Source organism: Nocardia sp. BMG111209 (assembly GCF_000381925.1).
GTDB lineage: Bacteria > Actinomycetota > Actinomycetes > Mycobacteriales > Mycobacteriaceae > Nocardia.
This window is the reverse complement of the sequence record NZ_KB907307.1, coordinates 229924-287594: the sequence shown is the minus strand read 5'-3', so window position 1 is coordinate 287594 and position 57671 is coordinate 229924. Positions and strand designations below refer to the sequence as shown.

The 57671-nt window shown below is 69.4% G+C and carries 25 protein-coding genes (2 of these 25 only partly in view); 14 read left to right on the top strand and 11 right to left on the bottom strand.

Annotation, left to right across the window (positions count from 1 at the left end):
* A protein-coding gene (locus tag G361_RS0101160; protein WP_019925205.1) for a methyltransferase crosses the window boundary here: on the bottom strand, window positions 1-262 show its start. It extends 1436 nt beyond the left edge of the window; only the first 262 of its 1698 coding nucleotides appear in the window; its start codon is at window positions 260-262; its stop codon lies beyond the left edge, outside the window.
* Between the two features lie 295 nt (window positions 263-557).
* Here G361_RS0101160 and G361_RS0101155 point away from each other — a divergent pair, with 295 nt between their 5' ends.
* Window positions 558-2111 (top strand): AAA family ATPase, encoded by a 1554-nt coding sequence (locus G361_RS0101155; protein ID WP_019925204.1) that lies wholly within the window; start codon window positions 558-560, stop codon window positions 2109-2111.
* Entirely contained in the window at window positions 2098-2940 is an 843-nt protein-coding gene (locus G361_RS0101150; protein ID WP_155981233.1) for an HNH endonuclease, read from the top strand. Before G361_RS0101155 ends, G361_RS0101150 begins: the two co-directional genes overlap by 14 nt.
* Window positions 2941-2946: 6 nt before the next feature.
* Here G361_RS0101150 and G361_RS0101145 read toward each other — a convergent pair whose 3' ends face one another.
* Window positions 2947-3321, bottom strand: coding sequence for a helix-turn-helix domain-containing protein (locus G361_RS0101145; protein ID WP_019925202.1), 375 nt, complete (start codon window positions 3319-3321; stop codon window positions 2947-2949).
* A 101-nt stretch (window positions 3322-3422) separates the two neighbouring features.
* On the opposite strand from G361_RS0101145, the gene G361_RS0101140 reads away from it, so the two are divergent.
* The 3 genes from G361_RS0101140 (at window position 3423) to G361_RS0101130 (ending at window position 6294) form a co-directional block, all read left to right on the top strand.
* The gene (locus tag G361_RS0101140; protein ID WP_026342572.1) at window positions 3423-3785 is read left to right on the top strand and encodes a DoxX family protein; all 363 of its coding nucleotides are present in this window, start codon (window positions 3423-3425) and stop codon (window positions 3783-3785) included.
* Between the two features lie 154 nt (window positions 3786-3939).
* Window positions 3940-5175: a hypothetical protein gene (locus G361_RS41755; protein ID WP_019925200.1), complete on the top strand. Its 1236-nt coding sequence runs from the start codon at window positions 3940-3942 to the stop codon at window positions 5173-5175.
* A gap of 66 nt (window positions 5176-5241) precedes the next feature.
* The gene (locus G361_RS0101130) at window positions 5242-6294 is read left to right on the top strand and encodes a magnesium and cobalt transport protein CorA (protein WP_019925199.1); all 1053 of its coding nucleotides are present in this window, start codon (window positions 5242-5244) and stop codon (window positions 6292-6294) included.
* 21 nt (window positions 6295-6315) lie between these two features.
* Here the strand turns inward: G361_RS0101130 and G361_RS0101125 are convergent, their stop codons facing one another.
* Entirely contained in the window at window positions 6316-26835 is a 20520-nt protein-coding gene (locus tag G361_RS0101125; RefSeq protein WP_019925198.1) for a non-ribosomal peptide synthase/polyketide synthase, read from the bottom strand.
* Window positions 26835-41834, bottom strand: coding sequence for a non-ribosomal peptide synthetase (locus G361_RS0101120; protein ID WP_019925197.1), 15000 nt, complete (start codon window positions 41832-41834; stop codon window positions 26835-26837). The genes G361_RS0101125 and G361_RS0101120 overlap by 1 nt, the downstream gene beginning before the upstream one ends.
* A gap of 738 nt (window positions 41835-42572) precedes the next feature.
* On the opposite strand from G361_RS0101120, the gene G361_RS0101115 reads away from it, so the two are divergent.
* Entirely contained in the window at window positions 42573-43310 is a 738-nt protein-coding gene (locus tag G361_RS0101115; RefSeq protein ID WP_019925196.1) for a DJ-1/PfpI family protein, read from the top strand.
* Window positions 43311-43361: 51 nt separating this feature from the next.
* On the opposite strand, the gene rfbD is transcribed toward G361_RS0101115, so the two are convergent.
* Genes rfbD through G361_RS0101100 form a run of 3 tightly spaced genes read right to left on the bottom strand, consistent with a single transcriptional unit; the run spans window position 43362 to window position 46786 of the window.
* Window positions 43362-44225: a dTDP-4-dehydrorhamnose reductase gene (gene rfbD / locus G361_RS0101110; protein WP_026342571.1), complete on the bottom strand. Its 864-nt coding sequence runs from the start codon at window positions 44223-44225 to the stop codon at window positions 43362-43364.
* Window positions 44222-45565 carry a lipopolysaccharide biosynthesis protein RfbH gene (gene rfbH, locus G361_RS0101105; RefSeq protein WP_019925194.1) on the bottom strand — a complete coding sequence of 448 codons (1344 nt, stop codon included), beginning with the start codon at window positions 45563-45565 and terminating at the stop codon, window positions 44222-44224. The genes rfbD and rfbH overlap by 4 nt, the downstream gene beginning before the upstream one ends.
* 6 nt (window positions 45566-45571) lie before the next feature.
* Window positions 45572-46786 (bottom strand): glycosyltransferase, encoded by a 1215-nt coding sequence (locus G361_RS0101100; RefSeq protein WP_081635258.1) that lies wholly within the window; start codon window positions 46784-46786, stop codon window positions 45572-45574.
* Between the two features lie 687 nt (window positions 46787-47473).
* Here G361_RS0101100 and G361_RS0101095 point away from each other — a divergent pair.
* The 7 genes from G361_RS0101095 (at window position 47474) to G361_RS0101065 (ending at window position 52846) form a co-directional block, all read left to right on the top strand.
* Window positions 47474-47866, top strand: a complete 393-nt coding sequence (locus G361_RS0101095) for a hypothetical protein (RefSeq protein ID WP_026342570.1) — start codon at window positions 47474-47476, stop codon at window positions 47864-47866.
* The gene (locus G361_RS0101090; RefSeq protein ID WP_019925191.1) at window positions 47863-48267 is read left to right on the top strand and encodes a roadblock/LC7 domain-containing protein; all 405 of its coding nucleotides are present in this window, start codon (window positions 47863-47865) and stop codon (window positions 48265-48267) included. Before G361_RS0101095 ends, G361_RS0101090 begins: the two co-directional genes overlap by 4 nt.
* Before the next feature lie 56 nt (window positions 48268-48323).
* Window positions 48324-48695, top strand: coding sequence for a hypothetical protein (locus G361_RS0101085; RefSeq protein ID WP_019925190.1), 372 nt, complete (start codon window positions 48324-48326; stop codon window positions 48693-48695).
* A gap of 272 nt (window positions 48696-48967) precedes the next feature.
* A complete protein-coding gene (locus tag G361_RS0101080; RefSeq protein ID WP_231386748.1) occupies window positions 48968-50107 on the top strand; it encodes a terpene synthase family protein in 1140 nt (379 codons plus the stop codon).
* 53 nt (window positions 50108-50160) lie between these two features.
* Window positions 50161-51465 (top strand): sensor domain-containing diguanylate cyclase, encoded by a 1305-nt coding sequence (locus G361_RS0101075; protein ID WP_019925188.1) that lies wholly within the window; start codon window positions 50161-50163, stop codon window positions 51463-51465.
* A gap of 50 nt (window positions 51466-51515) precedes the next feature.
* Window positions 51516-52532 carry an LLM class flavin-dependent oxidoreductase gene (locus tag G361_RS0101070; RefSeq protein WP_019925187.1) on the top strand — a complete coding sequence of 339 codons (1017 nt, stop codon included), beginning with the start codon at window positions 51516-51518 and terminating at the stop codon, window positions 52530-52532.
* A 23-nt stretch (window positions 52533-52555) separates the two neighbouring features.
* Window positions 52556-52846, top strand: coding sequence for a DUF1330 domain-containing protein (locus G361_RS0101065; protein WP_019925186.1), 291 nt, complete (start codon window positions 52556-52558; stop codon window positions 52844-52846).
* A gap of 17 nt (window positions 52847-52863) precedes the next feature.
* On the opposite strand, the gene G361_RS0101060 is transcribed toward G361_RS0101065, so the two are convergent.
* Genes G361_RS0101060 through G361_RS0101045 form a run of 4 tightly spaced genes read right to left on the bottom strand, consistent with a single transcriptional unit; the run spans window position 52864 to window position 56680 of the window.
* Window positions 52864-53625, bottom strand: coding sequence for an enoyl-CoA hydratase-related protein (locus tag G361_RS0101060; protein WP_019925185.1), 762 nt, complete (start codon window positions 53623-53625; stop codon window positions 52864-52866).
* Between the two features lie 17 nt (window positions 53626-53642).
* Entirely contained in the window at window positions 53643-54404 is a 762-nt protein-coding gene (locus G361_RS0101055) for an SDR family NAD(P)-dependent oxidoreductase (RefSeq protein WP_019925184.1), read from the bottom strand.
* Between the two features lie 15 nt (window positions 54405-54419).
* Window positions 54420-55472, bottom strand: coding sequence for a phosphotransferase family protein (locus G361_RS41750; protein WP_052172606.1), 1053 nt, complete (start codon window positions 55470-55472; stop codon window positions 54420-54422).
* A complete protein-coding gene (locus G361_RS0101045; RefSeq protein ID WP_019925182.1) occupies window positions 55469-56680 on the bottom strand; it encodes an acyl-CoA dehydrogenase family protein in 1212 nt (403 codons plus the stop codon). The genes G361_RS41750 and G361_RS0101045 overlap by 4 nt, the downstream gene beginning before the upstream one ends.
* A 136-nt stretch (window positions 56681-56816) precedes the next feature.
* Between G361_RS0101045 and G361_RS0101040 the strand changes: the two genes are divergently transcribed.
* A protein-coding gene (locus tag G361_RS0101040) for a TetR family transcriptional regulator (protein ID WP_019925181.1) crosses the window boundary here: on the top strand, window positions 56817-57671 show its 5' portion. Its footprint extends 3 nt past the window's final position; only the first 855 of its 858 coding nucleotides appear in the window; it begins with the start codon at window positions 56817-56819; its stop codon lies off the right edge, out of view.

The window sequence follows — 57671 nt, the reverse complement described above, 5'->3', positions numbered from 1 at the left end:
CACCCGCTGCCACGTCAGCGATCTCCAGGCCCGCGGCCCGCAGATCCTCGGCCAACTCCGCGGCCGCCGTGGTGAACACGAACACCGCGGCGCACACGGATGTACAGTGTGCCGCGACCGCCGCGCGCCGATCGGCGGTCAGCCGCGGAGCCAGACCGGCGAGGACGGTGTCCACGTCGAAATCGGCCATCACGGAAAGACATTCGTCGATCACGTCGGCGTCGGCCCGTTCGAGCCCTCGCGCCCACTGCCCCATCACCATGTCACTCCTCGCGGCTACACCGGCAGATGATCATCGGCGCACTGCCGCGTGGACAACATCCGGCGACCGCCCGGTTATCGCGCAATGGCCAATTGGATAGTCGAATCGACCCCGATACACCCCCCGGCTGGGCGGTGCTCGCCGGGCCGTGGCCGTGCGCCTGACGGGTTCGCGGACGAGCGGGCCGAAGCCGGTCGGCCGCAGGCCCGTTCGCGACCCAGGTCCGAGCGGGATTGTCGGCGGTGGTCCGTAGACTGGTCGATATGCTCGTCTCGCGCACCGGTTCCGCACTGTCATGAAGTTCGTGGTGTGGCCCGCCGGGAAGCCGGTGCCCCAGCGGCGCGATACGGTCTTCCTGATCCGTTCGGACTGGGACGACTGGTTCAAGTACGAAACCCTCTTCGACGCACAATATGTCGATCACCACGGTGAGATCGTTCCGATCGGCGGCACGAAGATCGGCAGATTCGGTCTCCAACCCGCGCGCGCGTCGGACGTCCGCGACGGGCACGTCGGCCGGGGACACCGGTCTCCGAATCCGCCGCAGCAGTTCGACGTACTGGGGACGAAATACTTCTCGCTGGGGCAGGACCCGTCGTTCTACGAGACGCTGACCTCGCTCGGGGACAGCTTCCGCGAGGAATTCCTCACCGCGCTGCGCGATCTGGCCTACGACCCGGAGTTGCTCGCACGCGCGGAAGCCGAAGAGGTCACCAGGGTTTCACTGCTGCGCGACGTACCGCTGCCGACCGCGCGGGGCCAGTTCGCGCGATTGGCACGCGGCGGAGTCCGATTGACGCCCTACCGTTTTCCGCTGCAGGTCGGCTCCGAGGCGACCTCGATCATCCGTCTCGACGTGCAGGTCGTGCCGGATTCCCGGCCCCCGACCAACATTCAGGTCCTGATCGGACGCAACGGGGTCGGCAAGAGCACCTACCTCAACAATCTCGCCACCGCGCTGGTGGACGGCTCCGACAGCGCCGACGACGCGCTCGACGATGTGCGCGAACAACTGTCGAACGTCGTGTCGGTGTCGTTCAGCGCCTTCGACTCGTTCGAGCCGATCACCGTCCCCCAGGACCGGACCAAGGGCCTGAGCTACCACTACGTCGGGTTGAAGAAGATCGGCGCACGCAACCAGGAGCCGACGGCCACCAAGGACCCCCGCGCGCTCTCCAACGAGATGGCCCGCTCGGCCAGATCCTGCCTGATCGGAGCCCGCCGGACACGCTGGCGGCAGGCGCTGACCCTGCTCGAATCGGATCCCATTTTCGCCGAGGCCGAATTGTCGCAACTCGTCGGCAGCGACAGTCACGACGAGAAGATCCTCTCCTCGCTCTCGCGGACCTTCCGTCGTTTCAGCTCCGGCCACAAGATCGTGCTGCTGACCATCACCCGGCTGGTGGAGACCGTGGAGGAGAAAAGCCTGGTCCTGCTCGACGAACCCGAGGCGCACCTGCATCCGCCGTTGCTGTCGGCCTTCGTCCGCACCCTCAGCGATCTGCTCGCCCACCGCAACGGAATAGCGGTGATCGCCACCCACTCCCCGGTCGTATTGCAGGAGGTCCCGCGGTCGTGCGTGTGGCGGCTGCGCCGCAGCGGCCACGAGGCCACCGTCGAACAATTACGACTGGAGACGTTCGCGGAAAATGTCGGCACACTCACCGACGACGTCTTCGGCCTGGAAGTCACCGCCACCGGATTCCACAAGATGCTCGCCGAGGCCGCCCTGCAATATCGCACCTACGACCAGGCGCTGGCATCGTTCGGCGGGCAACTCGGCGCCGAGGGCCGGGCGATCTTGCGGGCGATGATCGACGTGGCGGGTGCGGCGCGTGTGGAGCGTTGAGCCACCCACTTTCACCGTCGCCGAAACCGCGGCCCTGTGCGTCCGGGGAATCAACAATCGCATGCTCGCCGACCGGGTGCGCGCGGCACGAGAGGTGCTGACGGCGAACAGCGAACGACTGCGACAGGCCGCCGTCGACAATTCGATGCACACCCTCACCGAACATTCCTGCCCACTCGGCCAGGGATTGTCGGCCAAGAACATGGAATGGCTCTACACCTCCCAATTGGCCCGGCAGGGCCGACCCGCCCGCGCGCACTATGACAGCATCCTGCGCGCGGCCCTGCACGGCCTGTGCAGCTATTGCCAGTACGGCGCCGCGAAAACCCTCGACCACGTCGTACCGAAAAGCAGGGTCCCCGCCCTGGCGATAGATCCGTGGAACCTCGTCCCCTGTTGCGGAGACTGCAACCACACCCTGGGCAATGCCCATTCGGACCAACCCGGCGAACAACTGCTCCACCCGTACGCCATGCCCCCCACCGGCCGCTGGCTGTTCGCCCGAGTACGCGAACAGATCCCGGTGACGGTCGAATTCCGCGCCGAACCCGCCCCGAGCCTGACCACGCTGCTCCAACAACGAATCCGCCACCAATTCGAGGCCCTCAAACTGGGCGCGTATTTCGCCCGAGTGGTCGCCCAGCAACTCACCACCACCAGCCGAATCCTGCTCCGGCACTGGACCGCCGCCGACCACCAAACCGTCCGCACCTACCTACGCGAACTGGCCGAACAGGAAGCCCTCCTGGACGTCAACGGCCGCCGAGCCGTCGTCTACGAAGCACTCGCCGACAGCGACTGGTACTGCCACACCGGATTTCGCGGCTGAACCACATCATTCCCGGGAATCGTAGGTCCGATGACTGCGCTCGATCTCCTGATTGTGCTCGACGGCCCATTCCGCCAGCGTCACAGCGGGTTCGATCAGCGTGCGCCCCATTTCGGTGAGTTCGTATTCGACCCGGGGCGGCACCTCCGCGAACACCGTGCGCCCGACCAGCCCGTCCCGCTCCAGATGCCGCAACGTCAGGGTCAACATGCGCTGAGAGATGCCGGGGATACGTTCCCGGAGGATGCCGAACCGCATCCGTTCACCGTGCAGCGTCGCCACCACGAGCAAGGTCCACTTGTCACCGATGCGATCGAGGATGCCCCGAATGGCGCGTCCACCGTCACCACGGATCAGGCAGGTCTTCTCGTACTTCGACATCGCCGCTCCTGGCATCCGGTATCACGGGTGTGCCTTTTGCAGACCCCTCGACAGTGACCCATGATGACCCTACGCACAAATCGAAACCATTGGAGGTCACGGTGGTCATCGCGTACTGGATAGTCGCCGCACTACTGGCACTGTTCTACCTCTATGCCGGCGGCAGGAAGGTCACCCAGAGCAAGGAACAACTCGCCCCGATGATGGGCTGGGTGGACACCATCCCGATGCCGTTCGTCCGCCTGGTGGGCGCGGTGGAAATCCTCGGCGCCGCCGGCCTGATCCTCCCACCCGCAACCGGCATCGCCCCGGTCCTGGCGATCATCGCCGCAATCGGCTTCGCAATCCTCCAGGTCCTCGCCGCCGCACTCCACCTCTCCCGCGGCGAAGTGAACAACACCGGCCTCAACGCCGCCCTCATCATCCTCGCCGCAGTCGCGGCATGGCTCGCCACGGCGTTCTGACGGGGCGTGCGTACCGCGGTGCCTGAGCACGCCGATCCGCACGGGCCGGCGCGAACGTCGTAACCCTCACCCGATACCCAGGGGTGAGTGCGACGCCCGGAATCACCCTGGAGCGGGATGGACCCGATCCGATTGCGCGCGATGCAATTTCGCCATGACCACACGTGTTCCCAGTCGGCAGTGGGTGTTCGCGGCGCTTGCGCTCGTCCTGGTGTCCGTGTCCGCCGCCGGATGCGGTGCGGCACCGGATCCGTCGCACTCGCAGCCCAACGGTCCTGGACAGCTCATCGGGGCCGAGCACCTGCGCACCTACTCCGCCGACGAGGTCCGGACCGAACTGACCGGCAATGGATTCGATCCCGGCACAACGCGATTCGGGGTCGACACCTATCGGCTGCGGTACCGCACAACCGATCCCGGTGGGCACGAGACGACGGCGACCGGCTTGCTCGCGCTACCGCGGACCGCTGATCACGAGCTGTCGACGGTGGCGTACGAGCACGGCACCCAGGCCACCGCGGCGGAGGCTCCGTCGACCGCGGCGGACGGCGGTGACGTCGCGGCCGTACTCACCTATGCTTCCGCCGGATTCGCGAGCGCCGCAACCGATTACCTCGGGCTGGGGCTCGGCCCGGGACCGCACCCCTATCTGGACGTACCGTCGGAGACCACGGCGACGGTGGACATGCTGCGGGCCGCCCGCAGCGAGGCCGCGGCGCTGAATCGGCAACTGCGCGAACAGGTCTACATCACCGGCTTCTCGCAGGGCGGGCCCGCAGCCATGAGTGTGGCGCGGGCGTTGCAGGACGGTTCCGGCACCGGTTGGCGCGCCGCCGCGGTCGCGGCGATCAGCGGCCCGTTCGCGTTGCGGACCGCCGAGATTCCGGCCGTGTTCGACCGCACTCTGGACCCGGCCTCGTCGGGCTTCTACGCCGCATACCTCCTGGTGTCCTGGAATCGCCTGCACCAGCTGTATCGCTCGCCGAGCGAGGTGTTCCAGCCGCCCTACGACGGCACCATGGAGCAATTGCTGGACGGCTCGCACACCGACGACGAACTCCATCGGGGCTTCCCGGACGGCTTCGACCGGTTGCTCACCCCGCACGCCGTGGACATGCTGCAGCATCCCACCGGTTCGCTGGCCGACGCACTGCGGGTCGCCGACGGCACCTGCAGCGGCTGGACCCCGCACCTGCCCATCCGGCTGTACATCGGCGAGAAGGACACCGATGTCGCGACCGCCGACAGCGCGCAATGCCGCGCCGCCTTCGGGCAACTCGGTGTCGACACCCCGATCGTCGATCTCGGCCCCCTCGACCACAGCGGCTCGGGTGTCGCCGGCACCGCCCAGGCCGTGCGGTGGTTCACCGAACTCGATACCACGCAATGACGCCGCCGCCGGTGTCGCACCGACACCGGTTTCCCCCGGGCTAAACGCCGATGTCACGATCATGCGGTGTCATCTGCCGCCCCGCCGCCCCCGTCCGACCACGACACCCCGACGCCGGATCCACCCGCGCGAGCCGTCGTCGACTGCGCGGTCTACGTCGACGGTGCCCGCCTGCCGGGCTCGTTCACCCCGCAGGCCGCGCTGGCGGAGGTCCGCGAACGCGGCGCCGGATTCGTCTGGCTGGGCCTGCACGAACCCGACGAGCAGCAGATGACCGAGATCGCCGGCATCTACGGACTGCACCCGCTCGCCGCCGAGGACGCGGTCCGCCCCCGGCAGCGGCCGAAGCTGGAACGCTACGACGACACCCTGGTCGTGGTCATGCGCACCGTCACCCACGTCGAACACGATATGCACACCGTCAGCGAGATCGTCCTGACCGGCCAGATCCTGATCTTCGTCGCCCCCGATTTCGTCATCGCGGTCCGGCACGGCGAACACTCCGGCCTGTCGGGAGCACGCCGAGCGCTGGAAGCCGACCCCGAACGCCTACGCCGGGGCCCCGGCGCGGTCCTGCACGCCATCGCCGACTACGTAGTCGACTCCTACATCGACGTAGCCCAGGCAGTCGAACAGGACGTGGACGCGATGGAGGAAGAGATCTTCACCCCCGGCACCACCATGCCGATCGAACCGATCTATCAACTCAAACGCGAAATCGTCGAAATGCGACGAGCAGTAGCCCCTTTCGCCCTCCCATTGCAGATGCTGACCCAGAAGGAAATGCCCCTGTCCAAGGAGGTCCGCCGCTACCTGCGCGACGTCGCCGACCACCACACCATGGTCACCGAGCAGATCACCGTCTTCGACGAATCCCTGAGCGCGATGATCGGCGCCGCCCTCGCCAAAACCGCCGTACAACAGAACACCGATATGCGAAAAATCTCCGCCCTGGTCGCCATGGCCGCCGTCCCCACGATGATCGCCGGCATCTACGGCATGAACTTCGACCACATGCCCGAACTACGCCAGGTCTGGGGCTACCCGGTCGTACTCACGGTAATGGTCGTCCTGTGCGCCGCACTCCTGGTGCTCTTCCGACGCAGCAAATGGCTCTGATGCGAGCGGATGGCCGGCCGTTCACAGCAGATCGCGGAGGATGCGTCCGATTCGGTTCATGTTCTCGGGGCGGTCGAAATCTCCGTGGGCGCAGTCGATCTCGAAGACGTCTATGCGGCCGGTGAGGTGGGGGCGCCAGGCGGTCTCGAATTCGGTTGTGATGTCGTCGATTCGGGTGTCGTCGCTGTCGATGGTGCCGCCGAATATCGTCATGTCGCCTTCGTGGCGCGGGGAGGTGCAGCCCTGGAGGAGGGTGCTGTTGTTGATGAGGACCTTTGTCGCGCGTTCGGCGAGTTCTCGTACCACCTCGGATTCGAGTTGTTCGCCGAATCTGTCTTCGGCCCAGGCTCGGATGCCTGCCAGGGCGTCGTCCTCGGAGACGTCGGGTTGTTCGTCCATCGGGACCACGGGTTTGCTGTCCACGATGCCGAGGAAGCCGATCTGCTTGCCGCGCTGGGCGAGTCGGTGGGCGAGGGTGTGCGCGAGGATTCCGCCGTACGACCAGCCGAGCAGGTGGTACGGACCGTCCGGCTGGGTGGTGAGGATCCGGTCGGTGTAGTCGTCGATCATCTCCTCGAACGAGCCGGCCGGTGGGCCGTCGGCCAGGCCGCGGGATTGGATCGCGTAGATCGGGTGGTCGGGCAGGTGGGGGCCGAGCTGGCGGTAGAACCAGCCGAGGCCGCCGCCGGGGTGCAGGCACCACAACGGGTTTGCGGAACCGGTGTCCTTCAGGATCAGGATCGGATCGAAATCCGTGCTCGACGGCGCCGCGTCGTCGAGGCGGGGGGACAGCTGGGCGACGGTCGGGGCGTCGAAGATGACCCGGACCGGTATCTCGACTCCCAGGGCCGCCCGGATCTTGCTGGTGAGGCGGGTCGCGAGCAGGGAATGGCCGCCCAGGACGAAGAAGTCGTCGTCGATGCCGACCCGGTCCAGGCCGAGGATCTCGGCGAACAGCTCGGTCAGGACGCGTTCGCGTTCGTCGGTCGGTGGCAGATAGGTGACCGCGGAGGCGAATTCGGGATCCGGTAGGCCCTTGCGATCCAATTTGCCGCTCGCGGTGAGCGGTACGGCGTCGATGACCATCACGACCGCCGGGACCATGTAGTCGGGCAGGCGGCGGCCGACCCAGCGGCGTATCTCGGCGGCGAGCAGTCCGGCCTGTGGATCGTTGGCGTGGGAACGGGGTTCGCCCACAAGGGTTTCCGGGAGGTAGACGTCGGTCAGGGGGCGGCCGTCGGTGGTGGCCGCGTCGACGAAGATCGCGTCCATGTGGCCCGGTTCGGACGACCAGGTCACGGCGGTGATGTAGCCGGACTGCTGTCCGAGGCGGTGCAGGTCCTCGGGAAGCAGGGCCGTGCTGGTCCGCTCGGTGACGGTGGTGACCGGTTGTCCTGCCCGGATGCGTCGGGTTGCTTCGACCTGGCCGGTCAGGCCGGCGTGCGGGATGCCGGTGACGCGGAATCCGTTCGGGTGCTCCGCCTCGAGTTGTGCGCGCAGCGAATCTCTGTCGCGGAAGGTGTTTCTCGGTACGGTGGCGGCGGAGATCGGGTTCGGTGGGGTTTTGCGCAGGACGACGTCGTAGCGGTATCGGGTCAGTTCGTTGATCGCTTCGCCGCGTTGGAGCTGGATGTCGACGGTGTCGAATCTGGCTGTGCCGCCGCATAATCCGGTGAAGAATTCCGGTGCCAGCAGTAGTTCCTGTTCGGCGGCGATGTCGCGGCGGACCCGGTCGGCGACGGCGGCCGGATCGTCACCGCCGTCGCGGGCGATGCGGACCGCGGTCGCGAATTCCTCCAGCAGCGCGAGATTGCGTACGTCGCCGACGAATACGGCGCCGCCGGGGGCGAGGAGGTCGTGGACCCGTTCGAGGACGTCGCGCAGGTATCCCTGGCCGGGGAAGTACTGGATCACCGAGTTCAGGACGACGGTGTCGAAGTGGTTGCGCGGCAGTCCGTCGGTGTCGTCGGCAGTCCGTACGTCCAGGATGACGCGGTCGGTCCAGTCCGCGTCCAGGGCACTCACCTGGCGTCGGAGTGTGCCGATGGTGGCGGCGGAAAAGTCTGTCGCCCAGTACTCTTCGCAGTCGGGGGCCAGTTGTGACATCAGCAGGCCCGAGCCGACGCCGATCTCGAGCACCCGCCGTGGCCGCAGGCCGCGGATCCGCTCCACCCGGGTCGACCGCCATTCCCGCATCTGCTCCTCCGGGATCGGTTCCCCGGTGTAACTGCTGTCCCAGCCACCGAAGTCCTCTCCGAACGGGGCGTTCGCGCTCGTGTACAGCTCGTCGTACACCTGCTGCCATTGGCCGACGAATTCGCCGGATACGGCGACCGGGCCGGAGCGGTCGGCGACCACGTAGCCGATCAGCTGTTTGCCGCCGGATTCGGTCTCGCGCGCGACGACCACGGCGCGGGATACCGAGGGGTGTTGTGCCAGAGCGGTTTCGATCTCCGCCGGTTCGACGCGGAAGCCGCGGATCTTCACCTGGTCGTCGGCGCGGCCGACGAATTCCAGTACTCCGTCCCGGGTCCACCGCACCACGTCGCCGGTGCGATACATCCGTTCGCCGGCCGCCTCGAACGGATCGGCCACGAAGCGGGCCGCGGTCAGTCCGGTCCGGCCGCGATAGCCGCGTGCCAATTGCGCACCGGCCACGTACAACTCGCCGGGTATCCCGGCCGGGACCGGCCGCATCCACGAATCCAGTACGTAGGCACGGGTGTTGGCGACCGGCGCGCCGATCGGCACCGTCCCGGTCACGTCGCCGGTCACCGCCGCCGAGGTGACGTTCACCGTGGCCTCGGTGGGGCCGTAGAGGTTCTCGACCACGGCATCCGGCCACCGGGTCCGCAGTGTCTCGACCAGGCCCGCCGAGAGCACGTCGGCGCCGGTGTGTACCCGCCGCAGACTCTCGAACGGGTTGCCCCGCAGGGACTCCGCGTGCTCGGCCAGGGCGGCCAGCAGCGGCGGTGTCCCGAACATCGCGGTCACCGAACGACTCTCGACCAGCCGCGTGATCTCCACCGGATCCGACCGCACCTCACCCGCCACCACCAAGGTGGCGCCACCACACAACGCCGGCCAGATCTCATACGTCGACGCATCGAACGCCACCGACGAATGCACCAGCACCCGATCACCCACACCCACCGGCCACGCCTGCGCAACCAGATTCACCACATTGCCATGCGTGACCGCCACACCCTTCGGCACACCCGTCGAACCCGACGTATAGATCACATACGCCACATTCCCCGGCCGCACCGCGACCGCGAGATCGGTGCCGGGCGCGCGCATGTCGAGTGTGTCGAGCGTCAGGTGCGGCACGTCGGCGGGGGGAAGCGTGCTCGCGGTGACCGAATCCGTCACGACCAGCACCGGTGCGGCGTCCGCCAGCACGAAAGCCAGCCGATCCGAGGGATATCCGGGATCGATCGGCAGATACGCGCCACCGGCCTTCGACACCGCCACCAGCGCGACCAGCAACTCCGCGGACTTCGGCAGCGCGACCGCGACGATCGCGTCGGGACCGACACCGCGCGACATCAGTTCCCAGGCCAGCAGATTCGCCCGGAAGTCCAGCTGCCGATACGTCAACTCGGTATCCCCGCAGATCACCGCGACCGCTTCCGGATCCGCGGTGACCCGGGCCTCGAACAACCCGGTGAGCGTCGAATCCGGGACGTCGGTGCCGGTCTCGTTCCACTGCCGCAGCACCCGTGCACGTTCGACACGATCCAGGATCTCGATCGCGCCGACCGGGATGCCGGGATCCGCGGTGACCGAGCCCAGGATCCGCACCAGTCGCCGCGCCATCGCCTCGACCGTCGAACGGTCGAACAACTCCGTCGCGTACTCCACGAACCCGTTCCACGCCTGCCCCGCCGGTGTGTCGGCGATGTTGAAGAACAGGTCGAACCGCGCGGTGTCGATGGACGCCGGATACGGCGCGAAGCCGACCCCGCCCAATTCGACCGCCGGCAGGGCGTTGTTCTGGAATGCCAGGGTGACCTGGAACAGCGGATGGTGCGCCGCGGAGCGGACCGGATTCAGCAGCTCGACCAGCAATTCGAACGGCGCGTCCTGATTGTCGTACGCCGCCAGCGCCTTCGCGCGCACCTGCGCCAGGAGTTGCGCGAACGGCACGGCGGGCAGCACGGTCGTCCGCAGTACCCAGGTATTGACGAAGAATCCGACGAGGTCGGCGAGTGCTTCGTCGGTGCGACCGGCGATGGGCGCGCCGATCGGGATATCCTCCCCGGCACCGAGTTTCGACAACAGCACCGCGAGCGCCGCTTGCAGCACCATCGACACCGTCGCGCCTTCGCGAGCGGCCAGCCGCTCCACCGCGGTCCGGGTCGCGAGGTCGATCTCGAACGGCACCAGGTCACCGCGGTAGCTCGCGACCCGTGGCCGCGGCCGGTCCGTGATGAGCGGCAACTGTTCGGGCAGGCCGTCCAGTTCACGCCGCCAGTAGTCGAACTGCCGGGACACCACGCTGTCGGGATCGGTGGCCGATCCCAGCCAATCCTGTTGCCACAGGGTGTAATCCACGTACTGGACCGGCAGCGGAGCCCAGGCCGGGGCCCGGTCCGCGAGGCGGGCCGTATACGCCGTGGCGAGGTCGCGCAGCAGCGGCGCCAGCGACCAGCCGTCACCGGCGATGTGGTGCACCACCAGCACCAGCACGCATTCGTCGACGCCGTGCCGGAAGACGCCGGCGCGGATCGGAACGTCCGCCGACAGGTCGAATTCGTATCGGATCGCCGCGATCACCGCCGAATCCAGTTCCCCGGGAGCCACATCGGTGACGGTGACCGGCACGTCGAAATCACGCGGTTCGAGCACTCGTTGGGCCGGTGCGCCGTCGATCTCGGTGAAGACCGTGCGCAGACTCTCGTGCCGGGCAACGACATCCGCGACCGCCGCGGCGAAGGCGGACGCATCGAATACGCCCGTCAACCGCACGGCCAGGGGAATGTTGTAGGTCGCGGAACGACCTTCGAGCCGGTGGATGAACCACAGCCGGCGCTGCGCGAACGACACCGGCACCACCTCCGGCCGGTTCCGGGCCGACAGGGCGGGGCGCACCGGTGTACCGGCGTCCAGCCGAGTTGCCAACTGCGCCACCGTCGGAGCGTCGAACACCGCCCGGATCGGCACCTCTGCCCCCAGTTCCGTACGGATCCGGCTCACCAGGCGGGTCGCCAGCAGCGAGTGACCGCCGAGTTCGAAGAAGTTGTCGTCCGCGCCGACATTGCCGCGGCCCAGGACCTCGCCGAACAGGACTGCCAGCGCCTGTTCCCGGGCATCGGCCGGGGCCCGATATGCCGCCGCGGACGCGAAATCCGGTTCCGGCAGCGCCGCGCGGTCCAGTTTGCCGTTGGTGGTCAACGGAACCGAGTCGATCACCTGTACCGCCGCGGGCACCATGAACTCCGGCAGCCGGTCGGCCACCCAGCGGCGGACCTCGCGGCCGTCGAGCGGCTGCCCGCCGGATACGACGTAGGCGATCAGCCGTTTGCCGCCGATACCGGCGCCGCGGGCCAGCACGATCACCTGCGCCACCGAAGGATGTTGCGCCAGTGCAGTTTCCACCTCGCCGAGTTCGACCCGGAATCCGCGGATCTTCACCTGGTCGTCGGCACGGCCCACGTACTCCAGCTCGCCGCCGGCCGTCCAGCGCACCAGGTCGCCGGTGCGGTACAGCCGTCCGCCGGACGGATCGAAGGGGTCGGCCACGAACCGGGCGGCGGTCAGCGCGGACCGGCCGCGATAGCCGCGGCTCACCTGCGGACCGGCGAGGTACAGCTCTCCCGCGACGCCGACGGGTACCGGCCGCAGCATCGAATCCAGTACGTACGCACCCACTTCGGCCAGCGGGCTACCGATCGGCACCGACGCGGCGAACACCTCCCCGGGCTCGAAGGTCCGGGTCACCGCGAAGGTCGTGGTCTCGGTCGGCCCGTACCCGTTCACGATTCGCGTACCGGGACATCTCGGCAGCGCGCGCCGCAGCAGTTCCGCCGGAATCTCCTCGCCGCCGACCCACACCTGACGCATACCGGCGAACGCCTCCGGGCGATGTTCGACGAACAGTTCGAACAGCCGGGTCGTGAAGAAGGTGGCCGTCACCCGGTGCTCGATCAGCAAGCGGGCCAACGCCCCGAGATCGGCGCGATCCGGCGGCGCCACCACCACCCGGCCGCCGCCGAGCAGCGGAACCCAGATCTCATAGGTGGAGGCGTCGAAGGCGACCGAGGAATGCCACAGCACCGCCTCGTGCGCACCGCCACGCCACCCGGGATCGGCCGCGAACGTCGCGATATTGCGGTGGGTGACGGCCACCCCCTTCGGCACCCCCGTGGATCCGGAGGTGTAGATCACGCAGGCGCAATCGTGCGGCCGTACCGCGGCGGCCCGATCGAGTCCGGATCCCCGCGCGAGATCGACACTTTCGAGGTGGACCTGCGGGATCTCGGTGGAGGGCAGCGCCTTCGCCGTGGCCGCATCGGTCAGGGTCACCACCGGTGCGGCATCGGTGAGCATGAACGCCAGCCGATCCGCGGGATATGCCGGATCGATCGGCAGATAAGCGCCACCGGCCTTCAGCACCGCGAGCAGCGCCACGATCGACTCGGCCGACCGCGGCAGCGCCACCGCGACGACGGTATCGGGCCGCACCCCGTGCCCGCGCAACACCCGTGCGAGCCGGTCGGAGCGGAGATCGAGTTCCCGATAGGTCGATTCGGTGTCGCCGCAGACGATCGCGACCGCCGCCGGATTCGCGGCGGCCCGTGCCCGGAACCGCTCGACCACGGTGGCGTCCGGCGCTTCGGCGCCGGCCCGATTCCGGTGGCGCAGCACCGTTTCCCGCTCGTCGGTGCCGAGGAGGTCCAGCGATCCGACGGGAATGTCGGTGTCCGAGGCGAATTGCTCGAATATCCGCGCCAGCCGCGCCGCCATCGCCTCGGCCACGGGCCGGTCGAACACCTCGGTGCGGTACTCCAGTTGCAGTCGCAGGGTGGGACGGGCGTCGGCGACGAGCGTGACCGGGTAGTGCGAGGGGGTTTCGGGTCGCGCGTCGACGATGCCGAGTCCACTCGTCGTGGCGACCTGCCCGATGCCGGCCTGGTCGACCGGATAGGACTCGAACGCGATCAGGGTGTCGAACAACGCGTTCAGGCCCACGGCCTGCTGGATGTCGCTCAATCCGACGTGGTGATGGTCCAGCAGTGCGGCCTGACCGGCCTGCAGCCCGGTCAGGATCTCGGCGAGCGTATCGCGCGGCTCGAACCGTACCCGGACGGGCACGGTGTTGATGAACACGCCGACCATGGCGTCCACCCCGGCGACCGTGGGCGGACGGCCCGATACCGTTGCCCCGGCGACCACATCGCGGCGTCCGGTCGATACCGCCAGCAGGATGCCCCAGCCGCCCTGCACGACGGTGTTCACCGTCACGCCGAGCGCGGTGGCCCGCCGGGTCAGCGCCGAGACGGTGTCGTCGGTGAGCGCCACCTCGATCCGTTCGATCCCGCCCCGCGCGGAAGCTGCTGCGCCGCCGTGCTTTCCGAGGCTGTCGGCGAGCAGGGTGGGCTCCTCGACGCCCGCGAGCGCCCGGGTCCAGGCCCGAACACCGGCGCGCGGATCCTGCGCGGCGAGCCAGGTCAGGAAGTCCCGATAGTCGGGAACGGCGGGCAGTCCGGTGAGGTCGCCGCCGGAACCGTACAGCTGCAACAGGTCTCGGATCAGCAGCGGCAGCGACCAGCCGTCGAGCAGGACGTGATGGGCGGTGAATATCAGCTCCGCGCGCTGTGCGGCCGTGCGTACCAGCGTCAGCCGCAACAACGGTGGCACCGCGGCATCGAAATGCGCGTCCCGATCCTGTGCGAGCACGGCGGCGGCACCGTCGGCGTCGTCCCGCGCATCGACCACGCGCCACGGCAATTCGACCCGGTCGGCGACCACTTGGATCGGGGCGCCGCGGGAATCGGCGCCGAAACACACCCGCAGATTCGGATACCGGTCGAGCAGACCCTGTCCCGCCGCGCGCAACCGGTCCGGATCGACCGGCCCGTCCAGGGTGAACACCACCTGCATGTGATAGGCGTCGAATCCGTTGTCCGCCAAGCCCTGATGGAACAGCAGCCCCGACTGCATCGGCGTCGGCGGCCACACGTCCACCAGGCGCGGATACCGCTGCTCCAGCGCCTCGATCTCGGGCTGGGCCAGATCGACCAGCGGCAGATCCGAGGGCGTCAGACCACCGGCGCCGGAGGTGGCCGCGTGGCGGGCCAACCCCAGTACCGCGTCCCGCCAGAGCCCGGCCAGTTCGGCCACGTCGGCCCGCGCGAGTACGCCTGCGGGAGCGGTGAACACCGCTTGCAGGACCGGGCCCTCGTCGGTGTCGACGATCATCGCGAGCGTGTCCAGCACCGATAGCACGGGCATGGCCGAGAGGGCCGGATTCAGTGGCGTGATCAACTGACCGGCGTCGGCCGCCGGTGTCCAGCCCGCCCCGCGCAGTCGGGGCGGCACCAGATCCCCGGCGGTGAATCGGCCGAGGTAGTTGAACGCGATCTGGCCGGTCGGAAACTCCTGCAGCACAGCGGCGGTCGCCGGGTTGAGATAGCGGAGCAACCCGTAGCCGATGCCCTTGTCCGGCAGGGCGCGCAGCTGTTCCTTGATCGTCTTGAACAGTGCGCCCGCGCCGTCGCCGCCCGCGCAGAGGTCCGCCCAGGTCGCGACGCCGGCGTGCAGGCGGATCGGGAACATACTGGTGAACCAGCCCACCGTATTCGACAGGTCGGCGCCGGGGACGACGTGCTCCTCCCGGCCGTGGCCCTCCAGCGTGATCAGCACCGAATCCGCACGGACGCCGCGCATGTGCCGCCAGCGCGTCACCGCGGCCGCCAGGGCGGCGAGCAGTCCGTCCTCGACACCGCCGTGGAATGCGGCGGGCAGGGCGGTCAGCAGAATGCCGGTGTCGGCCACCGGAATCCGGATCTCGACGTGTTCGGTGGAGGCCATGACATCGATCGCCGGATCCAGCGGACGCGAGCCCAGCATCGGATCGGGTCCCGCCGAAACCGCACGCCACCAGTCCAATTCCGCCACCCGCCGCGGGCTCACCGCCTCCTCGGCCAGCGCGTGGGCCCAGCGCCGCAGCGAGGTACCCCGCACCGCCGGCGCCGGCGCGGCACCGGACGACACCGCCTGCCACGCGGACGCGAAGTCCGGCAACAGGATTCGCCAGGACACGCCGTCGACCGCCAGATGATGCGCGACGACCGCCAACCGGCCCGCGCGCACCGGACCGGCATCGAACCAGACGAATTGCACCAGTGCGCCGGTGGCGGGTGCGAGGCGGCCCACCGCGGCCGCCAGTTCGGGAATCATCGCGTCCGTATCGGTCGCCTCGACCCGGTGCAGGAACCGCCCGACATCGATCGCGCCCGGCGGCGCGACCTCGAGTCCCGGGCCGCGGTCGTCGTCGACCAGTCGCGACCGCAGCACATCGTGGCGGTCGACGACGGTACGCACGGTCGCGAGCAGACCCGCGCGGTCGATGCCGACCGGCAGTTCCAGCACCATGGACTGGCCGAATGCCTCGAAGCCCGTGCCCATTTCCCGCACGTGCCGGGCGACCGGCAGCAGCGGCAGCCATCCGGTGCCGCCACCGTCGAGCTCGCGCAGCACCGGATCCTCCGCGCGCCCACCGGCCACCGCGGCCAAGGCCGCGACCGTCCGCCGCTCGAAGATCTCCCGCGGGCTCACCACCACACCGAGCGCCCGCGCCCGCGACACCACCTGGATCGACCGGATACTGTCGCCGCCGAGTTCGAAGAAGTTGTCGTCCGCACCCACCCGCTCGAGGCCCAGCACCTCGGCGAAGACCGCGGACAGCACCCGCTCCACGGCGGTGCCCGGCGCCCGATAACCGGTGGAGGACACCACTTCCGGGGCCGGCAGCGCGCCGCGATCCACCTTCCCGTTGACGGTCATCGGCACCGCGTCGATCACGGTCACCACCGACGGCACCATGAAATCCGGCAGTCGTTCGGCGGCGAACTCGCGCACCTGTGCCCCGTCGACTCCGGTCGCGCCGAGACGGTCGAGGACGACGTAGCCGACCAGCCGCTTACCCGAGGCCCCGGCGCCGACCGTGGTCACCACGGCGCGCGTCACCGAAGGATGTTGTGCCAGGACGGCTTCCACCTCACCCGGCTCCACCCGGAACCCACGCACCTTCACCTGATCATCGGCCCGCCCCACGAACTCCAACTGCCCCAGAGCATTCCACCGCACCACATCACCCGTGCGATACAACCGCCCACCCGCCGCACCGAACGGATCCGCCACGAACCGCCCCGCAGTCAACGCAACCCGACCCCGATACCCACGCGCCAACTGCGCACCGGCCACATACAACTCCCCCGGGATGCCGAGGGGCACCGGCGCCAGCCACGAATCCAGCACGTACACCCGGGTATTGGCCACCGGCGTACCGATCGGCACCGTACCGGTCGTATCGTCGGGCACGACGAGGGATGTCACGTCGACCGTCGCCTCGGTGGGGCCGTAGAGGTTGTCGATCCGGACCCCGCCGCACACGTCCCGCACCGCGTCGGCCAATCCGGCCGTCAGGGTGTCGGCGCCGGTGTTCACCTGGGTGAGGCTGCGAAGTGGCGTGCACCGCAACGGCTCCGCGTACTCGACCAGGGCGGACAGCAGCGGCGGTGTCGCGAACATCTTGGTGACCGACCAGGTCTCGATCAGCCGCGTGATCTCCGCCGGATCCGAGCGCTGCTCACCCGCGACGACCAGCGCGGCGCCACCGCACAGCGCCGGCCAGATCTCGTAGGTGGAGGCGTCGAACGCGACGGAGGAGTGCATCAGCACCCAGTCCCCCGCACCCGCGGTCCACGCCTGGGCGACCAGGTTCGCCACGTTGCCGTGGGTGACCGCAACGCCTTTGGGCACACCGGTGGAACCCGAGGTGTAGATCACGTACGCCAGGTTCCCCGGCCGGAGCACGACCGGCGCGCTGTCGGCGCCGTCGGCGGTGGCGGGGTGGATCCGCGGTATCGCGTTGTCCGGCAGCATGTTCTCGCTACCGGCGTCGGTCACGATGACGACCGGGTCGGCGTCGGCGAGGACGAATGCCAGCCGATCCGACGGGTACGCCGGGTCGATCGGCAGATACGCGCCACCGGCCTTCAGCACCGCCACCAGCGCCACCAGGAGATCCACCGACCTCGGCAGCGCCACCGCGACCACCGAATCCGGGCCCACGCCACGCGCATTCAGCGCCCTCGCCAGCCGGGTCGCCCGCACGTCGAGTTCCCGGTAGGTCAGATCCGTGTTCCGGCAGACCACGGCGACCCGCTCGGGGGTGCGGGCCGCCTGCGCCTCGAACAGCGCGGTCACCGTGGTCTCCGGCGCATCGACGGCGGTCCGGTTCCAGCGGTGCAGCAGCAGTTCTCGTTCGCTGCCGAGGATGTCCACCGACGCCACCGCGATAGTCGGATCCGCGGCCACCTGCTCGAAGATCCGTGCCAGCCGCCGCGCCAGCACCGCGACGGTCCGCCGGTCGAACACATCGGTGCGATATTCCAGTCGCACAGTCAGTTCGGGCGCGGCGCCGGCCACCACCGACAGCGGGTAATGGGTGGGTGCGTCGGAGCGCAGACCGGCGATCGCGATCCCACCGGTGGTGGCGGCGTCCGCGATGCCGGCCGGGTCCACCGGGAAGGACTCGAAACCGACCAGCGTGTCGAACAGGACGTTCAGCCCGGTCGCCCGATGGATATCGCTCAGGCCGACGTGATGGTGGTCCAGCAGGGCCGCCTGGCGGGCCTGCAGGCCGGTCAGCAGATCGGCCAGGGTGTCGTGGTGATCGAACCGGACGCGGACCGGCACGGTGCCGATGAACAGGCCGACCATCGACTCCACCCCGGCGATTGCGGGCGGGCGGCCGGAAACGGTTGCGCCGGTGACCACATCGCGGCGGCCGGTCGAGGCGGCCAGCAGAATTCCCCAGGCCGCCTGCACGACGGTGTTCAGCGTGACCCCGAGCCGGCTCGCGCGCCTGCCGAGGGCCGCCGCGGTCGCCGGGGCCAGCGGTACGTCGAATCGCTCGACCTCCGCCGAGGCGGTGCTGTCGGCGCTGCCGGCGAGCAGGGTGGGTTCCCGGATGCCGTCGAGTTCGTCCGCCCAGGCCCGCACACCGGCCCGAATATCCTGCCGGTCCAGCCATTTCAGGAATTCGCGGTAGTCGGGCACCGGCGGCAGCGCGGCCGCGCCGGAACCGTACAGGCGCAGCAGATCCCGGACGAGCAACGGCAGCGACCAGCCGTCCAGCAGGACGTGGTGCGCGGAGAAGATCAGTTCCGAACGCTGTTCGGTCATCAGGACCAGCGTGAACCGCAGCAGCGGGCCGGCCGCGACATCGAACTGCGCGCCGCGATCCTCGCTCAGCAGCAGTTCCAGCGCCGTCCGGCGCTCGGACTCGCGGTGATCCCGCAGATCGACCATGTGCCATGGCAATTCGGCACGGTCGACCACCACCTGGATCGGGGCGCCGTGGGCGTCCTCGGCGAAACCCACCCGCAGATTGGGGTATCGGTCGATCAGGCCCTGCCCGGCCGCGCGCATCCGGACCGGATCCACCGCGCCGGTCAGGCCGAACGCCACCTGCATGTGATAGGCGTCGAAACCCTTGCCCGCCAACGCCCGATGGAACAGCAGGCCCTTCTGCATCGCGGTCGGCCGCCACACGTCCGTCAGTCCGGGGTAGCGCCGCTCCAGGACGTCGATCTCGTGCTGTGCCAGGCCGGCCAGCGGCAGATCCGACGGCGTCCGGCCGCCACCGCCGAGGGCATGGCGCGCCAGGCCGAGGGCCGCCTGCTGCCACAGCTGGGCCAGTTCCTGGGTCTCGGCGGTGCTCAGCGCGCCCCGCGGATTCGCGAACACCGCACGCAGGACCGGTCCGTCGGCGGTGTCGACGACCATCGTGGTGGCGTCGAGCACCGCCGGTGCGGGCATCGCCGGATCCTGGCTCGCGACCGAGCCCGCCTCGTGGCGGGCCGGTGTCCATCCGGTTCCGCGCAGCTGTTCCGGCAGCAGGTCCGCCGAGGTGAACCGGCCGAGGTGGTTGAATCCGATCTGCCCGGTCGAGAACTGTTGCAGCACAGTGGCGGTCTCGGGATTCAGGTAGCGCAGCAGTCCGAATCCGATGCCCTTGCCCGGCACCGCGCGCAGCTGCTCCTTCACCGATTTGACGAGAGCGCCCGCCGCCGGGCCACCCGCGCAGATCTCGTCCCAGGCCGTCGCGTCCGCGCGCAGGCGCACGGGGTACACGCTGGTGAACCAGCCGACGGTGGCCGACAGGTCGGCCCCCGCAACGGTATCCTCCTCGCGCCCATGGCCTTCCAGCCGGATCAGCACCGACTCCGCGGCGATGCCGCGTGCGCGCCGCCGGTGCGCCACCGCGGCCGTCAGGGCGGCCAGCAGCCCGTCCTCCACACCGCCGTGGAACGCCGCCGGCAGGGTGGTCAGCAGGGTCTCGGTCTCGGCCACGGGAATCTCGATCACCGTGTGCGCCACCGTCGCCATGACATCGACCGCCGGATCCAGCGGACGTGATCCGAGCAGCGGATCCGGCCCGTCCACCACCGAACGCCACCAGGGCAACTGCTCCGTCACCCGCGGCGCCGTCGCCTGTTCGACCAGCCCGTGGGCCCATCGCCGCATCGACGTACCCGTCGCGGCGATCGCGGCCGGCGCACCGGACGACACCGCCTGCCACGCGGAAGCCAAGTCGGGCAACAGGATCCGCCACGACACCCCGTCGATCACCAGGTGGTGCGCGACGATCGCCAACCGGCCCGCGCGCTGCGGACCGGCGTCGAACCAGCCGAACTGCACCATCACCCCGGCCGCGGGATCGAGCCGGGCGTTCAGCGCCGCGCCGAGTTCGATCCGGTGCAGCAGCCGATCGACGTCGATCGAGCCCGCCGGTGCGATCTCGAGGCCCGGTCCGCGCTCGTCGTCGATCAGGCGGGCGCGCAATACATCGTGGCGATCGACGACCGCGGTCAGGACCGCCACCAGACCGGCCCGATCGATACCGGCCGGAAGGTCCAGCACCATCGTCTGGTTGAAACTGTCGAAGCCGGCGCCGGATTCGCGCAGGTACCTCGCCACCGGCAACAGCGGCAGCCATCCCACCGCGCCCCCGGGCAGTTCCGCCACCACGGTGTGCCCGCGACGTCCCTCGGCCGCCGCGGCGAGCGCGGCCACCGTCCGCAGTTCGAACACCTCCCGCGGGGTCACCTCGACCCCCAGCGCGCGGGCCCGCGACACCACCTGGATCGAGCGGATGCTGTCCCCGCCCAGTTCGAAGAAGCTGTCCGCCACGCCGACTCGCGCCAGGCCCAGCACGTCGGCGAACACGGCGGCGAGGATCTCCTCGCGCGGATTCTCCGGCGCCCGATAGTGCGTGGCGGAGGTGAAGCGCGGCCGCGGCAGCGCGGCCCGGTCCAGTTTGCCGTTCGCGGTCAACGGCATCGCGTCGAGCACCATCACGACCGCGGGCACCATGTACTCCGGCAGCCGCCCGGCCACGAACGCACGCACCTGCGCGCCGTCGAGTTCGGTTGCGGCGGTGACGTATCCGACCAGCCGCGCGCCACCGTCGTCGTCCGCGCGGGCCACCACCACGGACTGCGACACCGAGGGGTGCTGCGCCAGTGCGGCTTCCACCTCACCGGGCTCGACCCGGAAGCCGCGGATCTTCACCTGGTCGTCGGCCCGGCCGAGGAATGCCAGCCGTCCGTCCCGGCGCCACCGCACCACATCTCCCGTGCGGTACAGCCGGCCGCCGTCGGGGTCGAACGGGTCCGCCACGAATCGCGACGCCGTCAGCGCCGCCCGCCCGCGATATCCCCGCGCCACCTGCGTGCCGGCCACGTACAGCTCGCCGGGTACGCCCGCCGGAACCGGCACGAGCCCCGAATCCAGCACGTACAACCGGACATTGGGCAGCGCGCGGCCGATCGGCACGGCGTCGCCGATCTCGCCCGCCACCTCGTGGTCGGCCACGTACACCGTCGTCTCGGTGGGGCCGTACCCGTTGACGACCTGCGTACCCGGACATTCCGCGTGCAGCCGCCGCGCCAGCGCCGCGGGCAGTTCGGAACCGGCGGCGAACACCTGGGTCAGTGTCCGCAACGGGGCGCCCGGCCGGGATCCGACCTCGTCGAGCAGCGCCGCCAGCAGCGGCGGTGTCGCGAACATCCTCGTCACCGCAGATGTTTCGATGGCCGTCGCGATCTCCGCCGGGTCGGGGCGGCGCTGCTGCGGCAGTATCAGCCGGGCTCCCCCGCACAGGGTGGGCCAGATCTCGTACCCGGACACGTCGAAGGAGATCGAGGTCTGCATCAGCACCCGGTCCCCCGCCGTCACCGGCCGCGCGTGCGAGACCAGATTCACCACGTTGTGGTGGGTCACCGCGACGCCCTTGGGGATGCCGGTCGATCCCGAGGTGTAGATCAGGTAGGCCGGATGGTGCGGGTGCACGCCCGCGACCCGAGCGCGCACGCCGGGTTCGGCCGCGCCGGGCGCGTCCACGTACAGGCGCGGTATCGCGTTGTCCGGCAACACCTCCGCGGTCGCGGTATCCGTCACGACGACCACCGGCGCGGCGTCGGCGAGGACGAACGCCAGCCGATCCGACGGGTACGCCGGATCGATCGGCAGGTACGCGCCACCGGCCTTCCACACCGCGAGCAAGGCCACGATCAACTCGACCGACGGTGACAGAGCCACCGCGGCAACGACTTCCGGCCCCACCCCGCGCGCGGCCAGCACCCCGGCGAGCCGGTCGGCCCGGACGTCCAGCTCTCGATAGGTCAGTGCGGTGTCCGCGCCGGCGACGGCGATCGCGTCGGGGGTCCGGGCGGCCTGCGCCCGGAACAGTTCGGCCACCGTGAGTTCCGGCACCGGCGCGGCGGTACCGTTGCCGCGGTGCAGAATCCGGGAGCGCTCGTCGGCGCTCGAGATGTCGATCGGCCCGACGGGCCGGTCCGGCTCGGCCACCACCCACCGCAGCAGCCGCACCCAGCGCGCGGCCATCGCCTCGACCGTGGACCGGTCGAACAGCTCGGTCGCGAACTCGATCAGGCCGTGCCACTGCCGGTCCGCCGGCGCGTCGGCGATGTCGAACAGCAGGTCGAACCGGGCGGTGCCGGTGGACACCGGGTACGGCTCGACGGTCAGCCCGGCCAGGTCCAGGACGGGCGCGGCGTTGTTCTGGAAGGCCAGCGACACCTGGAACAGCGGATGGTGGGCCGCGGAGCGCGCCGGATCCAGGCGTTCCACCAGCAGTTCGAACGGGATGTCCTGATTCTCGTACGCCGCCAGCGCTTTCGTCCTGACCTGCCGCAGCAGTCCGGTGAACGAGGCCGCCGGGTCGACCTCCGCGCGCAGCACCCAGGTGTTGACGAAGATCCCCACCAGATCGGCCAGCGCGTCGTCGGCGCGGCCCGCGATGGGTGTCCCGAGCGGAATGTCCCCGCCGGCACCGAGTTTGAACAACAGCACGGCCAGCGCCGATTGCAGCACCATCGACACCGACGCGCCCTCGCGGGCCGCCAATCGTTCCACCGCGCCGCGGATCTCGGGATCGATCCCGAAACTCACGACATCGCCGTGATATCCGGCGGTGCGCGGGCGCGGCCGGTCGGACGGCAACCGCAACTGCTCCGGCAGTCCGGCGAGCTCCCGCCGCCAATATCCGGACTGCCGCGACAGCACACTGTCCGGATCGTCGGCGGAGCCGAGCAGTTCCCGTTGCCACAGGGTGTAATCCGTGTACTGCACCGGCAGCGGCGCCCACGCCGGGGCGTGCCCGTCGCGCCGCGCCGTGTACGCCGCCGACAGATCCCGCAACAGCGCGCCCACGGACCAGCCGTCACCGGCGATGTGATGCAGTAACAGCACCAGTACGCCGCCACCCGGACCGTCGCGGAACACGCTGACGCGCAACGGGATCTCCGACGCCAGATCGAAGGCGTAGCGCACCGCCGCGGTCACCGCCGCGCCGAGTTCGGCCGCGGCCACGTCGGAGACGGTGATCGGCACGGTGAGGCCCTCGGCAGCCAGAATGCGTTGCGCGGGAACGCCGCCGGTCTCGGCGAACACCGTGCGCAGGCTCTCGTGCCGGGCCACCAGATCACCGACGGCCGCCTCGAGCGCCGGCACGTCGATCGCGCCGGTCAGCCGGGCCGTCACCGGCAGGTTGTAGGTGGCCGACGGTCCCTCCAGCCGATGCATGAACCACAGCCGCCGCTGGGCGAAGGACAGCGGGATCGTCTCGGGCCGCTGCCGTGTCGTCACCGGCGGCCGCACGGGCGCATCGGATTCCAGCCGGTGTGCCAGCTGCGCGACGGTCGGGGCCTCGAAGATGGTGCGGATGGGCAATTCGACGTCCAGTGTCGCCCGGATCCGGCTCGCGAGCCGGGTCGCCAGCAGCGAATGCCCGCCCAGGGCGAAGAATCCGTCGTCCACTCCGACCCGTTCGAGGCCCAGCACCTCGGCGAACAGTTCGGTCAGCACCCGTTCGCGGCGGGTGCCGGGCGCCCGGTACGGCGCCGACGACCCGACCTCCGGGACCGGCAGTGCCGCATGATCCACTTTCCCGTTGGCGGTCAACGGAATAGAGTCGATCGCCAGGACGGCGGCGGGCACCATGTAGTCCGGCAGCCGCTCGGCAGCGAAGCCGCGCACCCGCGCGGCGTCGATCGAGGCTGCGGCGGACCGGCCCGGAACCACATAGCCGATCAGCTGCGCTCCGGCGGCGGTGTCCCGCGCGACCACCAGCGCACGGGCAACCGAAGGATGTTGTGCCAGGACGGCTTCCACCTCACCCGGCTCCACCCGGAACCCACGCACCTTCACCTGATCATCGGCCCGCCCCACGAACTCCAACTGACCCAGAGCATTCCACCGCACCACATCACCCGTGCGATACAACCGGCCACCGGCCGCATCGAACGGATCCGCCACGAACCGCCCCGCAGTCAACGCAGCCCGACCCCGATACCCACGCGCCAACTGCGCACCGGCCACATACAATTCGCCGGCGACCCCCACCGGCACCGGCGCCAATCCCGAATCGAGTACGTACACACGGGTATTCGCCACCGGAACACCGATCGGCACCGAAGTGCCCGCCGGGGAGTCGGGTACGAGCGCCGAGGTCACGTTGACCGTCGCCTCGGTCGGGCCGTAGAGGTTGTCGATCCACACGTCCGGGCATACCGCGCGGACGGCGCGGACCAGCTCCGTGGTCAGCGTATCGGCCCCGGTGTTCACCTGCCGCAGACACCCGAACACCGGCCGCGGCAACGTCTCCGCGTACTCGACCAGGGCGGACAGGAACGGTGGCGTGGCGAATATCCTCGTCACCGAACGGCTTTCGATCAGCCGCGCGATCTCACCGGGATCCGAGCGCTGTTCACTCGCCACCACCAGCGCCGCACCACCGCACAGCGCGGGCCAGATCTCGAAGGTCGACGCGTCGAACGCCACCGACGAATGCACCAGCACCCGGTCCCCCGGCCGCACCGACCATGCCTGGGCCACCAGATTCACCACATTGCGATGCGCGATCCCGACGCCCTTCGGCACACCGGTCGAACCCGAGGTGTAGATCACGTACGCCAGATTCTGCGGCCGCACCGGCAGCACGGGATCGGAGCCGGGACCGGGCATTTCGACGGTGTCGAGCAGCAGGTGCGGCGCGGTGGTCCGGGGCAGCGCGTCCGCGGTCGCCGTCTCGGTGACGACGAGCACCGGTGCGGCATCGTCGAGTACGAAGGCCAGCCGATCCGACGGATAGGCCGGATCGATCGGCAGATACGCGGCGCCGGTCCGCGCCACCGCCACCAGCGCCACGATCAGATCCGCCGAGCGCGGCAAAGCCACCGCGACAACGCGTTCCGGGCCGGCGCCGTGCGCGGTCAGGACCCGCGCCAGCCGGGCGGCCCGGCGGTCGAGCTCCCGGTACGTCAGCTCGACGTCACCGCACAGCACGGCCGGCGCGTCCGGGGTGCGCGACGCCTGCGCCCGGAACAGTTCGGGCACCGTGGCTTCCGCGATCTCGACGTCGGTGGCGTTCCAGCGACGCGTGAGCAGGTCGCGTTCGGCGGCCTCGAGGATCTCGACCGGCCCCACCGGCGCATCGGGATCCGTCACCACCGAGCGCAAGACCCGCACCAGCCGAGCGGCCGTCGCCTCGATCGTGGCGCGGTCGAACAGATCCGTGGCGTATTCGACATGCAGGTCCCAGCCACCGGATCCCGCTGCCGCAGCGACGGTGAACACCAGATCGAACCGCGACGTCGTCGCCGCCAGCGGATAGGGCTCGAAGGTCGAGCCCGGCAACGCCAGTGTCGGCGCCGCGTTGTTCTGGAAACTCAGCAGGACCTGGAACAACGGGTGATGCGCCGGGGAGCGCACCGGATTGAGCAGTTCGACCAGCAATTCGAATGGGACGTCCTGATTCTCGTACGCCGCCAGCGCTTTCGCCCGCACCCCGCCCAGGATCCGGGTGAACGACGTGGCGGGCTCGACCCGCGCGCGCAGCACCCAGGTGTTGACGAAGAAGCCGACCAGATCGGCCAGGCCCTCGTCGGTACGGCCGGCGATCGGCGACCCGATCGGGATATCCCCTCCCGCACCGAGTTTGAACAGCAGCACGGCCAGCGCGGCTTGCAGAACCATCGACGCCGAAGCGCCCTCGCGGGTGGCCAGCGCCTCGACCGCGGCGCGGATCTCCGCGTCGATCCCGCAGACCGCCACATCCCCGCGGTGACTGGCCGTCCGCGGTCGCGGCCGATCGGCCGGTATCGCCAATTGTTCGGGCAGCCCGGCCAGTTCGCGCCGCCAGTAGTCGAACTGCCGGGACAGCACACTGTCCGGATCGTCGGCGGAGCCGAGCAGTTCCCGCTGCCACAGCGTGTAGTCCACGTACTGCACCGGCAGCGGCTCCCACTGCGGCTCCTCCCGCCGCGCGCGGACCGCGTAGGCGTGCGACAGATCCCGCAGCAGCGGAGCCATCGACCAGCCGTCGCCGGCGATGTGGTGCAACAACAGCAGCACGACGTATTCGCCCGTGCCACACCGCAATACGGTCACCCGGATCGGGATCTCGGTGGACAGGTCGAACGGGTGCCCGACGGCGCGGGCCAGCGCCGCGTCCACCTCGGCGGGCGGCACGTCGTCGATCGATATCGGCACCGTCACGCTGTCGGCCTCGAGCACCCGCTGACTCGGGACACCGTCGGCCTCGACGAAGATCGTCCGCAGACTCTCGTGCCGCGACACCACGTCACCGACCGCCGCGGCGAACGCGAATTCGTCGAATTCACCGGACAATCGGACCGCCACCGGCATGTTGTACGCGGCCGAGGGCCCATCGAGCCGATGGATGAACCACAACCGGCGCTGCGCGAACGACAACGGGATCATCACGAGACATCCTTTCGATTCATCTTCCGCAGAGCCGGTCGCCGGGACGGAGCCAATTCGTCCCAGCGTTGCGCGAGCTCCGCCACGGTGGGGGCGTCGAAGATCACCCGCACCGGTATCTCCACTCCGAGCACGGCCCGGATCCGGCCGGCCAGCCGGGTGGCCAGCAGTGAATGGCCGCCGAGGGCGAAGAAACTGTCGTCGACGCCGACGCGATCGCGGCCGAGGATTTCGGCGAACAGTCCGGCCAGCGACTGCTCCCGCTCGGTCGCCGGCGCGCGGTACGCCGTCGACGAGGTGAATTCCGGATCCGGCAGCGCCGCGCGATCCAGTTTCCCGTTGGCGGTCAACGGCACCGAGTCGATCACCAGCACCACCGCCGGCACCATGAATTCCGGCAACCGCTCGGCGGCGAACCCGCGCACCTCGGCCGGCAGCAGGGTGTCGTGCGGGCTGTTGACGTGATCGGCCGGATCTCCCACGGGGTCCGCCGGCAGGTACACGTCGGTCAGGGACCGGTCCTGCACCGTGGCCGGATCGAGGAAGATCGCGTCCATCCGGCCCGGCCGCGCGGACCAGGTGACCGCGGTGCTGTATCCGGTCCGCTGCCCGAGGATGTGCAGATCCTCGGGCAGCAGGCTCGCGGGATCCGGCTCGGCGCCGAGCATCTCGCGCGACACCGGCGCACCCGCCCGGATCCGCTCGGTCGCCTCGATCTCACCGAGCAGGCCCGCGTGCGGGATGCCGGTGACGCGAATACCGCTGTGCCGCCGCAGTTCCAGCAGTTCCCGCACCTGTTCGTAGGCGGCGAATTCCACCGTGGGCAGGTCCCGCGCCGACAGCGATCGGGCGGGCGCCTTGCGCAGCACGACGTCGTACCGGTACCGGCTCAACTCGTTGATCCGGTGCCCGCGCTTCAGTTCGATGTCGACGGCGTCGAAACCGGTTCGCCCGAGGAAGTATTCGGGGGCCAGCAGCAGTTCCTTCTCGCCGGACGCCGTGCGGCGCACCCGTTCCCGCACCGCGGCGGGGTCGTCGCCACCGTGGCGGGTGATCTCGACGGCGGTCGTGAACTGTTCCAGCAGCGCGAGATTGCGCACATCGCCGACGAATACCGCGCCGCCGGGGGCCAGGACCCGCCGCACGTTCTCCAGAACCCGCTCCAGATAGGCCGTTCCGGGGAAGTACTGGACCACGGAGTTCACCACCACCGTGTCGAAGTGGCCCTCGGGCAGGCCGGCGGGATCGTCGGCGGCCTGGACGCTGGTGAACACCCGCTCGATCCATTGCGCGTCGAGTCCGTGCAGCTGGTCGCGCAGGGTGGCGATGGTGGCGGCGGAGAAGTCGGTGGCCCAGTACTCCTCGCAGTCCGGTGCCAGTTGCGACAGCAACAGGCCCGCACCGACACCGATCTCGAGCAGTCGCTTCGGTCTCAGTTCCCGGATCCGTTCGACCGTGGCCATCCGCCATTCGCGCATCTGGTCCACGGGGATCGGCGCACCGGTGTAGCTGCTGTTCCAGCCGCCGAAATCCGAACCGAAGCCGGAACTGCCCGTGGTGGAGGCGTTTTCGCGCTCCGGACTGCCGTACAGGTCGTCGTACACCCGCCGCCACTGCCCCACCAGTTCGTCCTCACCGGCGGCCGGGCCCGACCGATCGGCGACCACGTAGCCGACCAGCTGCTTGCCGCCGGCGGCGGTGTCGCGGGCGACCACCACCGCCCTGGAGACCGAAGGATGCTGCGCCAGTACCGATTCCACCTCACCGGGCTCCACCCGGAAGCCGCGCACCTTCACCTGGTCGTCGGCGCGGCCCACGAACTCCAGCTGTCCCCCGGCGTCCCACCGCACCACATCACCGGTGCGGTACAACCGGCCGCCAGCGGCGTCGAAGGGATCCGCCACGAACCGCGCCGCGGTCAATCCGGCCCGGCCGCGATATCCGCGCGCCAATTGCGCACCGGCGACGTACAACTCACCGGGAACACCCGCCGGAACCGGCGCGAGCCCCGAATCCAGCACGAACACCCGGGTATTGGCCGTCGGTCGCCCGATCGCGACCGCGCCGCCGCCACCGGGCAGCGCGTCGTACTCGGTCACGCACGCCGTCGTCTCGGTGGGGCCGTACCCGTTGACCACCCGGGCTTCCGGATAGTCCGCCGCCAACCGGCCCACCACCTCGCCGGTCAGCTCGGCGCCGCCGGCGATGATCCGCCGCAGGGTCGCCAGCGGTCTGCCGGGGACCGTGCCGACGTGGTCGAGCAGGGCCGCGAGCATCGGCGGGGTCGAGAACATCCGGGTGATCGACCGGGTCTCGATCAGCCGGGTGATCTCCGCGAGATCGGAGCGTGGCTCACCGGCGACCACCACGGTCGCGCCGCCGCACAGCGCCGGCCAGATCTCGTAGGTGGAGGCGTCGAAGGCCATCGACGAATGGGCCAGCACCCGGTCCCCGGAATCGGCCGTCCAGGCCGCGGCCACCAGATTCGCCACGTTGGCATGGGTGATGCCGACGCCTTTCGGCACGCCGGTCGACCCGGAGGTGTAGATCACGTACGCCAGCTGGTCCGGTCGCACGGCCACCGGCGCGACGCCGCCGCTCGCGTCGTCCGCCTCGTCGAGGTACAGGTACGGTATCGCGCTGTGCGGCAAGCGATCCGCGGTGACGCGATCGGTCAGCACCACCACGGGTGCGGCATCGGCGAGGACGAAGGTCACCCGATCCGCCGGGTACGCCGGGTCGATCGGCAGATACGCGCCACCGGCCCGCAGCACACCGGCGACCGCCACGATCAGATCCGCCGAGCGCGGCAGGGCCACCGCGACAACGGAATCCGGCCCCACCCCGCGGGTGGTCAGGACCCGCGCCAGCCGATCGGCCCGCTCGGCGAGCTCCCGATACGAGAGGCTCGCCGCCGCGTCGACCACCGCGGTCGCGGCCGGCGTGCGGTCGACCTGTGCCTGGAACAGCTCGGTCAGCGTGGCGCCGGGCACCGGCCCGGCGGTGTCGTTCCAATGGCGCAGGATCGACGTCCGTTCGCCGGTGCCGAGTACGTCGATCGTGCCCACCGGTGCGTCCGGATCGGACACCAGAAGCCGCAGTACCCGCCGATACCGGTCGGCCATCGCCTCGATCGTGGACCGGTCGTAGAGGTCGGTCGCGAATTCGACCAGGCCGCTCCAGGTCTCGCCCGCGGGGTCGTCGGCGATACTGACGAACAGGTCGAGCCGGGCCGTCGCGGTGACCGCCTCGTAGGGCTCGATCCGTACGCCGGACAGGTCCAGCACCGGCAGCGTGTTGTTCTGGAAGGCCAGCGACACCTGGAACAGCGGGTGCCGCGCCGCCGAGCGGGCCGGATTGAGCATCTCGACCAGCAATTCGAACGGGACGTCCTGATTCTCATACGCTGCCAGCGATTTCGTCCTGACCTGTTCCAGCAGTTCGGCGAACGAGGTCGCCGCGGTCACCCGCGCCCGCAGCACCCACGAGTTGACGAAGAAGCCCACCAGATCGGCCAGCGCCTCGTCCGTGCGCCCGGCGATCGGCGAACCGATCGGAATATCGCCGCCGGCACCGAGTTTGAACAGCAGCACGGCCAGCGCCGATTGCAGCACCATCGACACCGTCGCGCCGTCGCGGGCGGCCGTGCGTTCCACCGCGGCCCGGGTCTCGGCGTCGATGTCGAAGAAGACCATGTCACCGCGATAGGTCGCGACCCGCGGCCGGGGCCGATCCGTGGGCAACGGCAGTTGCTCCGGCACACCGTCGAGTTCGCGCCGCCAGTAGTCGAACTGCTGGGACAGCACACTGCCGGGATCGGCGGACGTGCCGAGCAATTCCTGTTGCCACAGTGTGTAATCCGCGTATTGCACCGGCAGCGGCCGCCATCCCGGCGGCCGCCGGTCCAGCCGCGCGGCGTAGGCCGCGGTGAGATCGCGCAGCAGCGGCGTCATCGACCAGCCGTCGCCGGCGATGTGGTGGATCAGCACGACCAGTACGCATTCGTCGGCGGCGATGCGGAAGACGTCGGCGCGCAACGGAATCTCCGACGACAGGTCGAATCCGTACCGCACCGCCGCGGTCACCCGCGCCGCCAGGTCGGCGGCCGGCACATCGGTGACGGTCACCGGGACATCGAGTTCATCCGCACCGATCACCACCTGGGCGGGCACATCGCCGGTTTCGACGAAGACCGTGCGCAGGCTCTCGTGCCTGGTCACCACATCGCCGACCGCGGCCGCGAACGCCGCGTCGTCGAACGTCCCGGTCAGTCGGACCGTGAGGGCGATGTTGTAGGTGGCCGAAGGGCCTTCGAGCCGATGGATGAACCACAGCCGGCGCTGGGCGAACGACAGCGGCACCACCTCCGGTCGCGGCCGCTCCGCCAGTCTCGGACGCACCCGGACCCCCGCATCCAGCCGGGTCACCAACTGCGCCACGGTCGGAGCGTCGAAGACGGTCCGGATCGGCACCTCGACACCGAGCACCGCCCGGATCCGGCTGACGAGGCGGGTGGCCAGCAGCGAATGACCGCCGAGGGCGAAGAAGCCGTCGTCCACGCCGACCCGGTCGACACCCAGTACCTCGGCGAACAATTCGGCCAGCATGCGTTCCTCCACACCGGCCGGCGCGCGATATTCGGCCGCCGAGGCGAACTCCGGATCCGGCAGTGCGCGGCGGTCCAGCTTGCCGCCGGCGGTCAGCGGGACCGCCTCGATCACCATGACCACCGCCGGAACCATGAACTCCGGCAACCGATCACCGGCGAACCGGCGCACCTCGGCGGCCAGCAGACCCGCCTGCGGATTGTTCGTGTACGCGGACGGATCGCGCACCGGGCCGGCTGCCCGGTAGACGTCGGTCAGCGGGCGGCCGCTGTTCACGGCGAATACCGCGTCCATGCGATCCGGCCGCGCCGACCAGGTGACGGCCGTGGTCCGATCGCAGGATTCACCCAGAGCGTACAGATCCTCGGGCAGCAGGCCCGCGTCATCGGCCCGCGCGGCGGCGGGTTCGAGCACACCCTCGAAGCCGAGTCCCCGGGACAGCCCGGCATGGGGAATCCCGGTGACGCGGACACCCTCGGCGTGCCGGTCGAGCAGCAACTCCCGCAGCCGATCCCGGCCGGGGAACGCGACTTCCGGCAGCGCGGCCACCGACAGCGGGTCCGCCGCGGCGGTGCGCAGCACGACGTCGTAGCGGTACCGGCTCAGTTCGTTGACCGCGTACCCGCGCTTCAATTCGATGTCCACGGCGGCGAATCCGGTCACCGTCCGGGCCAGGCTCACGAAATACTCCGGCGCGACGAGCAATTCCTGTTCCGCGGCGATATCGCGGCGGACCCGATCGGCGATCGCCGCCGGATCGTCCTCGCCGTGCCGGGCACGCTGGATCGCGGTGGCGAACTCCTCGAGCAGCGTGAGATTGCGGACGTCGCCGACGAATACCGCGCCGCCGGGCACCAGTACCCGCTGGATCTGCGCGAGGACGGTGCGCAGATACGCCTCGCCCGGGAAGTACTGGATCACGGAGTTCACCACCACGGTGTCGAAGTGGTGCTCCGGCAGGCGGATCGTGTCCTCGGCGGTCCCGACGCGCAGGGTCACCCGCTCGGTCCATTCCGCGCCGAGGTCGCGGAGCTGTCGTTCCAGGGTGGCGATGGTGGCCGCGGAAAAGTCAGTCGCCCAATACTCTTCGCATTCCGGCGCCACCTGCGACATCAGCAGGCCCGAGCCGACGCCGATCTCGAGCACCCGCCGCGGCCGCAGTCCCCGGATGCGGTCGACGGTCGCGTCGCGCCACTCCCGCATCTGTTCGACGGGAATCGGCTTCCCGGTGTAACTGCTGTTCCAGCCACCGAAATCGGTACCGAGCGCGGCCGGGTCCGCGCCGTTGTCCGCACCGGCGGCGGAATACAGGTCGTCGTACACCCGCCGCCACTGCCCCACCAGTTCGTCGGCGCCGACGACCGGGCCGGAACCGTCCGGGACCACGTAGCCGACCAATTGCCTGCCACCGGAACCGGTCTCGCGGGCCACGACCACCGCTTGCGCCACCGAGGGATGTTGCGCCAGTACGGTTTCCACCTCGCCGGGCTCGACCCGGAAGCCGCGGATCTTCAGCTGTTCGTCGGCGCGGCCCACGAATTCCAGCCGGCCCGAGGCGCTCCACCGCACCATGTCGCCGGTGCGGTACAGCCGCCCGCCGGTGGTGTCGAACGGATCCGCCACGAATCGGGCCGCGGTCAGCGCGGCCCGGCCCCGATAGCCGCGCGCCACTTGCGCACCGGCGACGTACAACTCACCGGGTACACCCACGGGCACGGGCAGCAGCCACGAATCCAGCACGTATACCCGGGTATTGGCCACCGGCGCGCCGATCGGCACCGCGCCGTCGAATCCGGCGGGCACGGCGAACGAGGTCACGTCCACCGTCGCCTCGGTCGGTCCGTAGAGATTGTCGATCCGAACGCCGGGGCAGGCGGTTCGCAGCGCATCGGCCAGTCCGGCCGTGAGCGTATCGGCGCCGGTGCCGATCCGGGTCAGGCTGCGGAACGGGTTGCCGGGCACCGTGTCCAGATGGTCGGCCAGGGCGGCCAGCAGCGGCGGCGTCCCGAACATCGCGGTCACCGAACGACTCTCGACCAGCCGCGTGATCTCCACCGGATCCGACCGCAGTTCACCGGCCACCACCAAGGTGGCGCCACCGCACAGCGCGGGCCAGATCTCATAGGTCGACGCATCGAACGCCACCGAGGAATGCACCAGCACCCGATCACCCACTTCCACCGGCCATGCCTGCGCCACGAGATTCACCACATTGCGATGCGTGATCGCCACACCCTTGGGCACACCCGTCGAACCCGAGGTGTAGATCACGTACGCCACATTCCCCGGCAGGGCCGCGGCCGATCGGTCGCCGTCGAGTGCGGCGGAGGCGTCGGGATGCAGGTGCGGAATCGTGTTGCCGGGCAATATGTCCGCGGTGGCCGGGTCGGTCACGATCACCACCGGCGCGGCATCATCGAGTACGAACGCCAGCCGATCCGACGGATACGCCGGATCGATCGGCAGATAGGCGCCTCCGGCCTTCGATACCGCCACCAACGCCACAATGAGGTCCGCGGATCGGGGCAGCGCCACCGCGACGACACTGTCCGGTCCCACACCGGAGGCGGTCAGTTGCCGGGCCAGCCGCGCCGCGCGGTGCTCGAGTTCCCGGTACGTGAGTTCGGTGGCACCGCAGATCACCGCCACCGCATCGGGATTCGCGGCAACCCGGTCCTCGAACAGGCCGGTGAGCGTGGTGTCCGGGACGGCGACGGCGGTCTCGTTCCACCGGCGCACCACCGATTCGCGCTCGCCGCCGCCGAGGATGTCGATCGAGCCCACCGGCAGCTCCGGCCGCGCGACCACCAGCCGCAGCAGGCGCACCAGCCGCTGCGCCATCGCCTCGACCGTTGCGGCGTCGAACAATTCGGTCGCGTATTCCACGAAACCGTTCCACGCCTGCCCCGCCGGCGCGTCAGCGATGTCGAAGAACAGATCGAATCGGGAAGTGGCGGTGGACGCTGGGTAGGGCTCGATCACCACACCCGCCAGATCCAGGGCCGGCCGGGCATTGTTCTGGAAGGCCAGGGCGATCTGGAACAGCGGGTGATGGGCCGCCGAGCGGGCCGGATTGAGCAGTTCCACCAGCAGTTCGAACGGGACGTCCTGATTCTCGTAGGCCGCCAGCGCCCGTGCCCGGACCTGGCGCAGGATCTCGGTGAACGGCGCCCCGGGCACGATGCCGGTCCGCAGCACCCAGGTGTTGACGAAGAAGCCCACCAGGTCGGTGAGGGCCTCGTCGGTGCGGCCGGCGATCGGTGCGCCGATCGGGATATCCTCGCCCGCACCGAGTTTGAACAACAGCACGGCCAGCGCGGACTGCAACACCATCGACACGGTCGCGCCCTCGCGCGCGGCCAGCGCCTCCACCGCGGTCCGGGTATCGGGATCGATACCGAAATACACCATCTCACCGCGATAACTCGCGACCCGCGGGCGCGGGTGATCGACGGGCAGCCGCAATTGTTCCGGGACACCGTCGAGTTCGGCGCGCCAGTACTCGAACTGCCGCGCCAGCAGACTGTCCGGATCGGAGGCCGACCCGAGCAGATCCCGTTGCCACAGCGTGTAATCCACGTACTGCACCGGCAGCGGCGTCCAGCCGGGCGCATGCCCGGCCACGCGCGCCTCGTACGCCGTCGACAGATCTCCGAGCAGCGGGGTCAGCGACCAGCCGTCGCCGGCGATGTGGTGGATCAGCAGGACGAACACGCAGTCGTCGCCGCCGGTGCGAAATACCGTGGCGCGCACGGGTATCTCGTGGGACAGGTCGAAGCCGTACCGCGCCGCCGCGGTCACCGCGGCATCCAGTCCGGTGGGGGCGACCTCGGTCACCGTGAGCGGCACCTCGACCGCCGAGCGGACCTGCTGCGACGGCTCCCCGTCGACATCGGCGAAGACGGTGCGCAGGCTCTCGTGCCGCGCGACGACATCGCCGACCGCGGCGCGCAACGCCGTCAGGTCCGCCCCGTGCAACCGCACCGCCAGCGCCATGTTGTAGGTGGCCGAACGACCTTCGAGCCGATGGATGAACCACAACCGGCGCTGGGCGTACGACAGCGGCACCACCGCCGGGCGCGGGCAGGCAGTCAGGGCCGGGCGCACCGGCACCTCCGCTTCGAGCCGGGTGGCCAGTTGCGCGACCGTCGGCGCGTCGAAGATCGTCCGGATGGGCACCTCGGCGCCCAGCACCACCCGGATCCGGCTGGCCAGCCGGGTGGCCAGCAGCGAATGACCGCCGAGGGCGAAGAAACTGTCGTCCGCGCCGATCCGCTCCCGGCCGAGGATCTCGGCGAACAATGCGGCCAGGACCTGCTCCCGCTCACCGGCCGGCGCGCGGAACTCGTTCGGCGACACGAATTCCGGGATGGGCAGGGCCGCGCGATCCAGCTTCCCGTTCACGGTCATCGGCATCGAATCGAGCACCATGACCACGGCCGGCACCATGAAATCCGGCAGCCGCTCGGCGACGAACCCGTGCAGCCCCGCTCGGTCGAGCACCACCGAGCCGGCCCGGTCGGGTACCACGTACCCGACGAGCTGGGTACCCCCGGCGGCCGCGGCGCGGGCCACCACCGCCGCCTGCGACACCGAAGGATGGCGCGCCAGAATGCTTTCCACCTCACCGGGTTCGACCCGGAAGCCGCGGATCTTCACCTGATCGTCGACGCGGCCCACGAACCGCAGCCGACCGCCGGCGGTCCACCGCACCACATCTCCCGTGCGGTACAACCGGCCGCCGGCCGGATCGAACGGATCCGCCACGAACCGCAGTGCGGTCGCCCCGGCCCGGCCCCGATACCCCCGGGCCAATTGCGTACCGGCGATGTACAACTCGCCAGGAACGCCGGCGGGCACCGGCATCAGGCCCGAATCCAGTACGTACACCCGCATATTGGCCAGTGCGGCGCCGATCGGTATCGCGTCGTCCCGCTCGGTGGCCGCGTCGGCGGCGAACATCGTGGTGAACACCGTGGCCTCGGTCGGCCCGTAGGCATGCACCACCGCAGCGGCGGCTCGCGCGCGGCGCACGGCCGCCGGGCTCAGTTCGGCGCCGCCGGAGATCAATTGGGTCAGGCTGCGGAAGGGGTCGCCGGGCAGCGCCTCGGCCAGGTCGAACAGTGCCGACAGCAGCGCCGGGGTCGCGAACATCCTGGTGACCGCCCGATCCTCGATCAGCCGGACCATCTCGAGCGGATCCGACCGCTGTTCGGTGGCCAGAACCACCGCGCCGCCGCCGAGCAGGGCGGGCCAGATCTCGTAGGTCGTGGCGTCGAAGGCGATCGAGGAATGCACCAGTACCCGATCCGCGGGGCCGAACGACCACGGCTGGGACACCAGGTTCAGCACGTTGCGCTGGGTGACGGCAACGCCTTTCGGCACGCCGGTGGATCCGGAGGTGTACATCACGTACGCCAGATCGTCCGGCCGGGCGGTGATCGGTGCGAGCGGGCCGGGGCCGGCCAGGTCGAGCGTGTCCAGATGCAGGTGTGCGATCGTGGTGTCCGGCAACATATCCGCGGTGACCGTATCGGTCACGACCACCACCGGCGCGGCGTCGGTGAGTACCGCCGCCACCCGGTCCGACGGATAGGCCGGATCGATCGGCAGATACGCGCCACCGGCCTTCCACACCGCGAGCAACGCCACGATCAGGTCCACCGAGCGCGGCAACGCCACCGCGGCAACGACCTCCGCACCGACACCGCGCGAGATCAGCTCCCGCGCCAGGGATTCGGAGCGGTCGTCGAGTTCCCGGTAGGTCACCTCGGCGCCGCCGCAGAACACGGCCACCGCCTCCGGGGTCCGGACGGCCCGCGCCCGGAACAGCTCGGTGACGGTGGCGCCGGGGATCGCCGCGGCGGTGTCGTTCCAGCGCCGCAGGATTCGCTCACGTTCGTCGCCGCCGAGGACGTCGGCCGCACCGACCGGGGCCTGCGGATCCGCCACCAGCTGCCGCAGCGTCCGGACCAGCCGTTGCGTCATCGCCTCGACCGTCGACCGGTCGAACAGGTCCGTGGCGTATTCGACGAACCCCTCCCAGCCGGTACCGCCCGGCGCGGCACCGAGATTCACGGTGAGGTCGAACCGCGCGGTGGTGCTCGCGAGCGGCCGGGCGGTGGCGTCGACCTCCGGCAGGGCGGGCAGGGCCAGGGTGTCGTCCTGGAAGCTCAGCAGGATCTGGAACAGGGGGTGGTGCGCCGCCGAGCGGACCGGATTGAGCAGTTCGACGAGCAGTTCGAAGGGCGCGTCCTGATTCTCGTATGCGGCAAGGGCTTTCGTCCGCACCCGGCCGAGCACCTCGGCGAAGGTGGCCCGCGCGGTGACCGGCGCGCGCAGCACCCAGGTGTTGACGAAACAGCCGACCAGATCGGCCAGCGCCTCGTCGGTGCGCCCGGCGATCGGGGAGCCGATCGGGATGTCCTCGCCCGCACCGAGTTTGAACAACAGCACCGCCAGCGCGGACTGCAACACCATCGACACCGTCGCGCCCTCGCGGACCGCGAGCCGTTCCACCGCGCCGCGGAGTTCGGCGTCGACGCCGAACAGCACCATATCCCCGCGGTAGCTCGCGACCCGCGGCCGCGGCCGATCGGCGGGCAGGCGCAGCTGCTCGGGCAGTCCGTCGAGTTCGCGCCGCCAGTAATCGAGTTGGCGGGCGAGGACGCTGTCCGGATCGTCGGCCGAGCCCAGCAGTTCCCGCTGCCACAGGGTGTAGTCGACGTACTGCACCGGCAGTGGCGGCCAGTGCGGCGCCGCGCCGGCGTGGCGGGCCGTGTACGCCACCGACAGGTCGCGCGACAACGCCGCCACGGACATTCCGTCCCCGGCGATGTGGTGGATCAGCAGTACCAGGATCCATTCGTCACCGCAGCGGAAGACGTCCGCCCGCAACGGGATCCGATCGGACAGCGTGAATCGGTGCGCCAGGGCCGCGGTCACCGCGGCCTCGGCCGCCGCGGGCGCCACCTCGGTGACGGTCACCGGCGGGTCGAGCTGCGCGGCATCGAGGACCCGCTGAGCGGGCACCCCGTCGTGTTCGGCGAAGACCGTGCGCAGACTTTCGTGCCGCGCGATCACGTCACCGACCGCGGCGGTGAAGGCGGCGGTGTCGAACGCACCCGTCAGCCGCGCGGTCAGCGGAATGTTGTAGGTCGACGACGGGCCTTCCAGCCGATGGATGAACCACAGCCGCCGTTGCGCGAACGACAGCGGGATCTCCGCCGGCCGCGGTCGCGGCGCCAGCGCCGGCCGTACCCGCGCCCCGGTGTCCAGGCGCGTCACCAGATGTGCGACCGTCGGGGCGTCGAAGACCGTCCGGATCGGCAGCTCGACCCCGAACACCATCCGGATCCGGCCGATCAGTCGCGTCGCGGACAGGGAATGGCCGCCCAGTTCGAAGAAGCTGTCGTCCATGCCGACCCGGTCCCGGCCGAGCACCTCGCCGAACAGCTCCGCCAGCAGACGCTCACGGGTGCTGATCGGCGCCCGGTACGCGACCGAGGAGGCGAACTCCGGGTCGGGCAGGGCCCGGCGGTCCACCTTGCCGTTGGCGGTCAGCGGCACCGAGTCGAGCACGGTCACCACCGCCGGCACCATGAATTCGGGCAGCCGGTCGGCCGCGAAGCGGCGCACCCGCGCGCCGTCGACGGGCCGGTCCCGGTCGACGACGACATACGCGATCAGCCGCGAATCGCCATCCGCGCCGAAGTCACGGGCCACCACGATCGCCTGGGTCACCGAAGGATGCTGTGCCAGGGTGCTTTCCACCTCACCGGGTTCGACCCGGAAGCCGCGGATCTGCACCTGGTCGTCGGCCCGCCCGACGAATTCCACTGTCCCCGTGGCGGTCCAGCGCGCCAGGTCGCCGGTGCGATACAGCCGCCCGCCGCCGGCCGGATCGAACGGGTCGGCCACGAATCGCGATGCGGTCAGTCCCGCCCGGCCGTGATAGCCCCGCGCCAATTGCGCACCGGCCACATACAATTCGCCGGCCACCCCCGCCGGGACCGGCGCCAGGCCCGGATCCAGGACGAACACCCGCATATTCCCCAGCGGCGCGCCGATCGGGCTGCCGCCGCGCAACTCCGGCACGGTGGACAGATCCAGCTTCGTGACATGGACCGTGGTCTCGGTGATCCCGTACATGTTCACCAGAGCCGGGCCGTCCCCGGCGACGGCGTACCACGGCCGCAGATGCGCGTCCGTCAACGCCTCTCCGCCGAATATCACCAGGCGCAAGGCGGATTCGGTGTTCTCCCGGGCCGCGCGGGCCCGCGCGAGCGCCTGGAAGGCCGAGGGCGTCTGGTTGAGGACCGTCACCCGCGCGTCGACGATCAGATCCCACAGCTGCGCGGGTGTGCGCACCACCTCCCACGGCACGACCACGACCCGGCCACCGTGCAGCAGCGCACCCCAGATCTCCCAGACCGAGAAGTCGAAGGCCTGGGAATGGCACCAGGCCCAGACGTCGCCGGGCCCGAACGCGCACCAGCCGGCCGTGCTCTGGAACAGCGAGGCGGCGTTGCGATGGGTGACGGCAACGCCTTTCGGGGTCCCGGTGGATCCGGAGGTGTAGATCAGGTAGGCGAGATTGCCGGGCGCCGGCGCGACCGGCGGCAGTACCCCGCCCGCCGCCGGATCGACCTCCTCGAGGCGCAGGCGCGGAATTCCGGTGTCCGGCAGCACCTTCGAGGTGGCCTCGTCGATCAGCAGCGCGACGGGGGCGGCATCGCCGAGGATGAACGCGAGCCGATCCGCGGGATATCCGGGATCGATCGGCAGATACGCCCCACCGGCCTTCAGTACCGCCAGGATCGCCACGATCAGCTCGGGTGATCGCGGCAGGGCCACCGCCACCACCCGATCCGGCCCGACCCCCCGGGCGATCAGCTCCCGGGCGAGTCCATCGGCCCAGGTGTCCAGCTGCCGGTACGACAGCTCCCACGCGCCGGAGGTCACCGCCACCGCATCCGGTTCGCGGCGGACCCGAGCGGCGAACATCCCGGGCAGTGTCGCCAGGGGGTCGACCGGCACCGCGGTGTCGTTCCACGCCTCGACCATCCGGCCGTGCTCGCCGCCGAGCAGCTCCACGGCGCCGATCGGCATGCCCGGGTCCGCGACCGCGCGGCGCAGGCAGCGGGCGAGCGTGTCGAGGTAGGTGCGCAGGTCGTCCTCGGTGTAGCGCCGGGCGTCGCCCTCCACCCGCAGGTATCCCCCACGGGGGGATTGCCTTTCGTAGTAGAAGACGATCGACAGATCCCCGCTGTTGCCGGCGGAGTACAGCTGCAGGTCGGCCGTCCCGCCGGACATGCGCATGGCGCCGAAGAACGACATGACGTTGACGACCGGGCCGAACGGGTTGCCGTCGGCATTCGACGGCCGGCCGGCATCGCGCCGGATGTCCGACATTCCGTAACGCAGATGGCTTCCGGCGCTCGCGAAGCTGCCGCCGATCCGCGCGGCCAGCTCCGCCAGGGTCAGGTCCGGACTCGAATCGATCAGCAGCGGAACGGTATCGGAGAGCTGACACGGCGTACTGCCCTCGACGCCACCTCGGTTCGACACCGGTATCTGCACGCAGAACTCGTCGCGCAGCGCATAGCGCCGGACGACGGCCGCGGCCACCGACATCACCAGGAAGGGGAGCTTCACGCCGGCCGTGCGCGCCGAATCCCGCAGGGCGGCCATATCTTCGGCGGACAGGGCGTGGGTGGCGCCGATACGGCCGGGCCGCGCGCCGCCGTTCGCGGTGCCGGGCAGGCGAACCGGCTCGATCCCGGCCGGAACGTATTCGCGCCAGAACTCCCGGTCGGCCGCCCATCGGTCGCGGCGGTACGCGCGATCACTGTCGAGGATCTCGTCGATGCCCACGAATTCCGCCGGTGCGAGCGATGTTTCGGCGACCGCGGCACAGTACACGTCCAGCACCCGTTGCGCCCAGGCCGCGACGCCCACCCCGTCCATGATGATGTGGTCGAAACACATGGCGAGACAATGGTGATCGTCGGCGAGTTCCAGCAATGCGACCCGTAGCAGGGGATCGCGCTCGAGATCGAATCCCGACTCACGTTCGCGCGCCATGTATTCGAAGGCGGCCGAGGCCGGATCGGGTTCGCCGCGGAGATCGACATGGGCCGGTTCCCAGCCCGTCACATCGCGGTCGACGACCATCGGCCCGTCCGGGCCGGGCACGAAATTCACTCGCAGGGCACGTGATTCGGCGAACACCCGATGCAGCGCCGCGTCGAATTGTCCGATATCGAGATCGGCGTGGATGTCGATGTAGACCAGGCAATTGTTCGGAATATCCGCCAGCTCGTGGGCAAGCCACAGCTCTTTCTGAATCGAAGTCGAAGAGCGCAGCGATGATTCATTGTCGAATGGCATGGCAAACTTCCTCGCTTATCGCCGACGCACGGCAATACCGATCCCTTGGTGACCGACACACTCGCTCCCGGCGAGTGTTCCGGTTTTGGCGGGTAACGGCGAGGAGCTTGCGACACGGCACGTCCCAGCACGGACGTGGCCCCTGATCTCGACGTTCCCTGGTGATACAGGATCCGGCGCACGCGTCGCGGTACGCACGCGCCGACCCGGCTCGTTGAATTCGCTTATCTAGACGACAACTCCGGTGTCCTGAAGAACTGGCCGGTGCATCCGTCCCCCTTTGCCGATCACCCGATTGTAATCAGTTGAAACGATATGAACGGAAAGCTATTTCGATCGCCCCTACGACCGTGTCCTCTCGATCATGCTACAGCACAGTCGATCAAGATGACCCGGACTGTGCGAACGTCGCCGAACCGATGCGTAAACCATCGGTAACCAGAGGGTCCGAATCGACGGAAACCAGTCACGGACCGGCATTTTCGGATGAATACCGACCAGTACTCTGCCGCACCCCGGAAATCACCCGAATATTTCGATCACGAAAGGACACGGCGGTCGGTTTCATTCATCGCACGGTGGATCCGCTGCCGTACCGATACGGCGTTCGGGCCTTGATACCGTATCGGCGCCGGTGGTAGACATGTCCCGGCGGTCCTGTCCCATTTGTCGTGACCTTCGCGCGATCACCTGCCGGCCCTGAGAATCAGCGATGAAAATCCAGTGGAAAGGTGCGCCATGTCCGAGAACCTTCCCCGTAGGGCACTGATCGCCGTCAGCAGCTACCACGGGGTCATCTATCCCGACGGCACGAAGACCGGCCTCTTCTACACCGAGGCGCTGCATCCCTTCGAGGTGTTCACCCGCGCCGGTATCGAGGTCGACCTCGCCTCGGAAACGGGCACGTTCGGCCTGGACGACCTCTCCCTGACCGAACGCTTCCTGTCGGGCGACGACAGGTCGGTCTTCGACGATCCGAAGCATCCGTTCAACGTGAAATTGAACTCGCAGTTGCGCACGGCCGCCGAGGTGGACAGGACCGAGTACGGACTGTTCTTCGCCTCCGCCGGCCATGCCGCGCTCTACGACTATCCGAACGCTCACGCGCTACAGGCCGTCGGCGCCGACGTCTGGGCACGCGGCGGAATCGTCGCGGCCATATGTCACGGACCGGTGATCCTGGCCGGAATCATCGACTCCCGGACCGGCCGTTCCATTGCCGACGGCAGAACCGTCACCGGATTCACCGTCGAGGGCGAGATCGTGCTGAACGTCCTCGAGAAACTCGAATCCGACAAGGTGCAGCCGGTCGTCGACGTGGTGAGCAATGCCGGGGCGGACTACAGCTCCCCCATGCACCCGTTCGACGATTACTCCATCACGGCCGGGCGGTTGATCACCGGCGCCGATCCGGCCAGTGCGCGCAGCGCCGCGGAGCGGGTCGTGACGGCGTTCGACAGCCTCACCGCGGCGTAGCGGGCCACCGGGGTGCGGCGACAGCTGTTGCGCGGCACGGACAGTGGCGGCTCAGCAGCTCCGGCGGTACGTCAGCATGGCGCGGTGCAGCGCGTCCCGCCAGTGCGGCAGCGGCCGCAGGCCGTGGCCGAGCCACGATGCCCGCGACAGCACGGCGTTGCGGGGCCGATCGGCGGCGGTCCGGTAATCCGTTGTCCGGCAGGGCCGTAGCAGGCCGGCGTCCAGACCGGCCTCCGCGGCGACGGCGCGGGCGAATTCGTATTTCGACACCGCACCCGCCGACGTCGCATGGGTCAGCGGCGGCGGATCGGGATGTGCGAGCAGATCGGCCAGGGCGGATACGAGGTCGTCGGTACAGGTGGGCGAGGCGATCTGATCGGCGACGACCGAAACGGGCTCGCCCCGTGCGCATCTCCGGAGCAGGGCGGCCGGGAATCCGGTGGTCGCGCCCGAGTACAACCACATCGTGCGGACGATCAGCGCGCCGGGGCATTCGGCGCGCACGGCCTGTTCACCGGCCAGCTTCGAGCGGCCGTACGCGTTGATCGGCGCGGTCGGCGAGCGGATTTCGTAAGGCTGTGCGGCCGTGCCGTCGAAGACGTATCCGGTGGACAGGTGCACCAGTCGCGCGCCCTTCTCGGCGCAGGTCCGGGCCAGCAGCCCGGCGCCGGACGCGTTGACCGCGAATGCCCGGTCGATCTCGGTCTCGGCGGCATCGACGGCGCTGTAGGCCGCGCAGTTGATCACCACGTCGTCCGGCTCGATACTCCGGTGCAGCGCCCCGGCATCGGTGACGTCGAGCTCCGCCCGCCCGAGGGCCACGATCGTGCGGTGACCGTCCCGGAAAGGACTCCCGGGAGCCGTTATTCGGCTACCCAGCAGCCCGCGGGCCCCGGTGACGAGCAGCCGGCTCACCGATTCCCCTCGGCCGGGGGCTCGGCGGCCGGGACCGGCGCTCGCCGGTGGCCCGCGACGAACTCCCGGACCGAGGCGACCACGTAGTCGATCATCTCGTCGGTGATCCCGGGGTACACCCCGACCCAGAAGGTCCGGTCGGCCACCCGATCACTGACCGTCAGATCGCCCGAAACACGGTGCGGCACGGCGGAATAGGCCGGATGGCGCAGCAGGTTCCCGGCGAACAGGCCGCGCGTCGCGATCCGGCGCCGCTCCAGGAAGTTCACGATGTCGAACCGATCGAACGGCGCGTCCGGCGCGACGGTCATCGCGAAACCGAACCAGCTCGGGTCGCTTCCGGGGGTCGGCTCCGGCAGGCGCAGATGGTCGATGCCGTCGAGCTCCGCGCGCAACCTGCCCCAGTTGTGCCGCCGGGCGGCACAGAAGTCGTCCAGCTTCGCCAGCTGCGACAGGCCGAGTGCCGCTTGCAGATCCGTCGCCTTCAGGTTGTACCCGATGTGCGAGTAGATGTACTTGTGGTCGTAGCCGTACGGCAGGCCGCCCAGCTCGAAGCCGAATCGTCCTCCGCACCGGTTGCTTTCACCCGGCTCGCACCAGCAGTCGCGTCCCCAGTCGCGCAGCGACTTCACCACCCGGGCCAGGACCAGGTTGTCGGTCAGGACACATCCGCCCTCACCGGTCGTCAGATGGTGGGCCGGATAGAAACTCACGGTCGACAGGTCACCGAAGGTTCCGGTCGCCCGCCCTCGATACCTCGATCCGACCGCGTCGCAGTTGTCCTCGATCAGGAACATGCCGTGCCTGCTGCATATTTCGGCGATCTCCGCGACCGGGAAGGGATTGCCGAGCGTATGGGCCAGCGCCACCGCACGGGTGCGCGGGCCGACGGCCGCCTCGATCAGTTCCGGTGTCGCGTTGTACGTGCGCTCGTCGATGTCCACGAACACCGGCTCGAGGCCGTTCTGCAGGATCGGGTTGACCGTCGTGGGAAACCCTGCGGCACAGGTGATCACCTCGTCTCCCGGGCGGAGCCTGGCCTCCCCCAGTTCGGGTGCGGTCAGCGCGGTGATCGCCAGCAGGTTCGCCGAGGACCCCGAATTGGTCAGCCGCGCCTTGCGCATCCCGATCCGCCGGGCGAACGAGGTCTCGAATCGGTGTGCCAGGGCACCCGCGGCGATCCGCATGTCCAGGGCCGCCGCGGCGAGGGCCGTCCGGTCGTCGGGATCGAGATGTGCTCCGGAGGACTGGATCTCGGTGACACCCGGCACGAAGGGGCGGTCCGGTTGCTGTCCGTGGAATTCTCGAATGGTCCGGATCAGATCTTCTCTGTCGATCATTCGATGTCAGCTCCTCGGACTCGTCTCGATGAGATCTCGCAGATCGTCGGCGAACGCGGTCTGCCGGGGCAGGGCGTACATCCGTTCCCGCAGTTCCGCGGTGGCCCGCCGATAGGAGGTGTCGGCCAACACCCGCTCACACGCGGCCAGCACCTCGGCCGCGGTGACCGTGGCGGGGTCGATCCGCAGGCCGGTGCCGAGTTGCGCGCACCGCCGGGCATTACCGGGATGGTCGGCGAAGAAGGGCAGCAGTACCTGGGGGATACCGCAGGTGATCGTGTCCCGGATCGAGTTCAGGCCGCCGTGGGTGATGAACAGATCCACCTTCCCCAGCACCAGCGACTGGGGAACCCGGGTCATGGTGTGCACATGCGGTGGCAGCGACGGGAACACGTCCCGGTACTGCGCCGGCAGCGCCGCGAGGACCGAGCATTCCAGATCCGCCAGCGCCGTGAAGATCTCGCGATAGATCTCGATCGAGCGCGGCATGTATCGGGTGGAACGGGGACCGATCGACCCCATCGACAGGTACACGATCGGTGTGCCCCAGGGGAATTCGCCCGGCAGCCGCTCGTCCCGCCGGGTGGGCAGTTCGTGACGGTATCGGCGCAGCGGCGCGTCGAAATCTGCGTGGTTGAAGGCCTCCGGAGTCATCGAGACGGTGAGATGGCGCAGGACGCCCGGTTCCGGCGGCTCCGGCGGGAGCCCCAACTCGGCTCGCCGGGCGGTCAGTCCGGGCCGGACCACCTCGGTGTGCAGGCGTTGCACCACCGCCTCCAGCGGGCCGATGTCCACGACGACGTGGGGTATCCCCAGTACCTCCGCGGCCAGATATCCACCGAATTCGGTACATTCGTGCAGCACCGCGTGCGGCCGCCAGTGTTCGGCCAGCGCGAGCACCCGTGCGGCGACATATCCGGCGACACGGGCGGAGGTGAACTCCGCCATGAGCGCCCGATCGAAGGCCGCCGCGCCCCCGTCGAGCAGGGCCCCGAAGACGACGCTGTCGAAATCCGGGTCGAGCCACGACGCCCCGATGTCGACGGTCCGCACGCCGTAGCTGTCGCGCAACCATCCGGACCACTTGTCCGGCACCGCGATTCGGACATCGTGGCCCAGTCCGCCGAGTGCGTCGACGAGCGTGACCAGCCCGCGCAGATGCGATTCGATCGGATTGACGGTGACCAGCACGCGCATGCGGTCGTCAGGGGGAAGGCTCATCGGGTACCACCGGTCACGAGTCCTGAGACATCGGGTTCGAGCGCGATCTCAGCGGATCACGACAGTAGTGTCGCAGGATCGCCCGGCACCCGAAGCCTTTCGGCCCCGAAGAGAGCCTCGTCACCCTGCACGTGCAGATCGACTGTGGGACAGACTGTTTGGTCGCTGTCGCACCGATCCGCGGCTACCGCACCCGTTGCCCGGCGATTCGGAATAGCCGATCCGCATAACTCCGCACCCGCCCACCCATTCGACAACTGGACACGTGACCAAACATTCTCTGAAGATTTGCGGTGCATTATTGACGGTAGTCACATTTCGCCGTCCGGCGACGGGAACTCACTATTGGAAAATCAATATTGCGATCTGACGGGCGGATCGATCGAGCCCATCCGCGACCACGGAACCGGAAAGAATGGCCCATATGTCCAGCACCGATCACGGTCACACCGAAGGCCGGACGCCGCCGGCACTCCGCACACGAACCGGGCAGATCACGTGCGCGCCAGCGGTTTCGGGCCACCACAATGATTGCCGAAGTTTTGCCGAAATCAATAGATCAATGGTATAGGATGTCTGCGAAGTGATCCTTTTCCATTACGGTTGTCACAATACCGACAGGATGGTATGGTCCGCTTCGGGTTTGCCGCTGCACGTTTTCGGGCGCAATGAAATATTGAGGTGGACATGAATTTGGACGATGCCCTACGCGACGGAATGTCGATGGACGGAGCGGTGGGTATCGCGCTCGTCGATTACAGCAGCGGAATGATTCTCGGCAAGCAGGGCGGGAATTCGCTGATCGACATGGAAGTCGCCGGAGCCGTCCTCACACAGGTCGTGCGCGCGAAGGTCGACGCGATAAGAACACTCCAGTTGAACGATGCGATAGAAGACATACTCGTCACGCTCGGCGCCCAATATCACATCATCATGCCGCTGGACGACGGACGGAACAGCAACATTCTCGAGAGCGACGGGAGCACCCTGTTCCTGTATCTCGTACTCGATCGGGACCGGGCGAATCTCGCCATGGCGCGCCACCTGCTGCGCCGGATCGAACAGTCGGTTCAGGTGTGACGCGCCGGTTGGAGCTCGCGCTCACCGAGCCCGAGAAGGTCGCCCGACTGCTCGCCGAGGCCTGCGAATCGGTCGACGACGCGGCGTACGCGTTCGTCGCCAGCCGGGACGGCTTGGTCGTGGCCAGTGCCACGGCCGATACGACCCCGGAAGACGCAGTGGCGCTTCGCGGTTCGGCGCTGGCGGCGGCAGCGGTGGGAATCGGTGACCACTTCGCGGCACTGTCGGCGCACGGGCGTCTGCAATCCACGTTCTTCGAATCCGATCGCGGGTGCGTCGGTATCTTCCCCCTCAGCAGCGCGGTACTGCTCGTGGTGGGCAGCGGCCAATCGGTCAACCTGGGCCGGCTGACCGCGGCGGCGAAACGGATCATCGCACTGCTCCAGGCGCCGAAGGACTAGCCGACGTCACGCCGGATGCCCAGTCCGGCAACCGATTACGAAAGGCACGAGAACACATGAGCAACATAGATCTCGCACTGAAGGACATGATGTCCATCGACGGCGCGATCGGCGCCGCCGTCGTCGACTACTCCAGCGGCATGGCGCTCGGCATGCTCGGCAATTCCAAGACCTTGGATCTGCAGGTCGCCGCCGCCGGCAACACCGAGGTCGTGCGCGCCAAGCTGCGCACCATCGACCAGCTCGGTCTCAAAGAGGACATCGAGGACATCCTCATCACCCTCTCCGGCCAGTACCACCTCATCCGGCCGATGGCCGGCCCGAAGTCCAAGGGCCTGTTCCTCTACCTCGCGCTCTACCGCGAGCGGGCCAACCTCGCGCTGGCCCGGCACCGCCTCAAGAGCATCGAGCAGGAACTGGACATCTAGCGCGACCCGCACCCGGTCGTCACGCGGGGGACGACCGGGTCGAGGTGACACGTGATGATCGCATCGCCGCAGGTAGGTGGCACCGAGCGATCGACCGGCTCGCCGACGGCGCCGTAGCGCGTTAACGTTGAAGCGGAAAGGCTACCGGTCGCTTGGTTTTGATTGCGGTGAGCGTGCGCAACGGCGACCGGGTCACGCGGCCGTCTCGGGCAGGACCGGTATCCGGTTCCGGCCGAGGCGGCCGCGTGGCGCGGGCCCGGAAGGGAGTCGCCGTGGCAGGCGGGTATGTGGCGGCGATCGAGGCGGAGCTCGCGGCGATGCGGGCCGACCACCAGCGGCTGGTGCGGGACGGGCCGCCGTGGTCGCTGGCGGCGTTGTTCAGCACGCCGGAATCCGGAATCATCGAGTACTGCAAGGATTTCCGGCCCAACCGGTTCGGCGTGGAGGCCTGTGCGGCGGTCGAGGCGTTCTGCCGCCGGCACGGGATCTGGCTGGAGGCGGGCGGCGCCCACTACAACAGCATGACGCCGTTCCTGCACCCGCGAGCGGTGACGGCGGAGCGGATGACGCTCATCGGGAATTACAACGCGATCCTGTTCTGGCTCAACGACACTGCCGGACGGGAGAAGTTCGCGCATCTCACGACGACCGAGCAGTCCGATGCGCACAGCACGGTCGAGAGCCTGTGCCGGCTGCTGTCGACGGGACGGACGGTGGCGGATCCGACACCGGTCGAGGCGGCGACTGCCGAATTCCTGGCCGAGCTGACCGCGAACGGGGAGCCCGCCTGGACCGCATGGGTCCTGGAATCGACGATCGACCATCTGCGCACCGCGATCCGCGATCAGAACGCCAGGGCGCGTGGGGATCTGCTGTCGGTCGAGGAATACATCGATCTGCGCGCCCGGGTTTCGGGCATGTACCCCGCGATCGCGCTGTGCGAGTACGGACGCGACACCTATCTCCCGTGGGATCGGATCCGCGCGGCCGGACTCGAGACCGATCTGCGCCGGCTGCAACGACTCACCGCCGATATCGGCGCGCTGATGAACGACATGTTCTCCTTCGAGAAGGAATGCATCGTAGACGGTGCGGATTTCAACCTGATCCCGATCTGGTTGCTGAACAATTCCGGCGCGAAACTCGCCGACGCCGTGCACGCGGCCGCCGATATAGTGCGCGACCGATTCACCTCGTTCCGCCGAATCTGGCAACCGTTGTACAACAGCTGCGCCGAATCCGGAGACCCGGCCACGACCGATCCGATCGCCGATCATCTACTCGATCTGCGGTGCTGTGTACAGGCGACCTGGGTTTGGCAGGTCGAGACCAGTCGGTACAAAGGAAGCTCGATCTTCGCGGAGAACCGGCAACCGGACAATCACCGTGACCACACCGGAAACACGCGGTAGATTCGGGACGGTCTGTTCGAGTAGAGGTCCTGACGCTGGAGCCGGAGTGGGGTGTGCCGGACCAGCGCGACACGGTGGTGCAAGGGGATGTGGTGGATGACGGCGAGCGTTCGACGCTGGCGCGAGAGTGGTGGGAGGTGCTGGCGGCACAAGGTTTCGTGCCGGGATCGGTCGACGACCGGCGACAACTGCTGTCCGGGTTGATCGGTGACCTGCTCACCGCCGCGGCGGCCGAACCGTTCGACGCGACACCGGGCGCGCGGGCCGGCCGGGCGCTGGTCGCGGCCCACCTGACCGACGAGCGGATCCCGGCGTTGTCGGCGCAGGTGCTGCACCGGCTGACCGAGCACTGCGCGGCGCCGGCCCGGATCGCGGCCCTGCTGACCGCACTCGGACAGGGGCACCAGGCGGCCCTGGCCGGTCTGCGCACCTCCGATTTCGTTGCCGGACAACGCGACACCGTGCAGGACAACCGCTTCCGGATCGTCTTCGACCACATCGCCGCCGCGATCGCGATCGGCGACACCGAAGGCACACTGCTGGAGGCCAACCGGGCGCTCGCGGACATGATCGGAGTTCCGGTCGGCGAGTTGCGCGGGATCTCGGTCTACGATTTCGCCCACCCCGACGACCGCGACCATATCCGTAACCTGTTGTACGACAAGCTTGTTCCGGCCCGTTCCGGCACGGTCAAACTGGAACGGCGGCTGATCCGCGCCGACGGCAGCGTCGGATGGATGTCGTTCGCCATCACCTATGTCCCCGGCGCCGCCGGGAATCCCGACTATCTGCTGGCCGTCGGCGCCGACGTGACCGATACGCACCGGCAGCAGGAGGAACTGCACCGGCAGGCGCGTCACGATCCGATGACCGGCCTGCCCAACCGCCGGCTGCTCATGGAACGGATCGACGAACTGGTCGCGACCGCCGGTCCCGAGGACCGCGCCGGATTCTTCTTCATCGATATCGACCACTTCAAGGCCATCAACGACCGGTACGGCCACAGCATCGGCGACCAGGCGCTCACCGCGGTCGCCGCCCGGTTGCGCAACAGCGTCGGCGACCACGACTGCCTGATCGCGCGGATCGGCGGTGACGAGTTCGGCGCCCTCATCCTGCCCCCGGCCGACACCACCCGGCTCACCATGATCGCGAACCGCCTGCTGTCGGCGCTGGTGGATCCGATCACCGTCAACGGCCGCGCCATGACGATCTCCGCCAGCATCGGCGCGGTGGTCACCCCGGTCCCGGGCATGAACTCCGAATCACTGCTCGCCGCGGCCGATACCAGCCTGTACTACGCCAAGACCAACAACAAGGGCCACTGGATCCTGCACACACTCGACGCACCCGCCTGACCGGCGCTACCAACCTTGCAATCCTTATGATGATTAACTAGGTTGAGTCCGTGAGCGGCAAGATCTCCTTCGGATTCCTGTACGACTTCCGGAATCCGGCCCGATGGCAGCGGCCGTGGGCGGATGTCTACGCCGAAACCCTGGATTTCATCACCTGGAGCGAATCCGCCGGATTCGGCGGCGCGTGGGTGCCGGAGCACCACAACGCCTCCGACGGTTACATGCCCGCGCCGCTGGTGATGCTGGCCGCGATCGCCGCCCGCACCCGGAGTATCCGGCTCGGGTCGGCGGTCGCCCTGGCGCCGCTGTATCACCCCGTCCGATTCGCCGAGGACTGTGCCGTTCTCGACATCATCTCCGGTGGCCGGCTCGATATGGCCCTCGGCATCGGGTACCGCCGGCGCGAGGCCGCGGGCTACGGGGTGGAGTTCTCCGCGCGGGGGCGGCGCACCGACGAATTCCTCGACATCGTCACCCGGCTCTGGGCCGGTGAGACGGTCACCCACAGCGGGAAACACTTCACCGTCGAGAACGCCGCGATCACCCCGGCGCCCGACCGCGGCCACATTCCGCTCTATCTGGGCGGATTCAGCGACCGGGCCCTCGAACGCGCCGCGCGATACGGCCGGGGCTACTTCGGGAATCTCGACATGGTCGGGCGGTATCGGGAGAAATTGCGCGCGTGCGGGAAGGATCCCGACAGCGGCCGGGTACGCATCCAGGGCACCTTCGTCGTCGTCGCCGAGGATCCCGAGCAGGCCATGCACGAACTGGGTCCCTACTACCACCATGTGAACAACACCTACGGCGAGTGGCACGACGAGGACCGCGCCGCGACCGGATTGGCCGACGACACCGTCCTGTCCCCCATGACCCTCGACGAATTCGCGGCGAGCGGTACGCTCACCATCCTCACGCCGGACGCGGCGATCGAGATGTTCCGCGGCTGGCTCACCGAGACGCCCGTCGAACACTTCATGATGATGCTGCCGCCGGGACTCCCCCCGTCCCGATTCGTGAAGTACGCCGAAACCTTCGCCGGCACAGTCATTCCCGCATTCAGCTGAACATCTCCCGGAACGGACATTCGATGCCCAAGGCCTACGTCATCGTCACCGAAGACATCACCGACCCCGAGGGGATGGCCGCCTACAGCCGCGCCGCCGCACCCTCACTGGCCGCGAGCGGCGCCCGCGTCCTGGCCGTCGACACCCAGGTGGAAACCCTCGAAGGCCGGTGGCACGGCAGCAAGACCGTACTCATGGAATTCGACTCGCCGGAAGCCGCCAAGGCCTGGTACGAATCCGACTCCTATACCGCGGCCCGGCCCCTGCGCCAGGCCGCGGCCGACAGCCACGCCGCGATCATCACCGGGCTCTGAGCAGCGCTCGGCCGCGGTCAGCGGCCTTGCCAGTCCGGTGCGCGCCGGCCGAAGAACGCGGCCAGGCCCTCCTGGAGATCGGCGGAGGCCAGCAGCCCGGCGTGCACCTCCTCGGTCATGGTCCACAGGCCGGTCTCGTCGCCGGCGATGGCGGAATTGGCGATCCGCAGCGCGCCCCGGACCGCCAGCGGCGCGTTCGCGCCGATCCGCCGCACGAGTTCCAGCGCACCGGCGAGCGCGGCGCCCGGCTCCACGAGCCGGTTGACCAGGCCCAGCCGTTCCGCCCGCTCGGCGTCGAGATCGTCTCCGGTGAGCAGTAATTCGCGGGCGACGTTGGCCGGCAGCAGGCGGGCCACCCGGAAGGCGCCGCCGAAATCCGGGATCAGCCCCCGCTTCGGCTCGGGCAGGCCGAACCGCGCGGTCCGGCTCGCGACCACGAGATCGCAGCACATGACAAGTTCGAAACCGCCACCGAGCGCGAAGCCCTCGACCGCGGCGACCAGGGGCTTGCCGCGCACCCGGGTCATGATCCCGGCGATCCCGCCGCGTTCGGTGGGCTCCCCGGCGCCGGCGGCGAGATCCGCTCCGGCACAGAAGAATTCGGGTCCACCGGTGAGGACGGCGAACCACTGCTCCGGATCGTCCTCGAATTCGTTGAGCGCGTGGTCGAGACCGGCGGTGATCTCGTCGTTGATCGCGTTGCGCTTCGCGGGCCGGTTCAGGGTGAGAACGGTTGTGCGGTCGCGCTTCTCGACCGTGACCGCGGGTTCGGCACTCATCGGGCCGCTCCTTCCGATCAGGCGATGGTGACGCCGCCGTCGACGACGATGGTCTGCCCGGTGACGTAGCCGGCCGCGTCGGAGGCCAGCCAGACCACGCTCGCCGCCAGTTCCTCGGGATCGCCGGTGCGGCCCAGCACGATTCGGGGTTTCATGCTGTCGAGATAGCCCGGCTTGTAGTGGTCGGTCATCTCGGTCTCGAAGAAGCCGGGCGCCACCGCGTTGACCCGGATGCCCTTGCGGGCGCCCCACTGCTGGGCGAGGTCGCGGGTCAGGCCGATCAGGCCGGCCTTGCTGGCGCTGTAGGCGGCCTGCGGAAGTCCGGCGGTGGTCAGGCCCAGGATGCTCGAGATGTTCACGACCGACGAGCCCGGCTTCATGACCCGCCCGGCCGCCTGCGCGGCCCAGTACGCGCCGTTGAGGTTGACGTCGATGACCGCGCGGAACTGATCCGGCGTCTCGTGGGTGGCCGGGTAGGCGGTGCCGACACCCGCGTTGTTGACCAGGACGTCGACCCGGCCGAAGTGCGCGAAGGCGGCGTCGATCAGGTGGTACGCCTGTTCCGAACTCGCGATGTCGGTCTCGACCACCAGGGCCTTGCGGCCGGCCTCGCGCACGAGATCGGCGGTGGCCTCCAGCTTCGCGGCCCGCCGGGCGGCCAGGACCACGTCGGCGCCGGCCTCGGCGAACGCGCGCGCGAACGCCACGCCCAGCCCGGACGACGCGCCCGTCACCACGACGACCCGGTCGTCCATCCGGAACTTGTCGAGAATGCTCATCAGAAGGTTCCTGCCCTACGAGTGGTTGGTCGCTGTGACGGTATCGGTACTCCGGGGCGAGTGCCGCAACAGGCGCAGTCCGGCGGCCATGAGCTCCGGCGTCGCATCCGCCGCGGCGAGGGCGCCACTGCCGGAGTCCGCACCCTGCCGGGCCCGGTAGGCGATGCCCTCGGCGATCACGGCCAGCTTGAAATTGGCCAGGGCCAGATAGTGGTCCCAGGCACCGAGATCGCGGCCCGAGGTCACCGCGTACCGCTGCGCCAGCGCATCCGTCGACGGCAGGCGGTCGCTGGTCCACGCCGCCGTCGTCCCCAGCACCAGATCGAAGACCGGATCGCGGTAGACACACATCAGCGCCAGGTCGGTGAGCGGGTCACCGAGCGTGGACATCTCCCAATCGACCACCGCGCGAACGATTTCCGGTCGATCGGCATCGAGAATGGTGTTGTCGACACGGAAGTCGCCGTGCACGATCGCGGCCTCGGCCGGCGGCGCGAAATCCGCGAGGGCGGCGGCCAATCGGGCGGCATCGGGCAGTTCGCGGGTCTTCACCTGCTCCCACTGCCGGGCCCACAGCCGTACCTGCCGGGACACGTAACCCTCGGGGCGGCCGAACGATTCGAGGCCCACCGCGCGAAAGTCCACGGCGTGCAACGCCACCAGGACGTCGACCAGGGAGTTCACGACGGCGAGGACCTGCGCGTCGGTCAGCGCGGCGAGGTCGTCCTGGTCGCGGACCACCAGACCGGGCACGAAATCGACCACGGTGCAGGGGGCTCCGAGTACGGCGCCCTCCCGATCGATGGCGACGGTTCCGGCGACCGGTACCGCGGTGGGCCGCAGGGCCTCGGTCACCGTGTACTCGCGCCCCATATCGTGGGCGGACGGGGTCAGCCCGGCGACCGGCGGCCGCCGCAGCACCCAGGCCGACGTGCCGTCGGACACCCGGAACGTGAGATTCGAACGGCCGCCGCTGATCTGCTCCGCGGTCAGCTCGCCGCGGACGGTGACGCCGCGGTCGGCCAGGAACCGGGCCACCGCCTCGATGTCCATACCCGGCAGGCTCATCGGTCGCCCGCCTGCAACGCGCGCTTCGCGGCGCCGATGCGACGCTTCGCGATGGCCCACCGATGGACCTCCGACGGCCCGTCGTAGACGCGGAACGGCCGGACCTCCCGCGACAATCGGGCCAGCGGCAGATCCTCCGATACGCCCAGCCCGCCGCACATCTGCACGCTGCGATCCACGATCCGGAAGATCGCCTCGGCGGCAAAGGTTTTCGCGATGGAGGTGGAATCACCTGCGGCCCCACCGGCATCGAGCTCCCAGCAGGCCCGCGTCAGCAGCGCTCGCGTCGCGGCGATGTCGATCTCGTTGTCCGCGACCATCTTCTGGACCATACCGAGATCACCGAGCCGGCCGCCGAACCCCTCCCGCTGTGCGACATGCTCGACGGCGACGTCGTGCGCACGGCGCGCGGCGCCGAGCCAGCGCATGACATGGGTCATCCGCGCCGGGCCCAGCCGGACCTGCGCGTACTCGTAGCCGCGATCCACCTCGCCGAGCACCGCGGAATCGGGGACGTCGACATCCTCGTAGTCGACCTCGCAGTGCCCGCCGACCATGGACCGGTCCAGCGTCGTGATGTGCCGGCCGACCCGCACCCCGGGGGTGCCGGCGGGAACCAGGAACATCGTCGCCCCGCCGCGCTGACCGGGTTGTCCGGACGTGCGGGCCATCACGATGTGGAAGGCGGCGCCGTCGGCGCCGGTGATGAACCACTTCCGCCCGTTGATCCGCCAGCCGCCGCCGTGCCGTTCCGCGCGGGTGGTCAGGGCCGCGGGATCCGAGCCGGCGCCCGGCGCGGGTTCGGTCATCGCGAAGGCCGAGCGGACGTCGCCGGCCGCGAGTGGCGCGAGGAATTCGTGCCGCTGTTCCGGTGACGCGACATGGGCCAGCAGGTGCATATTGCCCTCGTCGGGCGCGGCGATGTTCAGCGCGGTCGGCCCGAACAGCGAATACCCGGCCTCCTCGAAGACCGGCGCGCGGTCGGACATGTCCAGCCCGAGGCCGCCGTACTCCAGCGATACGTGCGGCGCGAACACCCCGGCATCCTTCGCGGCCTGCTGCAGATCCTTCCGGATCGCGTCCCCGCCCGCGGCGGCGATATCGCCGCGGTGGCGATCCTCGATCGGCAGGACGGTCGTACGGACGAACTCCCGCGTCCGGTCGACCAGCGCCGCCACCTCGGTGGAGTAGGTCAAATCGATCGGCACTGCCTACCTCATCTCGCGACTTACCGAGCGCTCGCTCGGTCAACAATGACAGTTCACTGTACACATATCGCCGATACCGTCGTCAACAGCCCGGACCGGACTTGCCTTGTTCAGGATTTCTGAACAGAATGCCTCCGTGGACAGCACGCACGACGCCGGGGCCGCGATCAGACGCCTCCGCACCGCCCGCGGCCTCACGATCCGTGAGCTGGCGCGGCGCGTACAGGTCAGCGCCGCGACCGTCAGCGCCGTCGAGAACGGTAAGACCGGCGTCTCCGTATCGCGCCTGCGGACCTTCGCCGAGGCGCTGGAGGTCCCGGTCGCGCAGCTGCTCACCGGCACTTCCCCCACTCCCCCGCCACCGCGCACCCCCGTCCGATCCGACCCGGTCGGCTGGCGCGACTACCCGCCCCTGATCCTGGATCCGGTACTCGCCGCCGCCGTGGACGCGATGGTGGAGACCGGCTACCACGGCACCACGATGCGGGCGATCGCGCAGCGCGCCGGTATGAGCGTGCCCGGTATCTACCACCACTACCCCGACAAACAACATCTGCTCGTGGAGATCCTCGACCTGACGATGAGCGATCTGCACCGCCGCTGCTCGGCGGCCGCCGCGGGCGCCTCGAACAGCGTGGAGCGGGTGGCCCACATCGTCGAGGCGCTGGCCCTGTTCCACGCCCACCGCCGGGGCCTCGCCTTCCTCGGCGCCAGTGAGATGCGCAGCCTGATCGACGTGAACAGATCCCGAATCGCCGACTCCCGCAACCGACTTCAGCGCATCCTCGACGACGCCATCGGGACCGCCGCCGACGAGGGCCGGCTGCGCACCGAGGATCTGCGCACCGCGGGCCGCGCCATCGCCACCATGTGCACCTCCATCCCCCAGTGGTTCCGCGACGACGGCCCCGCCACCCCCGAGCAGATCGCCCGCACCTACGCCGAATTCGCCCTGGCCCTGCTGAACGCGGACCCCGTCGCTACCGAATGC

Coding starts and splice junctions, on each gene's coding strand:
- G361_RS0101055 (WP_019925184.1), bottom strand. CDS start 54,404: ATGAGCATTCTCGACAAGTTCCGGATGGACGACCGGGTCGTCGTGGTG.
- G361_RS0101125 (WP_019925198.1), bottom strand. CDS start 26,835: ATGATCCCGTTGTCGTTCGCGCAGCGCCGGTTGTGGTTCATCCATCGG.
- rfbH (WP_019925194.1), bottom strand. CDS start 45,565: ATGATCGACAGAGAAGATCTGATCCGGACCATTCGAGAATTCCACGGA.
- G361_RS0101065 (WP_019925186.1), top strand. CDS start 52,556: ATGCCCAAGGCCTACGTCATCGTCACCGAAGACATCACCGACCCCGAG.
- G361_RS41750 (WP_052172606.1), bottom strand. CDS start 55,472: ATGAGCCTGCCGGGTATGGACATCGAGGCGGTGGCCCGGTTCCTGGCC.
- G361_RS0101100 (WP_081635258.1), bottom strand. CDS start 46,786: ATGAGCCTTCCCCCTGACGACCGCATGCGCGTGCTGGTCACCGTCAAT.
- G361_RS0101095 (WP_026342570.1), top strand. CDS start 47,474: ATGAATTTGGACGATGCCCTACGCGACGGAATGTCGATGGACGGAGCG.
- G361_RS0101155 (WP_019925204.1), top strand. CDS start 558: ATGAAGTTCGTGGTGTGGCCCGCCGGGAAGCCGGTGCCCCAGCGGCGC.
- G361_RS0101085 (WP_019925190.1), top strand. CDS start 48,324: ATGAGCAACATAGATCTCGCACTGAAGGACATGATGTCCATCGACGGC.
- G361_RS0101120 (WP_019925197.1), bottom strand. CDS start 41,834: ATGCCATTCGACAATGAATCATCGCTGCGCTCTTCGACTTCGATTCAG.
- G361_RS0101060 (WP_019925185.1), bottom strand. CDS start 53,625: ATGAGTGCCGAACCCGCGGTCACGGTCGAGAAGCGCGACCGCACAACC.
- G361_RS41755 (WP_019925200.1), top strand. CDS start 3,940: ATGACCACACGTGTTCCCAGTCGGCAGTGGGTGTTCGCGGCGCTTGCG.
- G361_RS0101115 (WP_019925196.1), top strand. CDS start 42,573: ATGTCCGAGAACCTTCCCCGTAGGGCACTGATCGCCGTCAGCAGCTAC.
- G361_RS0101145 (WP_019925202.1), bottom strand. CDS start 3,321: ATGTCGAAGTACGAGAAGACCTGCCTGATCCGTGGTGACGGTGGACGC.